Annotated in this window: 54 protein-coding genes and 1 pseudogene (1 of these 55 running past the window's edge); 27 read left to right on the top strand and 28 right to left on the bottom strand. The window is 73.3% G+C overall.

What is annotated here, in order from left to right; genetic code table 11:
* A protein-coding gene (locus tag AB0B72_RS22315; RefSeq protein WP_367740806.1) for a hypothetical protein crosses the window boundary here: on the top strand, positions 1-280 show its end. Its footprint begins 602 nt before the window's first position; the window shows 280 of its 882 coding nt (coding positions 603-882); its start codon lies beyond the left edge, outside the window; the stop codon is at positions 278-280.
* A 44-nt stretch (positions 281-324) separates the two neighbouring features.
* Here AB0B72_RS22315 and AB0B72_RS22310 read toward each other — a convergent pair whose 3' ends face one another.
* Both AB0B72_RS22310 and AB0B72_RS22305 read right to left on the bottom strand, forming a co-directional pair.
* The gene (locus AB0B72_RS22310) at positions 325-876 is read right to left on the bottom strand and encodes an HIT domain-containing protein (RefSeq protein WP_367740805.1); all 552 of its coding nucleotides are present in this window, start codon (positions 874-876) and stop codon (positions 325-327) included.
* Positions 877-1,010: 134 nt separating this feature from the next.
* Positions 1,011-1,730 carry a Type 1 glutamine amidotransferase-like domain-containing protein gene (locus AB0B72_RS22305; protein WP_367740804.1) on the bottom strand — a complete coding sequence of 240 codons (720 nt, stop codon included), beginning with the start codon at positions 1,728-1,730 and terminating at the stop codon, positions 1,011-1,013.
* A gap of 165 nt (positions 1,731-1,895) precedes the next feature.
* Here AB0B72_RS22305 and AB0B72_RS22300 point away from each other — a divergent pair, with 165 nt between their 5' ends.
* Entirely contained in the window at positions 1,896-2,597 is a 702-nt protein-coding gene (locus AB0B72_RS22300) for an Asp23/Gls24 family envelope stress response protein (RefSeq protein WP_367740803.1), read from the top strand.
* A gap of 152 nt (positions 2,598-2,749) precedes the next feature.
* On the opposite strand, the gene AB0B72_RS22295 is transcribed toward AB0B72_RS22300, so the two are convergent.
* A complete protein-coding gene (locus AB0B72_RS22295; RefSeq protein WP_367740802.1) occupies positions 2,750-3,181 on the bottom strand; it encodes a hypothetical protein in 432 nt (143 codons plus the stop codon).
* 240 nt (positions 3,182-3,421) lie between these two features.
* Here AB0B72_RS22295 and AB0B72_RS22290 point away from each other — a divergent pair, with 240 nt between their 5' ends.
* Together AB0B72_RS22290 and AB0B72_RS22285 are read left to right on the top strand one after the other, a co-directional pair.
* Complete coding sequence (locus AB0B72_RS22290) at positions 3,422-4,678, top strand: sensor histidine kinase (RefSeq protein ID WP_367740801.1); 1,257 nt, start codon at positions 3,422-3,424, stop codon at positions 4,676-4,678.
* Complete coding sequence (locus AB0B72_RS22285) at positions 4,663-5,310, top strand: response regulator (RefSeq protein WP_367740800.1); 648 nt, start codon at positions 4,663-4,665, stop codon at positions 5,308-5,310. Before AB0B72_RS22290 ends, AB0B72_RS22285 begins: the two co-directional genes overlap by 16 nt.
* Positions 5,311-5,366: 56 nt before the next feature.
* Here the strand turns inward: AB0B72_RS22285 and thrS are convergent, their stop codons facing one another.
* Complete coding sequence (gene thrS, locus AB0B72_RS22280) at positions 5,367-7,343, bottom strand: threonine--tRNA ligase (protein ID WP_367740799.1); 1,977 nt, start codon at positions 7,341-7,343, stop codon at positions 5,367-5,369.
* Between the two features lie 244 nt (positions 7,344-7,587).
* Between thrS and AB0B72_RS22275 the strand changes: the two genes are divergently transcribed.
* Positions 7,588-8,079 (top strand): MarR family winged helix-turn-helix transcriptional regulator, encoded by a 492-nt coding sequence (locus AB0B72_RS22275; RefSeq protein WP_367740798.1) that lies wholly within the window; start codon positions 7,588-7,590, stop codon positions 8,077-8,079.
* A gap of 1 nt (position 8,080) precedes the next feature.
* On the opposite strand, the gene AB0B72_RS22270 is transcribed toward AB0B72_RS22275, so the two are convergent.
* From AB0B72_RS22270 to AB0B72_RS22255, 4 genes are all read right to left on the bottom strand, one after another.
* Positions 8,081-8,548 (bottom strand): TspO/MBR family protein, encoded by a 468-nt coding sequence (locus AB0B72_RS22270; RefSeq protein ID WP_367740797.1) that lies wholly within the window; start codon positions 8,546-8,548, stop codon positions 8,081-8,083.
* 71 nt (positions 8,549-8,619) lie between these two features.
* Positions 8,620-9,549, bottom strand: a complete 930-nt coding sequence (locus AB0B72_RS22265; protein WP_367740796.1) for a YbgA family protein — start codon at positions 9,547-9,549, stop codon at positions 8,620-8,622.
* 38 nt (positions 9,550-9,587) lie between these two features.
* Positions 9,588-10,112 carry an RNA polymerase sigma factor gene (locus AB0B72_RS22260; protein WP_367740795.1) on the bottom strand — a complete coding sequence of 175 codons (525 nt, stop codon included), beginning with the start codon at positions 10,110-10,112 and terminating at the stop codon, positions 9,588-9,590.
* A gap of 112 nt (positions 10,113-10,224) precedes the next feature.
* Complete coding sequence (locus AB0B72_RS22255) at positions 10,225-11,172, bottom strand: MerR family transcriptional regulator (protein WP_367740794.1); 948 nt, start codon at positions 11,170-11,172, stop codon at positions 10,225-10,227.
* A gap of 206 nt (positions 11,173-11,378) precedes the next feature.
* On the opposite strand from AB0B72_RS22255, the gene AB0B72_RS22250 reads away from it, so the two are divergent.
* The 4 genes from AB0B72_RS22250 (at position 11,379) to plsX (ending at position 15,981) form a co-directional block, all read left to right on the top strand.
* A complete protein-coding gene (locus AB0B72_RS22250; RefSeq protein ID WP_367740793.1) occupies positions 11,379-12,479 on the top strand; it encodes a polyprenyl synthetase family protein in 1,101 nt (366 codons plus the stop codon).
* Positions 12,479-13,948 carry a phytoene desaturase family protein gene (locus tag AB0B72_RS22245; protein ID WP_367740792.1) on the top strand — a complete coding sequence of 490 codons (1,470 nt, stop codon included), beginning with the start codon at positions 12,479-12,481 and terminating at the stop codon, positions 13,946-13,948. The genes AB0B72_RS22250 and AB0B72_RS22245 overlap by 1 nt, the downstream gene beginning before the upstream one ends.
* Complete coding sequence (locus AB0B72_RS22240) at positions 13,945-14,895, top strand: phytoene/squalene synthase family protein (RefSeq protein WP_367740791.1); 951 nt, start codon at positions 13,945-13,947, stop codon at positions 14,893-14,895. The genes AB0B72_RS22245 and AB0B72_RS22240 overlap by 4 nt, the downstream gene beginning before the upstream one ends.
* A 111-nt stretch (positions 14,896-15,006) precedes the next feature.
* Entirely contained in the window at positions 15,007-15,981 is a 975-nt protein-coding gene (gene plsX / locus AB0B72_RS22235; protein WP_367740790.1) for a phosphate acyltransferase PlsX, read from the top strand.
* Between the two features lie 26 nt (positions 15,982-16,007).
* Here plsX and AB0B72_RS22230 read toward each other — a convergent pair whose 3' ends face one another.
* Positions 16,008-16,751: a spheroidene monooxygenase gene (locus tag AB0B72_RS22230; protein ID WP_367740789.1), complete on the bottom strand. Its 744-nt coding sequence runs from the start codon at positions 16,749-16,751 to the stop codon at positions 16,008-16,010.
* Here AB0B72_RS22230 and AB0B72_RS22225 point away from each other — a divergent pair.
* The gene (locus tag AB0B72_RS22225; protein ID WP_367740788.1) at positions 16,702-17,322 is read left to right on the top strand and encodes a glycerol-3-phosphate acyltransferase; all 621 of its coding nucleotides are present in this window, start codon (positions 16,702-16,704) and stop codon (positions 17,320-17,322) included. The two genes, AB0B72_RS22230 and AB0B72_RS22225, sit on opposite strands and share 50 nt — an antisense overlap.
* Here AB0B72_RS22225 and AB0B72_RS22220 read toward each other — a convergent pair.
* The 6 genes from AB0B72_RS22220 to AB0B72_RS22195 all read right to left on the bottom strand — a co-directional run bounded on the left by AB0B72_RS22220 (position 17,273) and on the right by AB0B72_RS22195 (position 24,953).
* Entirely contained in the window at positions 17,273-18,565 is a 1,293-nt protein-coding gene (locus AB0B72_RS22220) for a glycosyltransferase family 2 protein (RefSeq protein ID WP_367740787.1), read from the bottom strand. The genes AB0B72_RS22225 and AB0B72_RS22220 overlap by 50 nt on opposite strands.
* Complete coding sequence (locus AB0B72_RS22215) at positions 18,562-20,001, bottom strand: phytoene desaturase family protein (protein ID WP_367740786.1); 1,440 nt, start codon at positions 19,999-20,001, stop codon at positions 18,562-18,564. The genes AB0B72_RS22220 and AB0B72_RS22215 overlap by 4 nt, the downstream gene beginning before the upstream one ends.
* Entirely contained in the window at positions 19,989-20,843 is an 855-nt protein-coding gene (locus AB0B72_RS22210) for a carotenoid biosynthesis protein (protein WP_367740785.1), read from the bottom strand. Before AB0B72_RS22210 ends, AB0B72_RS22215 begins: the two co-directional genes overlap by 13 nt.
* 60 nt (positions 20,844-20,903) lie before the next feature.
* Positions 20,904-21,881, bottom strand: coding sequence for an aldo/keto reductase (locus tag AB0B72_RS22205; protein WP_367740784.1), 978 nt, complete (start codon positions 21,879-21,881; stop codon positions 20,904-20,906).
* A 25-nt stretch (positions 21,882-21,906) separates the two neighbouring features.
* On the bottom strand, positions 21,907-22,578 hold the full coding sequence (locus AB0B72_RS22200; RefSeq protein ID WP_367740783.1) for a dienelactone hydrolase family protein: 672 nt from the start codon (positions 22,576-22,578) through the stop codon (positions 21,907-21,909).
* A gap of 206 nt (positions 22,579-22,784) precedes the next feature.
* Positions 22,785-24,953, bottom strand: coding sequence for a glycogen debranching N-terminal domain-containing protein (locus AB0B72_RS22195; RefSeq protein WP_367740782.1), 2,169 nt, complete (start codon positions 24,951-24,953; stop codon positions 22,785-22,787).
* 102 nt (positions 24,954-25,055) lie between these two features.
* On the opposite strand from AB0B72_RS22195, the gene AB0B72_RS22190 reads away from it, so the two are divergent.
* Both AB0B72_RS22190 and AB0B72_RS22185 read left to right on the top strand, forming a co-directional pair.
* Positions 25,056-25,745: an alpha/beta fold hydrolase gene (locus tag AB0B72_RS22190; protein ID WP_367740781.1), complete on the top strand. Its 690-nt coding sequence runs from the start codon at positions 25,056-25,058 to the stop codon at positions 25,743-25,745.
* Between the two features lie 76 nt (positions 25,746-25,821).
* Positions 25,822-26,427: a UTRA domain-containing protein gene (locus tag AB0B72_RS22185; RefSeq protein ID WP_367740780.1), complete on the top strand. Its 606-nt coding sequence runs from the start codon at positions 25,822-25,824 to the stop codon at positions 26,425-26,427.
* Between the two features lie 61 nt (positions 26,428-26,488).
* On the opposite strand, the pseudogene AB0B72_RS22180 reads toward AB0B72_RS22185, so the two are convergent.
* Positions 26,489-26,959: pseudogene (locus tag AB0B72_RS22180) on the bottom strand (transposase); the annotation flags it as partial.
* 341 nt (positions 26,960-27,300) lie between these two features.
* Here AB0B72_RS22180 and AB0B72_RS22175 point away from each other — a divergent pair.
* Genes AB0B72_RS22175 through AB0B72_RS22165 form a run of 3 tightly spaced genes read left to right on the top strand, consistent with a single transcriptional unit; the run spans position 27,301 to position 33,364 of the window.
* Positions 27,301-28,086 (top strand): ABC transporter ATP-binding protein, encoded by a 786-nt coding sequence (locus tag AB0B72_RS22175; RefSeq protein ID WP_367740779.1) that lies wholly within the window; start codon positions 27,301-27,303, stop codon positions 28,084-28,086.
* Between the two features lie 14 nt (positions 28,087-28,100).
* Positions 28,101-30,452 (top strand): ABC transporter permease, encoded by a 2,352-nt coding sequence (locus AB0B72_RS22170; RefSeq protein WP_367740778.1) that lies wholly within the window; start codon positions 28,101-28,103, stop codon positions 30,450-30,452.
* Between the two features lie 32 nt (positions 30,453-30,484).
* On the top strand, positions 30,485-33,364 hold the full coding sequence (locus tag AB0B72_RS22165; RefSeq protein WP_367740777.1) for a BTAD domain-containing putative transcriptional regulator: 2,880 nt from the start codon (positions 30,485-30,487) through the stop codon (positions 33,362-33,364).
* A 152-nt stretch (positions 33,365-33,516) separates the two neighbouring features.
* Here AB0B72_RS22165 and AB0B72_RS22160 read toward each other — a convergent pair whose 3' ends face one another.
* Positions 33,517-34,227, bottom strand: a complete 711-nt coding sequence (locus AB0B72_RS22160; protein WP_367740776.1) for a hypothetical protein — start codon at positions 34,225-34,227, stop codon at positions 33,517-33,519.
* A 449-nt stretch (positions 34,228-34,676) separates the two neighbouring features.
* On the opposite strand from AB0B72_RS22160, the gene AB0B72_RS22155 reads away from it, so the two are divergent.
* The 3 genes from AB0B72_RS22155 (at position 34,677) to AB0B72_RS22145 (ending at position 39,900) form a co-directional block, all read left to right on the top strand.
* Positions 34,677-37,184, top strand: a complete 2,508-nt coding sequence (locus tag AB0B72_RS22155) for a glutamate--cysteine ligase (RefSeq protein WP_367740775.1) — start codon at positions 34,677-34,679, stop codon at positions 37,182-37,184.
* Between the two features lie 83 nt (positions 37,185-37,267).
* Complete coding sequence (locus AB0B72_RS22150) at positions 37,268-39,037, top strand: N-acetylglutaminylglutamine amidotransferase (RefSeq protein WP_367740774.1); 1,770 nt, start codon at positions 37,268-37,270, stop codon at positions 39,035-39,037.
* 146 nt (positions 39,038-39,183) lie between these two features.
* On the top strand, positions 39,184-39,900 hold the full coding sequence (locus AB0B72_RS22145; protein ID WP_367740773.1) for a class II glutamine amidotransferase: 717 nt from the start codon (positions 39,184-39,186) through the stop codon (positions 39,898-39,900).
* Between the two features lie 102 nt (positions 39,901-40,002).
* Here AB0B72_RS22145 and AB0B72_RS22140 read toward each other — a convergent pair whose 3' ends face one another.
* From AB0B72_RS22140 to AB0B72_RS22125, 4 genes are all read right to left on the bottom strand, one after another.
* Positions 40,003-40,653, bottom strand: coding sequence for a fasciclin domain-containing protein (locus tag AB0B72_RS22140; protein WP_367740772.1), 651 nt, complete (start codon positions 40,651-40,653; stop codon positions 40,003-40,005).
* A gap of 120 nt (positions 40,654-40,773) precedes the next feature.
* Positions 40,774-41,544 (bottom strand): hypothetical protein, encoded by a 771-nt coding sequence (locus AB0B72_RS22135; RefSeq protein WP_367740771.1) that lies wholly within the window; start codon positions 41,542-41,544, stop codon positions 40,774-40,776.
* Positions 41,545-41,885: 341 nt separating this feature from the next.
* On the bottom strand, positions 41,886-42,224 hold the full coding sequence (locus AB0B72_RS22130; protein ID WP_367740770.1) for a hypothetical protein: 339 nt from the start codon (positions 42,222-42,224) through the stop codon (positions 41,886-41,888).
* Between the two features lie 195 nt (positions 42,225-42,419).
* Positions 42,420-42,644, bottom strand: a complete 225-nt coding sequence (locus tag AB0B72_RS22125; RefSeq protein ID WP_367740769.1) for a type II toxin-antitoxin system HicB family antitoxin — start codon at positions 42,642-42,644, stop codon at positions 42,420-42,422.
* A gap of 147 nt (positions 42,645-42,791) precedes the next feature.
* On the opposite strand from AB0B72_RS22125, the gene AB0B72_RS22120 reads away from it, so the two are divergent.
* The gene (locus AB0B72_RS22120; protein WP_367740768.1) at positions 42,792-43,529 is read left to right on the top strand and encodes a GntR family transcriptional regulator; all 738 of its coding nucleotides are present in this window, start codon (positions 42,792-42,794) and stop codon (positions 43,527-43,529) included.
* Between the two features lie 229 nt (positions 43,530-43,758).
* Here the strand turns inward: AB0B72_RS22120 and AB0B72_RS22115 are convergent, their stop codons facing one another.
* Entirely contained in the window at positions 43,759-44,187 is a 429-nt protein-coding gene (locus AB0B72_RS22115; RefSeq protein ID WP_367740767.1) for a YchJ family protein, read from the bottom strand.
* Positions 44,188-44,311: 124 nt separating this feature from the next.
* On the opposite strand from AB0B72_RS22115, the gene AB0B72_RS22110 reads away from it, so the two are divergent.
* Genes AB0B72_RS22110 through AB0B72_RS22100 form a run of 3 tightly spaced genes read left to right on the top strand, consistent with a single transcriptional unit; the run spans position 44,312 to position 46,103 of the window.
* Positions 44,312-44,479 (top strand): hypothetical protein, encoded by a 168-nt coding sequence (locus AB0B72_RS22110; RefSeq protein WP_367740766.1) that lies wholly within the window; start codon positions 44,312-44,314, stop codon positions 44,477-44,479.
* Complete coding sequence (locus AB0B72_RS22105; RefSeq protein ID WP_367740765.1) at positions 44,476-45,123, top strand: hypothetical protein; 648 nt, start codon at positions 44,476-44,478, stop codon at positions 45,121-45,123. Before AB0B72_RS22110 ends, AB0B72_RS22105 begins: the two co-directional genes overlap by 4 nt.
* Positions 45,120-46,103 carry a nucleotidyl transferase AbiEii/AbiGii toxin family protein gene (locus tag AB0B72_RS22100; protein ID WP_367740764.1) on the top strand — a complete coding sequence of 328 codons (984 nt, stop codon included), beginning with the start codon at positions 45,120-45,122 and terminating at the stop codon, positions 46,101-46,103. Before AB0B72_RS22105 ends, AB0B72_RS22100 begins: the two co-directional genes overlap by 4 nt.
* A gap of 158 nt (positions 46,104-46,261) precedes the next feature.
* Here AB0B72_RS22100 and AB0B72_RS22095 read toward each other — a convergent pair whose 3' ends face one another.
* From AB0B72_RS22095 to AB0B72_RS22085, 3 genes are read right to left on the bottom strand one after another with little or no spacing between them, the layout of a single operon-like run.
* Positions 46,262-46,891, bottom strand: a complete 630-nt coding sequence (locus tag AB0B72_RS22095) for a class I SAM-dependent methyltransferase (RefSeq protein ID WP_367740763.1) — start codon at positions 46,889-46,891, stop codon at positions 46,262-46,264.
* Entirely contained in the window at positions 46,888-47,532 is a 645-nt protein-coding gene (locus AB0B72_RS22090) for a TIGR04282 family arsenosugar biosynthesis glycosyltransferase (RefSeq protein WP_367740761.1), read from the bottom strand. The genes AB0B72_RS22095 and AB0B72_RS22090 overlap by 4 nt, the downstream gene beginning before the upstream one ends.
* Positions 47,529-48,209, bottom strand: a complete 681-nt coding sequence (locus AB0B72_RS22085; protein ID WP_367740760.1) for a glycosyltransferase family 2 protein — start codon at positions 48,207-48,209, stop codon at positions 47,529-47,531. The genes AB0B72_RS22090 and AB0B72_RS22085 overlap by 4 nt, the downstream gene beginning before the upstream one ends.
* A gap of 213 nt (positions 48,210-48,422) precedes the next feature.
* On the opposite strand from AB0B72_RS22085, the gene AB0B72_RS22080 reads away from it, so the two are divergent.
* Positions 48,423-49,691 carry a hypothetical protein gene (locus AB0B72_RS22080; protein ID WP_367740759.1) on the top strand — a complete coding sequence of 423 codons (1,269 nt, stop codon included), beginning with the start codon at positions 48,423-48,425 and terminating at the stop codon, positions 49,689-49,691.
* 13 nt (positions 49,692-49,704) lie between these two features.
* Here AB0B72_RS22080 and AB0B72_RS22075 read toward each other — a convergent pair whose 3' ends face one another.
* Positions 49,705-50,730, bottom strand: coding sequence for an NAD-dependent epimerase/dehydratase family protein (locus AB0B72_RS22075; RefSeq protein WP_367740758.1), 1,026 nt, complete (start codon positions 50,728-50,730; stop codon positions 49,705-49,707).
* 114 nt (positions 50,731-50,844) lie between these two features.
* On the opposite strand from AB0B72_RS22075, the gene AB0B72_RS22070 reads away from it, so the two are divergent.
* Positions 50,845-51,174: a DUF3140 domain-containing protein gene (locus tag AB0B72_RS22070; protein WP_367740757.1), complete on the top strand. Its 330-nt coding sequence runs from the start codon at positions 50,845-50,847 to the stop codon at positions 51,172-51,174.
* Between the two features lie 15 nt (positions 51,175-51,189).
* On the opposite strand, the gene AB0B72_RS22065 is transcribed toward AB0B72_RS22070, so the two are convergent.
* Positions 51,190-52,050: a LysR family transcriptional regulator gene (locus tag AB0B72_RS22065; RefSeq protein WP_367740755.1), complete on the bottom strand. Its 861-nt coding sequence runs from the start codon at positions 52,048-52,050 to the stop codon at positions 51,190-51,192.
* A gap of 158 nt (positions 52,051-52,208) precedes the next feature.
* Between AB0B72_RS22065 and AB0B72_RS22060 the strand changes: the two genes are divergently transcribed.
* On the top strand, positions 52,209-52,928 hold the full coding sequence (locus AB0B72_RS22060) for an SDR family oxidoreductase (protein WP_367740754.1): 720 nt from the start codon (positions 52,209-52,211) through the stop codon (positions 52,926-52,928).
* 115 nt (positions 52,929-53,043) lie between these two features.
* Here the strand turns inward: AB0B72_RS22060 and AB0B72_RS22055 are convergent, their stop codons facing one another.
* Positions 53,044-53,484, bottom strand: coding sequence for a MarR family winged helix-turn-helix transcriptional regulator (locus tag AB0B72_RS22055; RefSeq protein WP_367740753.1), 441 nt, complete (start codon positions 53,482-53,484; stop codon positions 53,044-53,046).
* Between the two features lie 64 nt (positions 53,485-53,548).
* On the opposite strand from AB0B72_RS22055, the gene AB0B72_RS22050 reads away from it, so the two are divergent.
* Positions 53,549-54,187 carry an MBL fold metallo-hydrolase gene (locus AB0B72_RS22050; protein WP_367740752.1) on the top strand — a complete coding sequence of 213 codons (639 nt, stop codon included), beginning with the start codon at positions 53,549-53,551 and terminating at the stop codon, positions 54,185-54,187.
* Between the two features lie 634 nt (positions 54,188-54,821).
* A partial coding sequence (locus tag AB0B72_RS22045; protein ID WP_367740751.1) for a hypothetical protein occupies positions 54,822-55,004 on the top strand: 183 nt, incomplete at its 3' end.

The following is a 55,004-nucleotide window of genomic DNA, read 5'->3' as shown; positions in this document are numbered from 1 at the left end:
GGAGATCGTGACGACGGCGAGCGACCACTACGAGCAGGCTGCCCGGCAGTACCTGTCCCACTGGGTCGAGCAGGGCCGCCAGGAGGGACTCGCTGAGGGCCTCGCTGAGGGACTCTCGAAGGGGGAGGCGGTTTCCCTCCTGACCGTGCTCGAAGCCCGCGGCCTGGAGATCTCCCCCGACACGCGCGACCGGATCACCGGCTGTGCGGACCCGGGGCTGCTGAAGACCTGGCTCCGCCGCGCTGCCGTCGTGGACTCCGCCGACGAGATCTTCACCTGACGTCTCAGGCGACGCGGCAGCACTTCAGGCCATCGCCGAGCTGGTCAGGAGGTCGCGGGCCAGGCGTCGGCGAGCAGCTGACGGGTGTCGCGCAGAAGCTGCGGGAGCACCTTGGTGTGACCGACGACCGGCATGAAGTTGGTGTCGCCGCCCCATCGGGGCACCACGTGCTGGTGCAGGTGGGCGGCGATGCCCGCGCCGGCCACACCGCCGAGGTTCATGCCGACGTTGAATCCCTGCGCGCCGCTGGCCTTGCGCAGCGCCTGGGTGGACCGCTTGGTGAACTCGGCCAGCTCCGCCGTCTCGGCGTCGTCGAGGTCCGCGTAGTCGGACACGTGGCGGTAGGGGCAGACCATCAGGTGGCCCGAGTTGTACGGGTAGAGGTTGAGCACGGCGAAGACCATGGAGCCGCGGGCCACGATGAGGCCGTCCTCGTCGGACAGCTTGGGGATCTCGCAGAAGGGGCAGCCCTCGTCGGCCCCCGTGCCGCTGGGCTTGTTCTCGCCCTTGATGTAGGCCATCCGGTGCGGGGTCCACAGGCGCTGGAAGTTGTCGGGTATCCCGGCGCCGGACTGCTCGATCGGCTCTGAGTCCACGGTCGTGCTCTCCTCCAGTCCGTCGCTGGGCGGATCACCGCTCCTGCCGCCTGTGCAGCAGCATATGTCTCGCGGATCTCCTCGCGTCCGGTGGGCTGGCCTGGAGCGGCATGATCCGCGGGTGTTCCCAGCCGTCAGCTCCGCGCCGAGGCGGGCGGCAGCAGCCGCGCGGGAAGGGGGGTCTCGGCCACGTCACCGGCGGGACCACGAGCGACCCGGTGGACGGTCGCCTCCGGCCGTCTCGTCACGACCTCGGTCACGACCCCGTCAGCGAAGTGCGCCGCGGCGCCGTCGTCGATCGCCCAGCCGGGCGGCAGCGTCCCCTCCCGTATGGCGCTCAGATAGACCGGCCGCCTTTCCGCCTCCCCGTCGTAGTGGGGGCAGAGGCTTCCTTGGAGGAGGCCCACACCGTCGAGGAGCGGGCCGACGGACCCGAAGGAGTCGGTGACGCAGGCGTCGAACCAGCAGGCCGAGCCGGCGCTGATGCCGCACAGCAGCACACCGGCCTCGTACGCCTCACGCAAGATCACGTCGAGGCCGTGCAGCCGCCAGACGGCGAGCAGGTTGGCGGTGTTGCCGCCCCCGACGTACACGACGTCCTGGGACAGCACGAAATCGCGCAGGTCGCGAGGTTCCCGGCGGAACAGCGGGAGGTGGGCCGGTTCGCACTCCCGGGAGGAGAACGCGGCGTAGAAGCGCTCGATGTAGCCGGCCGAGTCGCCGCTCGCCGTGGGCACGAAACAGACCTTCGGCCGCGTCCTGCCCGTGATCGTGAGAGTGAAGTCGTCGAGCAGGGTGTCCGGGTCATCGGAGAATCCGCCACCGAGCAGGACGATCCGTCGCGTCACAGCCACAGTTACTCACTCTCGCCTTTGCCAGGCCGCACCGGCGGACCCGGATCACCTCCGGCCGCGGACGCCTGCACCAACAACGTCAGATAACCGGCAAATCATATGATCATCGGGCAGAATGCACCCGGGCGGGGTCTGCCGGGCCCTCAACTTCCCAGGAGCGTTGATATGAGCGAGGCCGTCGCCGTCGAGGACCAGGTCGAGGAGCGGGTCGGAAACCAGGTCGAGGAGCGGGTGGAGGGCTGGGCCGGGGAAGCGGCAGACGAACCGGCCGGGGCGCCGGCGGCGGAGCCGAGCCCCGCGTCGGAGGAGCCGGCTCAGGGCTCGGCGTTCCCGGAGGAGCGGGGCCCGGCGTCAGGGGAGCCGGCGCAGGGCTCGGCGTTCCCGGAGGAGCGGGGCCCGGCGTCAGGGGAGCCGGCGCAGGGCGGGTTCGCGGCCTCCGCCGGCGCGCCCAAGCCCGGGGCGGTCACCGCCAACGACGTCAAGGGACGGATCAAGGTCGCCGACGAGGTCGTGGAGAAGGTCGCCGCGCTGGCCGCGCTGGAGATCCCCGGCGTCGCCGACCTGGGCGGCGACCTGGAGCGCGCCTTCGAGTCCGTAAGGGACCGCATCGGGCTCGGCGCCAAGCGGGCGACCCAGGGCGTCCAGGCCACGATCCGCGACCATCAGGTCGCGGTCGACGTGACCATCGTGATCGTGTACGGCCACGTGGTCATGGACGTCGCCACCGAGGTCAAGGTCAACGTCGCCAGGTCGGTCAGCCGCATGCTCGGCATGCGCGTCGTGGAGGTCAACGTGACCGTCGACGACGTCCGCCTCCCCGGCGACGACCGCGCCGGCACCGAGGACCCGGACGACCCCGGCGCCTGAGCCCCTCACCAGGCCGTCCGCCGTCCCGGCGAAGCCGCCCCGCGGACCACCGGGTGCCACGGCAAGGCGATCGAGGTGCTCCGCGCCCAGGGCCGTGACGTCCCCGGCGGATCGCCGTCCGAGCACGGGAGCGTGCGGGACGCCGGGCGTGGTCAGCGTGATTCGGGGAAGGCGGCGCGCAGCCGGGATCCGTTGACGACGAACGCGGCCGCGGCGATGACCAGGGCGGCTCCGGCCTGCATAACGACGAACCACACCGGGAGGATGCCGGGGATCATGTCCATGGCGATGAGCGCGACCGGCACGGCGATCGAGATGATCCGCAGGCGGAGATAGGCCCATCGTCTTCCCTTTGAGGCGAGGGCGGTCATCCAGTAGGTCACGGCGGCGCTCGCGAACAGCCCGGCCGCCCGGCTCCACACGAACCCGGTCATCGTGTGCCCGGTGCTCGCGAGGACGACGACCGTGACGAGGACCGCGGCGCCGATCGCGCCGTAGGCCACGGTGAGCGTCCTCACCTTGCCGAAGGCTCGCTGGGTGTCCGGATGGTTGAGGTGGGCGGCCTCGGCCATGGTGTGGCTCATGGTTTCTTGTCTCCTGCGTCTGTTGTGCGTCTGAGTGATGAAAACGCTAGGGAGCGCATGGATCGTGCGGTATGCGGCTGGACCCACGGTTCGGTGGGTCCAGGCCCACTCCGGAGCCCGATCCGGTGACGCCGGGCTCCGCCCGGTGCACAGTGAGACACAGGCCGCACCGGCCAGGTCGGCGCATCGCGGGAGCCGCGGGCGCCACGACCGCCTGTCATGAAGTGAAAAGGAAAGATCATGCGACAGCCGCCGTCGTGGGTGGCGAGTGCCTGCTCGGGGTTCGTACGGGCGTGCGCGGTGGTCGGGGTCAGCATGCTGGGCCCGGGCGTGTGGGCCGCCGCCGTGGCGCTGTGGATCTGGTGGGGCGCGGGCGCGTGGACGTGGATAGCGCCGTTCGTGTGGGCATGCATCGGCACGCTCGCCCTTTCACGCCCGGTAAGCCGGATGTTCCGCTCCCTCGTCGCGAAATGGACGGGCACCGTCATCCCCGGCGGATACCGGCAGGCCAGGCCGGTGACGCGGATGTCCACCGGGTACTGGTGGAACGGCTTCAGCTACGAGCGCACCAGACGCGACGCCATCAGGGATCAGAAGATGCGGGTCCGGTTGACAGATCCCGCCGTCTGGCGTGATCTGCGCTTCATGGGGATCGCACCGATCACCGCGGGCCTGATCGCGGCCGTTCCGCCGGCCGGAATCGCGGCGGCCGTCCTCGGGTTCTCCCAGCCGGAGCTCTCCACGCGCCTCATCGGGGTGGCCGGTCTGGTCGTGGCGATCGCCGGCGCCCCTTACGCCTGGCGGTCCGCAGAGCCGGTGGCCGTCCGCTTCCTGCGCCCCTCGCCCGCGATGGCGCTGGCCGATCGGGTGGACGAGCTGACGGCCCAGCGCGCGGACATCACGGTCGCGCAGGCAGCCGAGATCCGCCGGATCGAGCGGGACCTGCACGACGAAGCACAGGCACGCCTCGTCGCGCTCGGGCTCTCACTGGCGACCGCGGAGAAGCTGATGAAAACCGATCCCGACCAGGCCACGGCGCTGATCCGGGACGCGCGGGCAGGCGCCGCCACGTCGCTGACCGAGCTCCGCGAACTGGTGAAGGGCATCAACCCGCCGGTGCTGACAGAGCGAGGGCTCGTCGACGCCGTGCGCGCTCTGGCCCTGGACAGCCCGCTCGAAGCGGCCGTCAGCGCCCACGTCCGGCTACGCCTGGACCCGCCGATCGAGTCCGCCCTGTACTTCGGGGTCGCCGAACTGCTGACCAACGCGATCAAGCACGCTCATGCGACCCTGGTGCGGATCACCATCACCCGGGACGGCACCGGCGTCGTCGTCGATGTGGAGGACGACGGCCGGGGCGGGGTCGCCGTACGAGCCGGCGGCGGGCTTGCCGGGCTACGCGGCCGCCTCGCCGTCTTCGACGGCACCTTGGAGATCACCAGTCCGGCGGGCGGCCCCACCCGCGCGAGAATGGCGGTGCCATGCGAATCGTCGTAGCCGAAGACCTCTACCTCCTGCGCGACGGGATGATCCGCCTCCTCGAGGCGTACGGGCACCAGGTGGTGGCGACGGCGACCACCGGGCCCGAGACGCTCGACGCGCTGCTGACGTGGCGGCCGGACGTGTCCGTCGTCGACGTCCGCATGCCGCCGACCCAGTCGGACGAGGGCCTGAAGGCGGCTCTGGCCGCCCGTCGCGAGCTGCCCGGGCTACCGGTGCTGATCCTTTCTCAGCACGTCGAGCAGCTGTACGCCCGCGAGCTGCTGGCCGACGGCGCCGGCGGCATCGGGTACTTCCTCAAGGAGAGCGTGTTCGACGCCGATCAGTTCATCGACGCCCTGGAACGCGTCGCCGGGGGCGGGAGCGCCATGGACCCGGCCGTCATCACCAGACTGCTGTCCAGCGGAACCTCCAACCGGCGACTCGCGAAGCTCACCGAACGCGAACACTCCGTGCTCACCCTCATGGCGGAGGGGTTGTCCAACCAGGCCATCGGCCGGCGGCTGTTCCTCAGCGACAGCGCCATCGGCAAGTACACCACTTCCCTGTTCGGCAAGCTCGGCATCACCGATGACGACGACAGCAACCGCCGCGTCCTCGCCGTCCTCGCCTACCTGAACACGCCCTGACGTACTCCTCGGCCTCCCGGATGCGGGCACCCCGTCGGGGGTGCCCGCGAAGGGCGTCAGACCTGGATGCGCCGCTCGACGGCGTCGGCGATCTCGGCGATCGCGTCCTCGATCGGGACGCCGTTCTTCTGCTCGCCGCTGCGGTAGCGGAACGACACCGCGCCCGCCGCCACGTCGTCGTCTCCCGCGAGCAGCATGAACGGCACCTTGGCCCGCTGCGCGTTGCGGATCTTCTTCTGCATCCGGTCGTCGGAGGCGTCCACCTCGACCCGGACCCCCGCGTCACGCAGCCGCTTGGCGACGTCCTGCAGATAGGGGATGTGGGCGTCGGCGATCGGGATGCCGACGGCCTGCACCGGGGCGAGCCACGGAGGGAAGGCGCCGGCGTAGTGCTCGACCAGCACGCCGAAGAACCGCTCGATCGACCCGAACAGCGCCCGGTGGATCATGACGGGCCGCTGCCGGGTGCCGTCGGCCGCCTGATACTCCAGCTCGAAGCGCTCGGGAAGGTTGAAGTCGAGCTGGATGGTCGACATCTGCCAGGACCGGCCGATGGCGTCGCGGGCCTGCACCGAGATCTTGGGGCCGTAGAAGGCGGCGCCGCCCGGGTCGAGCACGAGCTCCAGCCTCTCCGACTCGGCGACCTCGCGGAGGGTCTGGGTGGCCTCCTCCCACGCCTCGTCGGTGCCGACGAACTTGACCGGATCCTTGGTGGACAGCTCCAGGTAGAAGTCCTCAAGGCCGTAGTCGCGCAGCAGGTCGAGGACGAACCGCAGTAGCGAGGTGAGCTCCTCGCGCATCTGCTCGCGGGTGCAGTAGATGTGCGCGTCGTCCTGGGTGAGGCCGCGCACCCGGGTGAGCCCGTGGACGACGCCGGACTTCTCGTACCGGTAGACGGTGCCGAACTCGAACAGCCGCAGCGGCAGCTCACGGTAGGACCGCCCGCGCGCGCGGAAGATCAGGTTGTGCATCGGGCAGTTCATCGGCTTGAGGTAGTAGCGCGCGCCCTCCAGCTCCATGGGCGGGAACATGCCGTCGGCGTACCAGTCCAGGTGCCCGGAGACCTGGTACAGGTGCTCCTTGGTGATGTGCGGGGTGTTCACGAAGGAGTAGCCCGCCTCCTCGTGCCGGCGGCGCGAGTAGTCCTCCATGACCCGGCGGATCACACCGCCCTTGGGGTGGAAGACCGGCAGGCCCGAGCCCAGCTCGTCGGGGAAGGAGAACAGGTCGAGCTCGGCGCCCAGCTTGCGGTGGTCGCGCTTCTCGGCCTCCTCCAGCAGGCGGAGGTACTCGTCCTGCTTGTCCCGCGACTCCCAGGCGGTGCCGTAGATCCGCTGGAGCTGCGGGTTCTTCTCGCTGCCGCGCCAGTAGGCGCCGCCGGTCCGCATGAGCTTGAACGCCGGGATGACCCGGGTGGTCGGCAGGTGCGGGCCGCGGCACAGGTCCTTCCAGCACAGCTCGCCCGACTTGGGGTCGAGGTTGTCGTAGATGGTGAGCTGGCCGCCGCCCACCTCGACGTTCGCACCGTCGCCCGCGTCGGCCGCGCCCCCCTTGAGCCCGATCAGCTCCAGCTTGTACGGCTCGCGCGCCAGCTCCTGGCGGGCATCGTCGTCGCTGACCGCCCGCCGCCGGAAGCTCTGCCCCTGCTTGACGATCTCGCGCATGCGCTTCTCGATGCGCTTGAGGTCGTCGGGGGTGAACGGCTCCCGTACGTCGAAGTCGTAGTAGAACCCGTTCTCCACCGGCGGGCCGATGCCGAGCCGCGCGTCGGGGAAGAGCTCCTGGACGGCCTGGGCCATGACGTGGGCGGTGGAGTGGCGCAGGATGGCGCGGCCTTCGGCGCTGTCGATGGCGACCGGCTCGACGGCGTCGCCGTCGCCGACCTCGCAGGCCAGATCGCGCAGCTCGCCGTTGACGCTGGCGGCGATCACCGACCGGCCGTCGGCGCCGAGCGCCTCCCCGGCCGTCGTGCCCGCCGCCACCACGCGCTCGACTCCGGCGAGGGTGATGCGTATTTCCTGGGCGGCAGACACGGTGGCTCCTTAACGTGAACCGTACGACGGCCCTGCTCGGGCCTTCGGGACATGGATGGCGGAGGCGCCCGTGAGTGACGGGGCTCCAGGATCCGATGCTACCGGTGCACCCGGCCCGAAATCGCGCGGTTAGTCTCCGGCCCGCGTGGCGGGCCCCGGCACGCGCGGCGGTCCGTCCCAACCCGGCCAGAAGCCGCCGAAGTGAAGCATCCGATCAAAAGGCCAACCTCGGTAGTCTTGGACCGTGTCCGAGACCCGATGGCTCGACGACGAGGAGCAGCGCACGTGGCGCACCTACATCGCCACGAGCCATCTCCTGATGGAGGCCCTGGAGCGGCAGCTCCAGCGCGACTCGGGTATGCCGCACGCCTACTACATGATCCTCGTCGTGCTCTCCGAGGCGCCGGAGCGCACGCAGACCATGACGGAGCTGGCCACCTTCCTCCAGTACTCGGCCAGCCGCCTGTCCCACGCCGTGACCCGCCTGGAGGAGAAGGGCTGGGTGCGCCGGGTCAAGCGTCCCGAGGACCGGCGCACGACCGTGGCCACGCTGACCGACAAGGGGTTCGAGGCGATCGTGGAGGCCGCCCCCGGCCACGTGGAGGAGGTGCGGCGCGTGCTGTTCGACCGGCTCACCCGTGAGCAGGCCCGCGAGCTCCGCGAAATCCTGGGAGCGGTCCTGACGGGCCTCGAGGAGCGGCGGGAGACCGAAGGGCCCGTTCCGCCATCCGTCTGAGTCAGGCGCGGGGGTTGCGGCGGGCGATGGACGCGTTCAGGGCGGTGGCGAAGACGGTCCACCCGGCGTACGGCAGGAGCAGCCGCCCGGCGGCGCGGTCGGCGCCGAGGGCCCTGCGGGTGAGCAGGACGTTCGACACGTTCAGCGCGAGGATCTCCGCCAGCGCGAGACGGGGGCTGCGGGCCCGGAAGAACAGGGCCGACCAGGCGGCGTTGAGTGCCAGGTTGGCGCCGAGTGCCCGGGCGAACGCGGCGCGGGAGCTCTCGTCGCCCCGGGACAGCGCGCGGGCGCCCGCGTACGCGATCGTCGCGTAGAGCGGCGTCCACACGAGGCCGAAGGCGGGTGGCGGCGGCTGCCACGACGGCTTGCTGAGCCGCCGGTACCACGCGGAGTCGGCGTCCACGGCGAGCCCGCCGGCCACGGCTGCGGCGGTGACGGCGATCGCGGTCTTGAGCAACGTCTTCCTCACGGGTTCGCGTCCTTTCCGGGAGACGGGGGATCATGCCTGCTCGGGGGATCATGCCTGCTCGCGCGGAACGCTCAGCCGAGCAGGCGCAGCTCGTCCGGGTACGGCGACAGGTAGGTCTGCTCGCCCACGTACGCCATGTCCTCGCCGCGGGCGTGGCGGCGGAGCAGGGCCAGCGGCACGTCCAGGGCGACCCGGCGGGCCCGGTACGACTCGATCGCCGTGAGAAGGCCGTCCCGGCGGGCCGGGGGAAGCGCGTGGCCGATCAAGCCGAGGCAGTGGTGCATGGTGTTGACGTGGCGGCCGACGGTCGGCGTGCCGGCCATGGCGGCGCGGAAGGCGCTGCCGTACTCGTGGGCGAGCGTCTCGCGCGGGGCCGCGCCGGCGCGCGCCACGAGCCGGCCGAGCTCACGGTGGGTCGCCGGCGCGTGGGCGAGGAGCTGCATCTTGTGCCGTGTGTGGAAGGCGACCAGGTCACGGGGGCGCCAGCGCCCCGCGAGGAGGGTCCTCAGCCGGGCGGCCGCGAAGATCCGCTCCATGAACTCCTCGCGCACCCCGGCGTCGCGCAGCCGGCTCTCGTCCTCGACGGCGAGCAGGGGGCGGGCGTCGATCAGCGCGCCGGCGAACAGGCCACGGCTCAACTCGCCGGTCACAGGGGTGCCCGCGAACACCGGGACGCCGTAGGTGCCGCAGCTCGGGCTCCGGGACTTGAACACGTATCCGTCGACGTCCAGCGTGGCCGCGTGCCTCGCCGCGAGCGCCGTCATCGGGTAGGTGAGGTCGGCGTGGCTCCTGCCGGTCATCAGGCGCGGCCCCCGGGGCGAGCGCTCCAGGCGGAGCGTCTCCCTGGGCGAGCCCAGCCCGATCTCCATCTCCGGGCAGATCGGCACCCAGTCGACGTGCGCGGACAGCTCCTCGGACAGGAACCGGTCGCGGCTGTGCCCGCCGTCGGAGCGCACCCGGTTCCCCAGGAGGCAGCTGGAGACGGCGATTCTCGGCCTCACGGGCTCCGTGGCGGCGGGCGGAGGCGCCATGGGCGCGCTCACGCGGCGGCCGGTGGGAGCAGGCGGGACAGGCGGTGCAGGCCGCGTGCCGTACGGGCCTTCACGGTGCCGAGCGGCACCCGCAGCCGGGCGGCGATCTCCCGCTGGGTCAGATCGCCGTAGTACGCCAGCTCGATCGCTTGGCGCTGGACGTCGGGGAGCGCGTCGAGCGCCCTGCGGACCTGGTCGCGGTCGGCGAGCGCGTCGCCGTCCGCCCGGCCGTCACGGCCCGCCGGGTCGGAGACGGCCTCCAGCGGCACCGTCGTCGGGGTGCGCGCCCTCAGGTGGTCGACGGCGCGGTTGTGGGCGATTCCGAACAGCCAGGCGGACAGGCTGCGCGCCGGGTCGAACCGGTGCCGGAAGCGCCACACCTCGGTGAACACCACCTGCAGGACGTCCTCCACGTCCTGCTGTGGCACGAGTCTGCGCAGGTAGGAGCGGACCGCCGGAGCATGCAGCCGGTAGCACTCCCCTATCGCGCCCGCCTCACCGGAGGCGAGACGGTTCTCCAGCGTGTCGTTCATGAGCGTCCTCTGCCCGAGAAACTTATTCAAAACCTATTCATATCCGCCCGCGTCGAAGGAGCGCAACCTCGCCACGGACATGGCGGGTCATTAATCGGTCAAAGGGGGAAAATCACCTCAGAGAGGTCATTACCGTCGCGATGGCCTCGCGAAACGTGGACACACGGGCCGTGCCCGGCGGCAGGCCGTCCCACCAGCCGGGTCCCCCGGCCACCACGCGGCTCGCCGGGCGCAGCCGGGGCAGGCCGGAGAGCGGGGCGGGGTCACCGGTCATCCGCTGCTGCGACCAGACGAAGACCACGGCGGGCCCCAGCCGGCGCATCGCGTCGGCGAGCGCCGAGTACGGCGTACGGGCTCCCAGCACCCGCGTCTCGACGGCCAGTTCGGCCAGGGCCGCGGCCAGCGCGTACGCGGGCAGGCTGTGCTGCTCGTCCTCGGCGCAGGCGAGCAGCACCGGACGCGGATGCGCCGGCGCCCGCCTGGCGACTCCGGAGAGCGCGGCGAGCAGCCGGTCGGAGAACATGTGCTCGATCTCCACCCCGGTGCCGCTCTCCTCCTGCTTACGGGTGATCGTCGCGAACACCGGCAGGACCAGCCGCTCCCAGGTCCAGACGACGCCGTGCGTCCGCAGGGCCGCCTCCAGGCCGCCGCTCACCGTCGGGCTGTCCAGCGAGAGAGCCGAGCGGGCCAGCATGGCCGCGGACAGGATCCCCTGTCCCGGCACCGTGATCGGCTCCCCCTCCGCCGGGACACCCGCGACCGCCGGCTCCGCGCGGCCGGACGGGGACGGCAGCCGCAGCGCCTGCCTGGCCGCGTCCGCCGGGGGCATGCCGGCGTGGATGAGCCGGTTCATCTCCTCCAGGCGGCGCAGGTCGGCGTCGTCGTAGCGCCGGTGCCCTCCCGGGCTGCGCCTGCTCGGCCCGATCCCGTACCGCAGGTTCCAGGTGCGCAGCGTCGGCGGGGGCACGCCGAGCCTGCGCGCGACGGCGCCGATGCCGTAGCCCGCCTCCCCGTCCGGCGACGGCACTCCGCCGCCGTCCGCCGCGCCTTCGTCCGCCACCGGCCGCTCCGTCGTCGTCCGCGCCTGTCCCGCCCCGCCTCACGCTCCCCGCTCGCGCCGGGGCCGTGCTCCCTCCGCGCTCCGTCCGTCCCTCCGCTTGATTCGGGCAACGGGCCCGGCACGGATGCAACCGCCGGACCGGCGAGGCGCGAAAACTCTACTGACGGCGCCCATGATCCCTGAAATGGTCCTAAGGAGCGGTGCGCATGGTGACGTTGGCCCGCGAGACGAGCGGAGTCCGGGAGCTGGTCGACCGCCACCTCGACGATTTCCTCGATCGGGAGATGGAGCGGCTCGACTTCCTCGGCGAGGCCGACCTCGGCGTGCTGCGGCGCTACCTCGTCGACTTCGTCACGGGGAGCGGCAAGCGGCTGCGCCCCTCGTTCGTCTACTGGGGGCACCGCGCCGCGGGCGGCTCGGAGGACGACCTGGACGCGGTGCTGTCCGCGGGGTGCGCGGTCGAGCTGCTCCACGCGTGCGCGCTGATCCTTGACGACGTGATGGACGAGGCCGGCACCCGGCGCGGCCGGATCACCGCGCACGCCGGGCTGGCCGGGCTGCACAGGGAGCTGGGGTGGTCGGGCCCGTCGTGGCGGTTCGGGGAGTCCGCCGCCACGCTGCTGGGGATGATGGCGTTCACCTGGGCCGACGCCGCGCTGCTGCGCTGCCCGCTGAGGCTGGGCGCGGCGCTCGAGGTGCTGACCCAGCTCCGCGTGGAGCTCATCGGCGGCCAGTACCTGGACCTCGTGAGCACGGCGCGCGGCTCGGCGAGCCGTGAGCAGGTCACGCTGATCTCGACGTACAAATCGGGTAAGTACACCGTCGAACGGCCGCTGCACCTGGGCCACGCGATCGCCGGGGGCGACCCCGCCCTGCGCCGGGTCCTCAGCGCGTACGCCCTCCCGCTGGGCGAGGCCTTCCAGCTCCGCGACGACGTGCTCGGCGTCTTCGGCGACCCGGCGGTCACCGGCAAACCGGCGGGCGCCGACCTGCTCCAGGGCAAGCAGACATACCTGACGGCCGTGGCGCGCGAGCGCGCCGGCGCGTACGGCATGGCGCCGCCCGGCTCGGGAACGCTGGACGCGGAGACGCCGGGCGAGGGACCGCTCGGCATGGGAGGCGGCGAGGCGGGCCTGGCGGCGGCCCGTGAGCTGATCGTCTCCACCGGCGCGCTGGACGCCGTGGAACGGCGCATCGCGGACCTGGTGGCCGTCGCGACGGGAGCGCTCGACGGCGCCGGCATCCCCGCGGACGCCGCGGCGGCCCTGGTGGAGCTGGCCGGGCTGGCGACCGGCAGGAGCGCCTGATGGGGGCGTCCGGCCCGGTCGTGGTGATCGGTGCGGGGCTGAGCGGCCTGGCCGCCGCCATGCGGCTGGCCGGGGCGGGCCGGGAGGTGGCCGTCGTGGAGGCCGGTGACGTTCCCGGCGGCTGCTGCGGCACGGCGGCCGTGGGCCCCTACCGGTTCGACACCGGCCCCTCGGTGCTGACCATGCCGGGCGTGCTCGCCGACACGTTCGCCGCCGCCGGGGAGGATCTCGGCAGGTGGCTGCCGCTGCGGCGGCTCGACCCGCACTACCGGCTGACCTACGACGACGGCTCGCGCCTCGACGTGGTCGCCGGGGCGGACGCGATGGCCGAGCAGGTCCGCGCGCTCTGCGGGCCCGCCGAGGCCGGGCGCTACCTGCGTTTCCGGCGGCTTCTGGAGGCGATGTTCCAGGCCGAGTGGGGGGCGTTCATCGACAGGGACATGACGCGGCTGCGCGCGCTCGCCCGGCCGTACGCGCTGGCCCGGCTGGCCGCGCTCGGCGGGTTCCGCACGCTCGACGGGCTGGTCCGGCGGCACCTCACCGACGAACGGCTGATCAGGGCCCACACGTTCCAGTCGCTCTACGTCGGGCTGTCCCCGCGGCGGGCGCTGGGCATCTACGCGGTGATCGCCCACATGGACACGGTCGGCGGGGTCTACTTCCCGCGCGAGGGCGGCATGCACGCCATCCCCCGCGCCATGGCCGCCGCCGCCGAGAAGGCCGGCGCTCTGCTCAGGTACGGCGTGCGCGCCATGAGGGTCGAGACGGGCGGCTCCGGCGTGACGGGGGTGCGGCTCGACACGGGTGAGCTGCTCGCCGCCGGCCAGGTGGTCGTCGCCTGCGACAGGGCCGCGGCCCACCACGGCCTGCTGCCGGCCGAGGCGGGCGACTGGCGGCTGCGGCGGCCCCGGTTCTCCCCCTCCTGCCTGGTCGCGCACTTCGGCCTGGACCGCCGCCTGCCCAGCCAGGCCCACCACACCCTCCACTTCGGCCGGGAGTGGGCGGCCACGTTCGACGCGCTGGAGGCGGGCCGCCCGCAGCCCGACCCGAACCTGCTGGTCACCTACCCCGAGTCGGACACGGAGGCGGCCCCGGCAGGGCACGCCACGCTGAGCGTCCTGGAGCCGACGGCGAACCTGCGGGGCCCGGCCGACTGGGAACGCCTCACTCCCCAGCTGACCGAGCGCCTGCTGGGCCGTCTGTCCGGCCTGGGCTACGGCGACCTGTCCGGCGCGCCGCGGCTCGTCATCGACCCGCCCGCGTGGAGAAGACGCGGGCACTCGGCGGGCACGCCGTTCGCACTCGACCACCGTTTCACCCAGACGGCGTGGTTCCGGCCCTCCGGTGCCGCCCGGCGCGTCCCCGGACTGCATTTCGCGGGGATGTACACGGCCCCGGGAGTCGGGGTCCCGCCCGTGCTGATCTCCGGCCGGCTGGCCGCCGAGCGCATCTTGGAGACATCCCCATGAGATCAGGACCGGCGGCGCCGCCGCCCGTACCGCCTACGCCGACCCCGACCACGCTGACCGCCAGCTACGAACGGTGCAGGCGGCTGCACGCGGCCTACGGGCGCTCGTACTACCTGGCCACCCGGCTGCTGCCCGCCTGGAAGCGGCCGCACGTCCACGCGTTGTACGGCTTCGCCCGCTACGCCGACGAGATCGTCGACTCGTTCGCCATGACGACCGACCGGGCCGTGGCGCTCGACGGGCTCACCGCGCGGCTGGTCGCCGGCGTCGCGGGCGACCCGATCAGCGACCCGGTGCTGCCGGCGTTCACGCACACGCTTCGGGCCTTCGACGTCGACCTGGCCGACGTCGACGCGTTCCTGACGTCCATGCGGGCCGACCTGACGGTGCGCCGCTACGCGACGTACGACGAGCTGCTCGGCTACATGGAGGGCTCGGCGGCGGTAATCGGCACGATGATGCTGCCCATCCTGGAGCCGCTGCCGCACGCGGCGGACCGTGCCCGCGAGCCCGCCCGCCAGCTCGGCCTCGCCTTCCAGCTCACCAACTTCATCCGCGACGTGTCCGAGGACCTGGCCCGGGGCCGGATCTACCTTCCGCTGGCGGACCTGGACAAGTTCGGCGTGGCCGAGGCCGATCTGGCCGCCCGCCGGGCGACGCCGGCGGTGCGGGAGCTGGTGGCGTTCGAGGCCGACCGGGCGCGCGACCACTACCGGCAGGCGCTGGAGGGGATCGACATGCTCGCGCCTTCCTCCCGGCCGTGCGTGCGGGCGGCGTACGAGCTGTACAGCGGCATCCTGCACCAGGTGGAGGCGGCGGGCCACGACGTGCTCGCCGGGCGGGCGCGCGTGCCGCGGCGGCGCAGGCTGGCGATATTCGCCCGGCATCTGGCCGCCGCGTCGGCGGCGGACCGGGCCGAGCGGCGGGTGACCGCGGAGGTGCCCTGACATGGATCCCGAGACCTCTCAGGGGACGCGCGCGGAGGCGGGCCAGGTGCCCGCGCCGGTCCCTTTCCGGGCACCGGCCCTCACGGCGGGCGTCTCACCCGCGAGGAGGGCATGATGCCGGAGCCGGTGGTCCTCGACGCCATGGGCGGCGACCACGGCCCGGCGGAGACCGTGCCGGGCGCCGTCCGGGCGTGGCGTGAGCACGGCGTCCCGGTGATCCTCGTCGGCCAGGCGGGGGTGCTGCGCCGGGAGCTCGCGCGTGCGGGCGCTGCCGGCGAGATCGACGTCGCGCACGCCGCCGACGTGGTCCCCATGGGCGAGCGGGGCGTCGGCGCGCTGTCCAGGACGGGCTCCAGCCTCGCCGTCGGGCTCGACCTGGTCCGGCAGGGCGCCGGCGGGTCGTTCGTGTCGGCGGGCTCGACGGGCGCGGTGGTGGCGGGCGCGGTGGGACGGCTGGGCATGGCGCCGCCGGTGCTGCGGCCGGGGCTGGCCGTGGCGCTGCCGTCGGTGCGTGGCGGGGCCACGGTGCTGATCGACGCGGGCGCCACCGCCGACCCGGCCCCCGAGATGCTCCTGCAGTTCGCGCTGCTGGGCGCGTCGTACGCTCAGCTCGTGCTGGGGGTGGCGGACCCGTCCGTGGGCCTGCTGTCCATCGGCTCCGAGCCGGGCAAAGGGAACCGGCTGACCCGCCGGGCGGAGGAGCTGCTGCGCTGGATGCCGTTCCGCTTCCACGGCAACGTGGAGGGCCACGACGTACTGGCCGGGACCGTCGACGTGATCGTCACCGACGGGTTCACCGGCAACGTGGTGCTGAAGAACGTCGAGGGGTCGGTACGCGCGACCCTCGCCCTCGTGGCGCGATGCGGGATCGCGGCGCCGGAGGACCTGCGGGAGGTGGCCCGCCGCTACGACCCCGAGACGCACGGCGGGGCCGCCCTGCTCGGGCTCGACGGCACGGTGGTCGTGGCCCACGGGTCGTCCGGGGCCGCGACGATCGCCCGCGCGTGCGTGGTGGCCCGCGATCTGGCCGAGGGCGAGGTGGTGGCCCGCGTCCGCGAGCACCTGACCGTCAAGCCGGTCCCGTGATGGGAGGCCTTCCAGGCAGGCGGAGGTCAGAGGGCGAGGCGGGCGAGGGGGTCGGCGCCGTCCCAGGCGCCCTGGCTCGCGTAGGGGGTGAACCGGGCGAACAGCTCCTCCGAGTACCAGTCGTGCGCGCGTACGCGCTCGATCACCCGCCGGTGGGCGGCCGCCGCGTACGCGAAGTCGCGGACGGCGGCGGCGTCCCGCCACAGGGAGAAGGTGGCCTGGCGGGCCAGCGGCCACTCCCCCACCCCCACAGAAGCCAGGCAGCCCTCCTGTTCCTCCAGCAGCCGGTCGACCTCCGGCACCGACCGGTAGAACGCCACCAGCCGGGCGGGGCGGATGGCCGCCCGGGTCAGCACCGCGACCGGTCCCCGGCTTTCCCGCTTCTCCCCGGCCGGCGCGGGGCCGAACGGGTCCACGCCGCCCCACCGGCCGCGCGAGCCGAGCGGCGCCAGCCGGACTTGCCACGACTCGGCGGCCTCGCGGCGCCAGCGGGCGGTGATCGGCGAGCCGTCCAGGAACCGGTCCAGTGCCCCCTCGCCGCGCCACACGGCGAACAGCGCCCATCGGCGGAGATCGGCTCCCAGCGTCATCGACCGCCCCCGCCCGGTGCCGAGCAGCCGCCAGAACACCAGCCCCTCCGTACGGCCGAGCACCGGCCGGTCGAACGCCATGTGCCGCATGGCTCCCACATCCGCATACCTGTTGAGGTGGAACGACGCGATGATCCCTTCACCGGTCCCGCTGCTGGTGTCGTTGCTGGTGTCGGTCATCGGCGGCTACCTTCTCGGCTCGGTCCCGGTGGCGGTGCTGGTCTCCGGGGCCCACGGCTTCGACCCGCGTGAGGTCGGCGACCGCAACCCCGGCTTCTGGAACGTGCGGGAGCGGCTGGGCGCGCGCGGGGCCGCGCCGGTCTTCGCCGGCGACATGCTCAAGGGCGTCCTCGCCGGCCTGCTCGGGCTGGCGGCCGGCGGCGCGCACACGACCGGCCTCTTCGTGGTCGCCGGGCCGAGCGTGGCGTCCACGTACGCGGCGGTGGCCGCCGCGATGATCGGGCACGCCTGGCCGGTGTTCGCCGCGTTCCGCGGCGGGCGCTCGATCCTGACCTTCGCCGGGGGGTTCGCGGTCATCTGCCCGCCCGCGTTCGCGCTTGCCCTGGCCCTGCTGGCGGTGACGGCGGCGTGCACGCGGTCGTTCGCGATCGGCGCCCGGGCGGGGGTTTTCGCCCTGCCGGTGCTGCAACTGCCGTTCGCCCCGCTCGTCCACGTCGCCGCGACCGGCGCGCTGATGTGCCTCATCGGGCTGCGGTTCGGGCAGGCCGCGCTCGCCGGCCGCCGTTCCTGACCGCGGCCGGCGGCGCCGCCGCGCCGGGCGGATAGGTGCGGCTTCGCCAGGTCCGCACCGGCCGCAGCGTCGCGTGCGTCAGCCGCACGGCGGCGGCCGGGTCGAGCAGGACCGACAGCGCGACGCCGGGCCCGGGCCGGGTGTAGCTGCCCCGCAAGGCACCCGCGAGCAGCAGCCGTACGGCCAGCAGCCCGAGGTCGAGCCGGGTCGGCCGGCCGGCGGCGAGCCTGAGCACCGGCAGGGCGGCGGCCAGCCAGACGACCGCCAGGTCGGCGGCCTGCCACGCGGGGCCGGTGACGTCACCGAGCGGCAGCGACCGCCCCCACTCCCGCCACACCTCGGCGGCCGACTCGTGCATGTCGACCTCGATCAGGCCGCCAGCGTCGAGGAAGCCGACCGCCCAGCCCTGGGCGGCCAGCGCGCGGGCCAGCGCGACGTCGTCGGTCATGTGCCCTCGGACCTGGGCGAATCCGCCGGCCCGCAGCATCGCCTCCCGCCGGAAGGCCAGGCACTGGCCGTTGGCGACGACCCGGTGGGGCGGCGGAGGGGACGGCGGGCCGATCGGGCCGAAGCGGTACACGAGCGTGGCGAGGAACGAGGCGTGCAGCGCCTGCTCGGCGATCCCGTCGCAGACGAACCGGGGCCCGGCGCTCACCAGGTCGTGGCCGTCGAGCGCGGTCGCGAGCGCGCCGAACAGGCCGGGGCGTGGCCGGGTGTCCGCGTCCAGCGTGACGACGACCGCGCCCTCCGCCCGTGCGATCCCCTGGTGGAGCGCCCATTGCTTGCCCACCCAGCCCGCGGGCGGCGGCCGCCCGGTGACCACGGCCGCCCCCAGGGAGGCGGCGAGCACGGCGGTGCCGTCGGTGGACTCGTCGTCGACGACGATCACCTCGGTGACGGCGGGGTCGGCGAGCACGGCAGTCAGGCAGGGCCCGATGCGCGCCTCCTCGTTCCTGGCCGGGATCACCACCGAGATCGGTGGCGCGGCGAGGCAGTCCGGCCGGGGAGCGGACAGCGGGGGCAGGCGGCGACGGCCGCGAGCGAGCCGTACGGCGACCGCCGTCGCGGCGAGCGCCTGCGCCGCCGTGAGCGCACGGCCGACGGCATGAGCGGGTCCCCCGGTCCCGAAGAGCGCACGGCCGACGGCGCCGGCGGGCCCCTCGGCTCCGGTGATCGCGCGGCCAAGCGCGGGGAGGAGCGCCTTGCCGCGAGCGGGACTCCGGGGCGCGGCGCGCGGCTTCATCGGGCGGCTCCCCGGAAGTCGTCGTTGACCAGCCGGGCGACGATCCGGCCGCCCATGGCGACCAGTGGCAGGCCGCCGCCGGGGTGGGCGGACCCGCCCACGAGGTAGAGGCCGCGCCGGGGCCCCCGGTTCCCCGGACGGCGGAACGGGGCGAACGGCCCGCCGTACGCGCCGCCGTAGATGGCGCCGCCCCATGCGCCGTAGCGGTCGCGGATGTCGGCGGGGGTGAACACGTCGAGGAACCGCAGCCGCCCGGACAGGTCGTGGCCGCGCGCCGCCAGGCGCTCCAGCACGAGCGTGCCGTACGCCTCGGGCGACATGGGCCAGCGGCCGGGGTCGCCGGAGGGGACGTTGACCAGCATCACCCAGTTCTCCGCGCCCGCCGGGGCCTGGGTGGGGTCGTCCACGGCGGAGCAGCCGATGTAGACGGTGGGGTCCTCCGGGGGACGCCGCCGGTCGAAGATGTCGCCGAACTCCCGGCGGTAGTCGGCGGAGAACACGATCGAGTGGTGCGGCAGCCCCTCGGTCCTGCCCTCCACGGCGGCGAGCAGGAGGAACGCCGACGACGACAGCCCGAGCCTGGCGACGCGGCGAAGGCGGGCCCGGTCGGGCAGCAGCCGCCCGTACAGCGCGGCCGCGTCGGCGTTGACGATCACCGCGTCGGCCGCGACGGTCTCGCCGTCCGCGAGCCGGACGCCGCGGACCCGGGTGGCGTCGGCCAGGATCCCGGCGACCTCGGCGCCCAGATGGACCTCCACGCCCGCCTTGTCGAGGAGCTCCGCCAGGGCGTCGGCGATGCGGGGCAGCCCGCCGGGGACGTACCAGCCGCCCTCGCCGTGCTCGATGGCCGGGATGCAGCCGAGCGCGGCCGGGGCCCGGTAGGGGTTCGAGCCGGCGTAGGTGGCGTACCGGCCGACGTACTGGCGCATCCGCGGGTCCCGGAAGAACCGGCGCGCGAGCGCGTCCAGGGTCCGTCCGGGGGCGACGGCCAGCAGGTCGGACGGCCGGGCGCGTTCCGGCGGGCGGTTCAGCGGCCCGGCGAAGAACGTGCGCCGCGACGCCTCCAGGCAGCCCTCGGCCCAGCGGTGGAAGGCCCGCCAGCGCTCCCCCTCCCCCGGCGCGAGCCGCTCCACGGCCGCGGCCGTGCGCTCCGGGTCCCGGTACGCCGGCAGCACAGAGCCGTCCGCGAACCGGTAGCGGCACAGCTCGCCGAGCTCCACCAGGTCGAGCGAGACGCCGAGATCCCTGAACAGGCCGGGCAGTGTCAGCAGCGACGGGCCGAGGGAGAACGTGAAGCCGTCGCGCCGGTGCTCGGCCAGCTTGCCGCCGAGCCGGGGCAGCCGCTCGTAGAGCCGCACCGCGTGCCCGTCCCGCGCGAGCAGCAGGGCGGAGACCATGCCGCCCACTCCGCCTCCGGCCACGATCACTTCCGCCATCGGCGCCTCCAGGCCAGGAGGGCGAACGCCCCCATCGCGATCCCTCCGGCGGTGGCGACGAGCGGGTCGGGCGGGCGGAACACCGCCGCGAAGCCGACCGTCTCCATCAGCGCCATCACGGTGTAAACGGCGACCAGCCCGGTGCTCCCGGCCTCCGGCCCCCCGGCGATCCGCCCGATCAAGGCCATGACCAGCAAAGACACCAGGAACCAGCCGATGAAGTTGCTGACCGGCACGCCCCGGTACGGCCCCGGCTGGGCCCACTCCCACAGCCCGAGCCGGAGCATCTGGGGGTCGAGGAACAGGTCCCAGGCCGTCAGCGCGAGCGCGCCCGCGGCCAGGCGCGCCGCACGGCCTCCCGGAACGACCCGGCGGGCGACGGCGTGGGCGGCCAGCCCCATCCCGCCCCAGGCCAGGGCCACGATCAGGGGAACGCCGCCCGGGCTCGGCCACAGCACGCCGGTGTAGCGATAACGCCCGAACGGCAGGCCCGTCCTGGTGCCGATCCATTCGGCCGCGTAGCCCGCGGCGACGGCGGCGGCGAACGCGCCGGCGGCCCTGGGCAGGGTGTGCGCGGCCGCCGCGTACGCGAGCGCGGCCGCCGCCAGCAGCACGACGACCAGGGTGGTCAGCCGGAGGTCGCCGGGCCGCAACCCCGACGCGACCTGGGCGGCCACCATGGCGGCGAGCAGACCGGTGCCCGCGGCGGCGAACAGGCGCGGGGCCCGCCGCCCGCCCGCGCCGCCGGACGGCCTCGCGAGCCGCCGCAGCCCGGGTGCCCGCGCGTCTCCCGCCGGCGGGCGGCCCCGCCGCCCGGTCCCAAGGGTCTCCCACGTCTCCACACAGAGTCCTTCGGGCGGATGCTCCGAATCAGATGCACCGTGGAGGGGGGAGATCCGGCATCACCAGCGGTGGTGGACCTGGGGGCGGATCAGCTCGTCGTAGATCTCCTGGACGGCCGCGTGCGCCGAGGCGGACAGCGGCGGGAATTCCGCGGCGGCCGCGTTGGCCCTGGCCTGCTCCGGCCGGCGGGCGCCCGGGATCACCACGCTCACGCTGGGGTGGTCGACGATCCACCGCAGGGCGAACTGCGCCATCGTCATGCCCTGGGGGACCAGCTCGCGGAGCCGGTCGACCGCCTGGAGGCCCACGCCGTACTCGACGCCGGAGAACGTCTCGCCCACGTCGAACGACTCGCCCTGCCGGTTGTAGTTGCGGTGGTCGTCCTCGCCGAACACCGTCTGCGGGCCGTACTTGCCGGACAGCAGGCCGCTGGCCAGGGGAACGCGGGCGATGATCCCGACTCCGGCCTTCTCCGCCGCCGGGAGGACGTCGTCGAGCGGCTTGAGGCGGAAGGCGTTGAAGATGATCTGGACGCTGGCCACGCCGGGCCGGGCGATGGCGCTGAGCGCCTCGCCGACGGTCTCCACGCTGACGCCGTACGCCGCGATGCGGCCCTCCGCCACCAGCGTGTCCAGGCCGTCGAACACCTCGTCCGAGTTGTAGACCGCCGAAGGCGGGCAGTGGAGTTGGACCAGGTCGAGCGTGTCGACGTCCAGGTTGGCCCGGGAGCGGTCGGTCCAGTCGCGGAAGTTGCCGAGCGTGTACACCTCCGGCGTCTGCGGAACCCGGCGGCCCATCTTGGTGGCCACGGTGAGGCCCGGCCGCCTCTTGATCAGCTTCCCGATGATCTGCTCGCTGCGGCCGTCGCCGTACGCGTCCGCCGTGTCGATGAACGTCACCCCGGCGTCGACCGCGGCGTCGAGGGTGGCCAACGCGTCGGCTTCATTCACCTCGCCCCAGTCTGCCCCGATCTGCCAGGCCCCCAGCCCGACGACGCCCACCTGCCTGCCCGTTCTGCCCAACACGCGCTGTTCCATGAGCACCGATCGTAGCCTGAGCAGGTCAATCGGCGTCGGGCGCTCCCGGGAGATGGCCGCGGAACCAGTCGCGGGCGAGGCGGGCCACCGCCTCAAGGGCCCCCCGCTCCTCGAACAGGTGGGTCGCGTCCGGGACGATCTCGAGCCGGGCGGGCGCGGCGAGCGCGTCCAGCGCGTCCTCATTGAGGCCCAGCACGATGTTGTCGCGCTCCCCCACGATGAGCAGCGTCGGCGCGGTGACGCGGCGCAGCGCGTCGCCGGCCAGGTCGGGCCGGCCGCCACGGGAGACGACCGCGCGGACGGCGCCGGGCCTGGCGGCGGCCGCGACAAGAGCGGCGGCCGCGCCGGTGCTGGCGCCGAACAGGCCGACGGCGAGCCCCCGCGTGGGCTCCCACTCCGGCAACCGGTCGGCCAGGGCGCCCACCCGCCCGGACAGCAGGCCGATGTCGAACCGCAGGTGACCGGTGCGGGCGTCGGCCCGTTCCTCGTCCGGCGTGAGCAGGTCGGCCAGGACCGTCGCCAGCCCGGCCCGCCGCAGCTCACCGGCGACGTAGCGGTTGCGGAGGCTGTGGCGGCCGCTGCCGCTGCCGTGCGCGAACAGCACCACCCCGATCGCCTGGGCGGGGATCGCGACGTCGGCGTCGAGCACGACGTCTCCTGCCGGGATCCGGACGCCCGACTCCTGTTCGCCGCCCATCTCGCCCTCCCTCACGCTCGCGGCGGGTCGCGCTGCTCGCCGTCCCGCGGGCTGGAGACGCCGTGCATACCCCCGCGCCGAGCTGGGCAAACGTCAGGAGCGGCTGGAACGCATGGCTTTGCGCACGGTGACGCCTCCGTCGCCGGCGGCCAGGCGGCGGTGTCCACGCCGGCTCGCCTCCACGGGAACCCCCGGAGGCCCCCGGTTCAGGCTTCCAGCGCGGCGGTGGCCGGCGGGCGCGGCTCGCGGATCAGGGTGATCCCGTCGGGCAGCCCGGTGAGCTCGGCGCCGTCGCGGTCGCCGGCGCCGTCCCAGGCGGTCAGGTCGACCCTCGTGCCGGCGATCGGCAGTCCGGAGATGCTCACCTCGCCGAACCCCTCCGGCAGGGCCGGGGAGAGCCACACCTTGCCGCCGGGCACCCAGGGGTCCATCCGCAGCAGGACGCGCAGGAGCTGGATCGGGGTCGCGGCCGCCCACGCCTGCGGGGCGCACGAGGTGGGGTACGGCACGGGCACGGAGAACTCGGCGCGGTCGAACCCGCAGAACAGCTCGGGAAGCCGCCCGCCGAAGGCGTGCGCCGCCTCCAGCAGCCCCGTCGCGATGCGCTGCGCCTCCTCCACGAAGCCGTAACGCATGAGCCCGGCCGCCGCGAGGGCGTTGTCGTGCGGCCACACGGAGCCGTTGTGGTAGCTCATCGGGTTGTACGCGCCCATGTCGGCCGCGAGCGTGCGAACGCCGAACCCGGTGAACATGCGCGGGGACAGCAGATGCCCGGCCACCGCCGCCGCCTTGTCCTCGTCGACGATGCCCGACCACAGGCAGTGGCCCATGTTCGAGGCGAGCGCGTCGATCTGGTGACCGTCCTGGTCGAGGCCCACCGCGAAGTAGCCCCGGTCGGGCAGCCAGAACCGCTCGTTGAAGTCGGCGCGCAGCCGGGCCGCCTTGGCGGCGTAGCGCCGCTCGGTGCGCGTGTCGCCGGCCTCCTTCGCGAAGTGGCGGCGTGCGACGTACGCGGCGTAGACGTAGCCCTGGACCTCGGCGAGCGCCACAGGCGGGCGGGCGAGCATGCCGTCGGCGTAGTTGACGCCGTCGAAGGAGTCCTTCCAGCCCTGGTTGAACAGGCCCTGGTCGGTCTTGCGCCGGTACCAGACGAGGCCGTCCCGCTCGCCGTACCGCTCGATCCACTCCAGGGCCGCGTCGGCGTTGGGCAGCAGGTGGTCGACGGCGCCGGGGTACAGGCCCCAGCGGCGCAGCTCCCCCAGGAGCACGACGAACAGCGGCGTCGCGTCGACCGATCCGTAGTAGGCGTGGCCGCCGCCCCCGAAGCCGTCCTGCCGCGCGCCGTACCGGAGCTCGTGCATGATCTTGCCCGGCTCCTCCTCGCTGAGCGGGTCGGTCTTCTCGCCCTGCAGCTCGGCGAGGCGGCACAGCGTGCCGTACGCGAGGTTGGGGTCCATCAGCAGGGCCAGCCACGAGGTGATCAGCGAGTCGCGGCCGAACAGGGTCATGAACCACGGCGCGCCCGCCGCGATCGTCGGCGGCAGGTCCTGGTGCTCGGGGTCGAACAGCCGCAGCGCGCCGAGATCGTGCCGCGACTGGCGGACGATGCCCGCCAGCGAGGCGTTGGACAGGCGGACCGTCGGCGACTGGCGGTCCCATTCGACCATCCGGCGGGCCGACCAGGCGCTCTCAGGCGGCCCGTGCGCGGAGAACCACGGCTCGCTCTCCACGCCGTCGACGATGGGGTTGGCCTGCAGGCAGGCCCGCCACTCCCCGCGCGGCGGCACCACGACATGGAAGATCAGCATGCGGGGCGAGGTCACGGGCAGCACGCGCGTGCTTCCTGCGCCGCCGACCACGCGGACCCCCCGGTCCTTGGTCGCGGAGAACAGCCGCAGCGACCGGTCGTCGGCCGCGGTCACCACGTCGGCCGCCCAGTGGAGGCGGTGGGTCTTCACCTCGAACAGGTCGCAGACGTCCGAGCCGATGTGCAGGGTGACCACGCAGCCCGCGGGCTCGGCCGACATGTTGCGCAGGGTCACGTCCTCCGACAGGCCGCCGCCGACGTACCGTTCGCGGATCACCAGCAGCGTGCTCTCGGCCTGCCCCGGGCGCGGCGCGGCGCGGCCGATGAACCTCGCGTGGTACGGCTGCGCCGGGAGCACCTGGAGCTCCTCGATCCGCCCGTCGTCGACGCGCAGCTCCCACTGGGACAGCAGCCGGGTGTCGGCGTAGTAGACCCCCTGGGCCGATCCGGGATAGATGTCGCCGTTGCGGGACGAGACGCAGAACGACCCGCCGGACACCAGCGTCACCGCTCCTCCACCGAGCGCGGCGGGCTGCCCTTCGAACGTCCAGCCGTTGCCCATCCCCATCCCCATCCCCCCTGACGTTCATGTGCCCGTCAGATCCGCCATTCAAGCGGTATCACACTGTATGTACGTTTTGGTGAGATTTCCGGACGCTAGTGTCGGGCCATGGATCAGCGCTCGGATGTGGAATTCGCGGAGACCGGCGGCGCCCGGCTGGCGTACCGGGTGTGGGGAGAGCCCGGCGGCCCGCCCCTCGTGCTGCTGCACGCGCTCGGCGAGGCGTCGGCCGACTGGGACGGCGTCGCGCCCGCCCTCGCCGCAGGCCGCCGCGTGTACGCGCCGGACCTGCGCGGCCACGGCCTCAGCGAACGTACGGACGCCTACTCGCTGGAGCTCATGCGCGACGACGTCCTCGGGCTCCTCGACGCGCTGGAGCTCGGCCGGGTGGACCTGATCGGCCACTCCATGGGCGGGGCCGTGGCCTACCTGCTCGCCGCCGCACGGCCGGAACGGGTGCGGCGGCTGGTCCTGGAGGACGTCGGGGCGCCGCTGCCCCGCCCCCGCGTCGTCCCCGCCCGGCCGGAAGGGGCATTGCCGTTCGACTGGGGGATGGTGCTCGCGATCAAGGCGCAGATCGACGAGCCCGACCCCGGGTGGCTGGGCCTGCTGGGCCGGATCACCGCTCCGGCCCTGGTGGTGGCCGGAGGGCCGGCCAGCTCGGTGCCGCAGGAACGGGTGGCGGAGCTGGCCCGGCGCATCCCCGGCGGCCGGATGATCACCATCCCCTCCGGGCACCTGGTCCACGCCGTCCGGCCGGACGACTTCACCCGTGCCGTCCTCGAGTTCCTCGGCTGACCCGGCTCCCGGCCGGGCCGCCCCGTTTTCCCTCCGGCCGTACATGGGCGGGCGATCCGTGGGAATGGCGGGATGCATGGGGAGACGGAGACCGCGGGTCCGGCGTACCGCGGACCGGTACCAGTGGGAGAAGGACCGGGCACTGCTGCCGGAAGGGGAGCGGCGCAGAACCGGCGCCACCGAGCACGACACGGGCCTGGCCAAGGACGACCTCGCGTTCGACATCGACTACGTCACCGAGCGGGCGGGCGCCGAGCTGGCCGGGCGGTTCGGCGTGCCGGAGGGGACGCGGCTGCTGCACAGGCGCTACCGCACGTCGCCGGGCGAGTCGGAGGAGCCGCTGAGCCTGATCGACTCCTGGCTCGTGTACGACCTGGTGGCCTCCAACCCCGACCTGCTGACGCCGGAGAACGAGCCATGGCCCGGCGGCACCCAGCATCAGCTCTCCACGGTCGGCATCGAGGTCGACCGGGTCGTGGACGAGGTGTCCGGGCGGCCGGCCGAGCCCGGGGAGGCGCGGATCCTCGGGCTGAGCCCGGGCCGGCCCGTGCTCGTGCTGCGCAAGACATCGATCGACACGACCGGCCGGGTGGTCGAGGTGGCGGAGGTGACCCTGCCGGGCGACCGCGCCGAGGTGGTCTCCACCACCGAGCTGCGCCGCTGGCCGCACCCTCCCGAGTAATGCGGTCTCCATGAACGTTCGCCGGGTTGGTTGATCAGGCGACTCGGGTGGCGGGTCGTCCTCAGCGGCGTTGTTTCTCGCTGCGGATGCGGGCGCGTTCGCATCGTTGGGCGGCCAGGACGGCGGGGGGTGGGCGTTGGCGTTGCGCCAGCGCGGGTGGGCCCGCAGTTTGCGGGCCAGCACGGTGTGGTTGCGGTGGGTGGAGTCGCCCATCACGAAGCTGCGCAGGGGCCGAACTGGGCCTCGATCGGGTTGGCCCAGGAGGCGTAGGTCGGGGTCAGGCACAACTCGACCTTGTTGGCCTCGGTCCAGACGCGGATCGCCCGTGTGGTGTTGGCCGACAGGTTGTCGCAGATGACGTAGATCGGGGCGCCGTCGGGGCGGACCGCTCGGATCGTCTTGAGGGCGGCAAGGGTGTGGTCGCCGCCCTTGCGGGTGCGGGTGATGCCCCACAACTGATCGTCGCCCAGGCTGTACAGCCGTGGAAGTAGCGGATGCCGTGGGTGCGCCGGTAGGTGGCCGGCAGCCGGTCCGCCTTCCTTGGACCCTCGTGGTCGGTCAATCGCCGTGCTCGCACCGGCTCGGCCATGCGCCCCTTCTGCTGTCGGTACCGATCACTGATACCGACAGCGCAGGCAAACACGATCAAAGGCGCGGAAGGTCGTACGGCGTGCCGCAACTCGGTGAACCTAAATGGACACCGCACTAGCCCACGTGAACAGCCCGCCCGAGTGGCCAGCCAGAGTTGGCCCGCCTGAATCAGCCAGCCCGGGCGCGCTGTCAGCGTTCGGTGCTGAGTTCGTCAGCGCCCTCGCCCAGGCTTCTGGACATGACGATCTCCTCCTTCATCCCGGTCCCGCCCGGGAGCGGCGTGTGAACGCGCCGGAGACCGGCCACGCCGTACGGCTGGACGCGGTCAGCAAGGTTTACGGCACGGGCGGCGGCACCGTGGTGGCCCTCGACGGGGTGACGATAGGCGTGCCGAGAAGCGCTCTCACGGCGGTCATGGGGCCGTCCGGCTCCGGCAAAAGCACGTTCCTGCACTGCGCCGCCGGACTGGACCGGCCGACCACCGGCTCGGTCACGCTGGACGGCCTGGACATCACCGGCCTCGGCGAGGTCGCGCTGACGAGGCTGCGCCGCGACCGGATCGGCTTCGTCTTCCAGTCCTTCAACCTGATGCCGGCCCTGACCGTGCTGCAGAACGTGACGCTGCCCTCCCTCCTGGCCGGCCAGGAGCCGGACCGGGCCCGGGTCGCCGAGGTCATCCGGCGGGTCGGGCTCGCCGAGCGCACCGGTCACCGGCCGGACGAGCTGTCGGGAGGCCAGCAGCAGCGGGTGGCGATCGCCCGGGCGCTGGTCAACCGGCCGGCCGTCATCTTCGCCGACGAGCCGACGGGCGCGCTGGACACCCGGACGGCCCTCGACGTTCTCGGGTTGCTGAGGGAGTCGGTGGTCGAGGGGGGCCAGACGGTGGTCATGGTCACCCACGATCCAGTGGCCGCCTCGTACGCCGACCAGGTGGTGTTCCTCGCGGACGGCCGGTTCGCCGACCGGCTTGACCGGCCGAGCGCCGACCAGGTCGCCGCCCGGATGACGCATCTCGGCGCGTGGGAGGGCCGCCCGGCCGGCGGAGCCAGCAAGGGGGGCGTCCGCTGATGTGGCGCCTGGCCTTGAGCACCTTGCGGCACCGCAAGAGCGCGTTCGCCGCGACCTTCGTCGCCCTTTTCCTCGGCACCTCGATCATCATGGCGTGCGGCGCGCTGATGGAGACGGGTGTCCGGCTGGAGGTGCCGCCGCGGCGGCTGGCCACGGCGGCGGTCGTGGTGACCGGCGATCAGTCCTACGCGCTGCCCCGCATGAACCCGTCGGACGAGGAGGAGGACATCGAGTGGGCGATGCTGCCGGAGCGGGTCCGGGTGGACGCCCGCCTGGTGGAGACGCTCGCCGCGGTGGCCGGGGTGGCCCGCGCGACCGCCGTCGAGCCGTCCCCCGGCGCGGGCGGTGCCGCCCGCCGCAGCACGGTTGACGCCGTCGGCGTCGTGGCCGCCCCCGGCGTCGACCCGGAGGACCTCGCGCGGCGGGTTGAGGCCGCCACCCGAGGTCACGCGGTGAGCGTGCTCACCGGCGACGACCGCGGCCTCGCCGAGTTCCCTGGGGCGCTCGGCGGCCGGGAGGGCCTCATCGTCCTGGCGGCCGTCTTTGGCGGCATGGCGATCATGGTGGTGACGTTCGTCGTGGCGAGCACGCTGGGGCTGTCGGTCCGGCAGCGGCGGCGTGAGATGGCCCTTCTGCGGGCGGTCGGCGCGACGCCCCGGCAGGTCCGCCGGATGGTGCTCGGCGAGGCCTTGGCGCTGGCGTGCGCCGCCGTCGTGCCGGGCAGCCTGCTCGGCCCGGTCCTCGGCCGGTGGCTGTTCGACCGGCTCACCGCCAACGGGGTGGTGCCCGGCGTAATTCGGTACGCCCAGGGATGGGTTCCGGCCGCCGCGGCCGCGGGCGTGGCGATGCTGACGGCTCTGGCGGCCGCTCTCCTGGCGGCCAGGCGGGCGTCCCTGACACGGCCGGCCGAGGCGCTGGCCGAGGCGGGCCTGCTGGGAGCCACCGCCGGGCGGGCGCGCCGGATCCTCGCGGCCGTCTGCTTCGCGGGCGGCGTCGCGCTCGCGCTCGTCACGGTGCTGGTGATGAGCGGCTCGCTCGCCGGGAGCACGGCCGGCCCCGCCGTACTGGTGTGGGCCGTCGGGCTCGCGCTCATCGGTCCCGACGTGGCACGGCTGCTGACGAGGGCGCTCGCCGGGCCGATCCGCGCGGTGTCCGGGCCCGCCGGCCACCTGGCGGTGCTGAACGCGCGGGCCCGCACGGGGCGGGTCGCCGCTGCGGCGGTGCCCGTCATGCTGGCCACCGGCATGGCGACCGCCAACCTGTACATGCAGACGACCGAGGTGGACGCGGCCACCGCCTCCTACGCCGGGAGCCTGCGGGCCGACGCCGTCCTCACCGCCGCGTCCGGCGGTTTCACCCCCGCCGTTCTCGACCGGGTCCGCGCCGTGCCGGGGGTCGGGGGCGCCTCGGAGCTGTCGACGAGCACGGCCTTCATCGAGAGCCCGCACGACAACTGGCAGCGGGAGGACGGCTGGCCCGCGCAGGGGTTCACCGCCGAGGAGGCCGGAAGGGCCGTCGCGCTTCCCGTCACCGCCGGATCCCTCGCCGGCCTCACCGGCGACACCGTCGCGCTGACGGCCGAGCACGCGCGGCACGTCGGGCGCGGCGTCGGCGTGGGCGACCGCGTCACGCTCCGGATGGGAGACGGCGCGCGGGCCGATTTGACGGTCGTCGCCCTGCTGGCGGCGAAGACGGGCACGGAGACGATCCTGCTGCCGGCCCGGCTGCTCGCCGCGCACACCACGGTCGGCCTTCCGGCACGGATCCTGGTGCGCGCCGCGCCCGGCACGGACATCCAGACCCTCTCCGAGAAGCTGTCGGCGGCCCTGCGCGACCCGGCCGGCGCGGGGTCCGGCCCTTCGTCCGGCCCTTCGTCCGGCCCTTCGTCCGGCCCCTCGCCCGGCCCCTCGTACGGCACGGTGACGGCCGGCCGTGACGCCCTGACGTCCGCCTACACCGCCCAGCAGCGGACGCAGGCCTGGGTGAGCTATCTGCTGGTCGGGATGATCCTGCTCTACACCGCGATCTCCGTGGTGAACACCCAGGTCATGACCACGGCGCAGCGGCGCAGGGAGTTCGGGCTGCAGCGGCTCGCCGGGTCTACCAGGGGCCAGGTCATGCGGATGACGGGCCTGGAGGGCGTGCTCGTCGCCGCCGTCGGGATCCTGCTCGGCACCGCCGCGTCGACGATCACACTGGTCCCCTTCGCCGTCGCCGTCGCCGGCACGCCGCTGCCGTCGGGGCCGCCGTGGATCTACGCGGTCATCGTCGCCTCGGCCGTGGCGCTGACCCTGGCCGCGACCTGGCTGCCCACGTGGTCGGCCACCCGGTCCCGCCCCGCGGAGGCCGCCACCGCCCCGGCCTGACAAGATCGCGGCGAGGCGCGATACTCGTCGGCATGCGATTCGGAGTCCTCGGGCCGACGGAGGTGTGGACGTCCGGCGATCGACGGATCGAGGTGGGGGGTCCGCGGGTGCGTGCCCTGCTGGGCCTGCTGCTCCTCGACGCGGGCCGGGTGGTGGCCGTCCCCCGGCTGATCGACGGCCTGTACGGCGAGGAGCCGCCCAAGGGAGCCGCCAACGCCCTGCAGTCCCAGGTGTCGCGCCTTCGGCGGATGCTCGGGGACGAGGGGGCCGTCGAATCCCATCCTCTGGGCTACCGGATCTCCGCCGAGCCCGAAGAGGTGGACGCGCACCGGTTCGAGCGGCTGGCCGTACGGGGGCGTGAGGCGCTCACCCGCGGCGACAGCTCCGGGGCCGCCGCCCTTCTGCGTGAGGCCCTCGATTTGTGGCGCGGCCCCGCCCTCGCCGACATGGGGGGCGCGCCGTACGTCCGGGCGCACGCGGCCAGGCTGGAGGAGCTGCGGATCTCCGCCGCCGAGGACCGGATGGAGGCGGAGCTGGCTCTCGGCCGGCACAGCGCGCTCGTGGCCGAGCTGAGGGGGCTGGTGGCCGCCCATCCGCTCCGCGAGCGCCTGCGAGGGCACCTCATGCGGGCGCTGCACGGTGGCGGACGCCAGGCGGAGGCGCTCACCGCCTTCGAGGAAACCCGGCGTACGCTCACCGACGAGCTGGGAGCCGACCCCTCGGCCGAGCTGGCGGCCCTGCACCTGGCCATCCTCAGGGGTGAGACGTCCGCGCCGCCTCCTGCCGAAGCGCGTCCCGGCGTACGGGGGCGCGGTCTTCCGGCCCAGCTCACCAACCTGGTGGGGCGCGAGGACGACGTGGCGCGGGCCGGCCGGCTTCTCGAGCGGACGCGCCTGGTCACGCTCACCGGCTTCGGCGGGGTGGGCAAGACCCGGCTCGCGCTGGAGGTCGCGGCCCGGCACCGCCGATCAGATGAGGTATGCCTGGTGGAGCTGGCGCCGCTCACGGACGGGGCGGACGTGGCGCCCGCGGTGCTCGGGGCGCTCGGGTTGCGGGAGCCGGTTCTGGGCCCACCCGGCCCAGACACGGCGGCGCCGGACCCCGCCGAGCGGATCGCGAGCGCCGTGCGGGATCGCGCGTTGCTCCTCGTGCTGGACAACTGCGAGCACGTGGTCGAGGACGCCGCCCACCTGGCCCACGCCCTCTTGTCGCGCTGCCCGGCGCTGCGTGTGCTCGCCACGGCGCGGGAGCCGCTCGGCATCACCGGGGAGGCGCTGTATCCCGTGCCCCCGCTCGAGCTCCCACCCCCGGGCGCCGCCACGGAGGACGCACGCGCCTACCCGGCTGTACGGCTGTTCGCCGAGCGGGCCACCGCCGTGCGGCCCGGGTTCGCCATGGACGCCGCGACGACTCCCCACGTCGAGCGGGTCTGCCGGATGCTCGACGGGCTCCCGCTGGCGATGGAGCTGGCGGCGGCGCGGACCCGCTCACTGCCCATCGAGGAGATCGCCGCCCGGCTCGACGACCGCTTCGCGCTGCTGTCGCGTGGCAGCCGAACGGCGCAGCCCCGGCATCGCACGCTGCGCGCGGTGGTGGAGTGGAGCTGGGACCTGCTCGACGGCGACGAGCGGGCGATGGCCCGGCGGCTGTCGGCGTTCGCCGGGGGAATCCCGCTGGAAGCGGCCGGACGCGTCAGCGGGCTGCCCGCCGGTGAGATTCTGAGCTCGCTGGCGGACAGGTCCCTCGTCGTGGTGGGTGACGGGCATTACCACATGCTGGAGACGATCCGCGCGTTCTGCGCGGAACGGCTCGCGGAGTCGGGCGAGGAGGAGCGGGTGCGACGCGCCCACCTCCGCTGCTTCCTCGACCTGGCCGAGGAGGCCGAGCCCCGGCTGCGCCGGGCTGAGCAGCTCCAGTGGCTGCGACGCCTCGACGATGAGCACGGCAACCTTCATGCGGCCATGCGATACGCCGTGGAGGCAGGCGCAGCCGAGGAGGGGATCCGGCTCGTCGCGGCGCTGTCGCCGTACTGGATGCTGCGGGGCAGGCGGAGCGAGGCTGGGCTGCTCGCCGGCGAGCTCCTTGACCGAGCTGTGCCGGCACCGGCCGCGGAGCTGGCCGACGGGCCCGCCGCGGGCTTGGAGGAGGAATACGTGCAGTGCGTGCTCGAAGCCGCCTGGGCGGGATCCGGCTGCCGCAGCCTCCCCGGTCACCTCGGCGCCGCCGAATCGATCATGCGGCGGCGGGGAACGGCGGTGCGCCGGCCGTTCCTGATGCTGATGTGGGGCCGGTACGCCGGGGTGTCGGGAGGCGCCGCCAACCCGTCCCCCCACCTCGACGGGTGGTCCAGAGCGCTCCTCCACCTGGGTCTGGGGTACCGGCACGCGTGGGTGGAGGGGGACGCCGCGGCGGCCGAGCGGGAGCTGTCCCGCGCGCTCGCCGGGTTCGGGGAGCTGGGCGAGCGCTGGGGCATGGCGACCGCGCTCGGGGAGCTCGCCACGATCGCCGGAGCCAGGGGCGACACGGCCGGGTCGGCCGGGCTCACCGAGGAGGCTCTCGGCCTCGCCGGGGAGTTGGGCGCGCACGAGGACATGGCCGACCTGCTCTACCGCCGGGCCGAGGCGAGCGTGGGCAGAGGCGATCTCGACGCGGCCAGGGACGATTTCGAGCGGGGCGCGGACCTCGGCCGCCGGGCGGGAGTGCCTGAGTCGTCGGCCCGCGCGCTCCACGGGCTGGCCGAGATCGCACGGGCGCGAGGCGATCTCGCGGAGGCGCGCCGGCTGTGCTGGGCCGCGCTGGCCGAATGCCCGGAGGGCTGGTTCACGGCGGAGGAGATCCGCCGGCGTGTCCACGTCTCGCTGGACCGGATCGCGGCCGTCGAGGGTGACGCGGTCTCCGCCCCCGATGCCTGACTTTGTGTCCGCTTGACCCGGCTTCTCCTACGCTGCCCTGCATGCGGATGTGGGTGGGCGTGGACGGCTACGAGGTGGACGCCAGCGTCCGGGAAGACGACGAGGGGTGAGCCGTCGCCGGCTCACCCCTCATGTCATGTCACCTGGAGATGTCAGCGCCAGTCGGCCGGCATCCAGTCGTAGTCCTGCGCCATCTCGTCGGCGCCCGCGTCCTTCGCCTTGCCCTTGCCCTTGCTCTTGCTCTTGGCCTTGCTCTTCGCCGGCGCCGCCGCGGCGCTCTGCTTCTTGGCCTTGATCGGCCAGGAGAAGGAGTCGGCGAACTGCTGGCCGCCCACTCCGGGAAGGCTCATCGGCTTGGCCTGCCCCTGCGGCTGGCCCTGGACCTGGCCCTTCGCCCCCTGAGGAGCGTTGCCCCCCGTCAGGAAGACGTCCTGCGGGTTGGAGCCGCCGCTCTCGCCGTCCTCCTTCGAGGGACGCCTCTGGATGACCGGGCCCATCGGGTTGCCGGACATCGAGTCGTCCGACATCGGGTTGTCCGACTGCGGCCCGGACTTCTCCTCCGACTGCGGCTCGGACTTCTCCTCCGACTGCGGCCGGGACTGCTCCTCCGACTGCGGCTCCGACTGCGGCCGGGACTGGGGCTGGGACTGCGAGCTCTGCGACTCAGGGCTGATCTTGGTGCCCTTGCCCTTGAGCAGCTGCAGGGCCTTGTCCGCGATGAGCTCGGGCTCCTCCGGGTGCTTCATCGCCACGTTGGCGATCTGCTTCCCCGGTGCGATGTTGGCGTTGCCGGCCGGAACCGGGTCAGCGGGGGCCGACCCCGAGAGAAGGGCGGCGGCGAGGATGGCAGTGCATATAGGCATGAGATTCCCCCCGTTAGTGGTGGACGAGTACAAGCACGAAGTTATGCGCCGCTTGCCGGGCGATCACGGACCCGACGCTCAGTGTCCGGTCAAATAAGGGGATCAGCCTTTTCACGGACATAGCGCAACCACCGGCGACCCGGAGCGATGCCGAGCACCCGCGGGCGAGCCTTCCCGGCCAAGCCGGCCGCCCCCGCCGGGTCGCCTCCCCGCCCTTCCGACACGTCCGCGCATCGTCCCCGACATATGCGCCCACCCTCCCGACACGCCCGGGCATTCCTCCCGACACGCCTGCGCACCCGCTCGACACGCCCGCGACATGCACCCGACATTCCGGTTACGGCGCACCCGTTGTGGCCTGGCTCATCCCGGTTTTCGGCCGCCGGGAGGTTCGGCGCCACATTTGTGGGGCAATACGCCCGTAACGCCGCCTATGTACGCTCCGAGAGATGCCGGTAAAACCAGAATTCGTCGCCGTAGGGGTTGAAGAGGAGTTCCACACTGTGGACCTCGCTTCCCGGAGACTGATGCCCAGGGCCGACAGCCTGCTGGAGCAGCTGCCCGCCGACCGGTTCGTCAGCGAGCTTCAACGCTCGGTGGTCGAGACCAACAGCAGGCCGTTCGTCCGGCTCATCGACCTGGTCGAGGACCTGGCGGCGCTCCGGCGTGGTGTGGTTTCGGTCGCGGAGCCGCTCGGCCTGGGCATCGTCGCCGCGGGAACCGTCCCGATCGTGGACCTGGAGGCGCTGAAGGTCACCCCCGATCCCCGTTACGAGAACATGCTGGAGGAGTACCAGATCCTCGCGCGGGAGCAGCTCATCTGCGGCGCCCAGGTGCACGTCGACGTGGGAGATCGCGATCTTGCGGTGGCCGTCGCGCACCGGATCTCTCCGTGGCTGCCGGCGTTGCTGGCCCTGTCGGCCAGCTCGCCGTTCTGGCTGGGCATGGACTCCGGCTACGCCAGCTACCGCACGCTGCTGTGGCACCGCTGGCCCACCTCCGGTCCGGCGCCCCGCCTCGGCTCCGCCGCAGAGCACGACGCACTGGTGCGCGACCTCGTGCGCACCGGCGTGATCTCCGATCCAGGGATGATCTACTACGACGTGCGGCCGTCCGCGCACCTGCCCACGGTGGAGCTGCGCCTGTGCGACGCCTGCCCCCGGGTCGAGGACATCACCCTGCTCGCGGGCCTGTTCCGGGCGCTGGTGATCGTCGAGCTGGACGCGATCGAGGCGGGCAGGACGCCGTTGTCGTACCCGGCCGAGGTGATCCGCGCCATGAGCTGGCGGGCCGCGCGCGCAGGTCTCGAAGGAGAGCTCGTCGACCCGGCCGACGGCGCTCCCCGGCCCGCCGCCCAGATCGTGCGGGAGATGGTGAACACGCTGAGGCCCACGCTGGAGACCCTCGGCGACTGGGAGCTGGTGTCGGAGCTGACCGAGGTGTGCCTGACCGGGGGGAGCTCCGCGGCCCGGCAGCGGGAGGCGTTCGCCCGTGGCGGCCTGCCCGAGGTGGTCGACCTGCTCGTGGCGGAGACCCGTGCCAACACCGAGTGGCAGCCGGGCGCCGGCCCTCACAGGACCGAGATCAACGCGATGCTGGCCGGGTACGACACCTCGGCCGACGAGGCCATCGTCTTCGACCACAGCGCGCGCGGGCCGTACGGGATCGTGCTGACCGCGCTCGACCGGATCGGCGCGGCCGGGCTGGCCGACCGCGAACGGCAGCGCGACCAGGTGCAGCGTCAGCTCGGCATGTTCTTCGTCACCGAGGACGAGGAGGACCGCCTCTTCCCGTTCGACCTCATCCCGCGCGTGGTGGCCGACGACGACTGGGCCGCGCTGCAGGCGGGGATGACGCAGCGGGTCCGCGCCCTGGAGGCGTTCCTGCACGACGCCTACGGCGACAGGTCGGTGCTGCGGGACGGCGTGCTGCCGGACTGGGCCGTCACGGGATCGCCGGGTTACCGCGAGACCGGGCTGAGGGTGCCCAAGGGCGTCGTCCGCTGCACGGTCACGGGGATCGACCTGGTCAGGGATGGCGCGGGGCGCTGGTACGTCCTGGAGGACAACCTGCGCGTCCCCTCCGGTATCGGGTACGCCATGGCGAACCGATGGCTGGCGGCCCGGGTCCTGCCCGAGCTGGTCCGCGCCTCGCACACCCCGGCGCCCCGGCGGGCCGTCGCCGTGCTGCGGTCGGCGCTCACGCTCACCTCCCAGTCGGTCGCGCTGGTCACCTCGGGGCCGTCCGACTCCGCCTACTACGAGCACCAGCTGCTCTCGTCCGAGCTGGGCATCCCGTTGGTGTTGCCCTCTGACCTGCGGGTAGACTCCGGCGGCGTCGTCCATGCGGGCGATCGTCCCATCGAGGTCCTCTACCGGAGGATCGACGAGGACGACCTGTGGACGGCGTGCGGGGCGACCACCCCGGCGCTGCTCGACGCGATGGCCTCCGGGTCGCTCGTCCTGGCCAACGCCCCGGGGAACGGGGTGGCCGACGACAAGGCGCTGTACGCGTTCGTGCCGAAGCTGATCTCCTACTACCTGGGGGAGACGCCGCTGCTGGACAACGTGCCGACGTACCTGTGCCGCGAGGCGGATCAGCGGGCCCACGTCCTGGACCGGCTGGACGAGCTCGTGATCAAGCCGGTCGACGGCTACGGCGGGCACCGGGTGGTGATCGGCCCGGACGCGTCGCACCGCGAGCTGGCGCAGGCCCGCCAGGCGATCCTCGCGCAGCCGGAGCGCTGGATCGCCCAGGAGACCGTCGCCCTGTCCACCCATCCCACCCTCGCCGACGGGCGGCTCGAACCACGGGCCGTGGACCTGCGGTCCTTCGTGTGCGTGGGTGCGGAGACCACCGTGGTGCCGCTCGCGCTGAGCCGGGTGGCGCCCGCCGGCAGCCGGATCGTGAACTCCTCGCGGGGAGGTGGCTCGAAGGACACGTGGCTGCCCGCCTGACCGACCGCCACCCGCGTCCTGAGCGTCCATGAGCATCCATGAGTGTCCGGAGAGCTCAGACAGTCCAGAGGAAGGAACCTGTCATGTGCGGCCTTTGCGGCGAAGTCCGGTTCGACGGCTCCCCGGCGGAGGTGGACGCGGTCGCCCGGATGGGCGCGGCGATGGAGACCCGGGGGCCGGACGGCTGCGGCGTCTGGTCCTCGGGTCCGGTGGCGTTCGGCCATCGGCGGCTGCGGATCATCGACCTGTCGGACCGGGCGGCGCAGCCGATGGTGGACAGCGAGCTGGGCCTGACCGGCGTGTTCAACGGCTGCGTCTACAACTACCAGGAGCTGCGCTCGGAGCTGAAGGCCGCGGGCTACCGGTTCTTCTCCAGCTCCGACACCGAGGTGCTGCTCAAGGCCTACCACCACTGGGGGCGCGACTTCGTCGTCCACCTGAAGGGGATGTTCGCCTTCGCGCTCCACGAGCGCGAGTCGGGGACGCTCGTGCTCGGCCGGGACCGGCTGGGCATCAAACCGCTCTACCTGTCGCAGACGCCGGGCAGGCTCCGCTTCGCGTCCACGCTCCCCGCCCTCCTCGCGGGCGGGGAGGTGGACACCTCGCTGGACATGGTGGCGCTGCACCACTACATGACGTTCCACTCGGTGGTCCCGGCGCCCCGGACGATCCTGTCCGGGGTGTCGAAGCTGCCGCCGGCCACCGTGCGGACCGTCCGCCCCGACGGGTCGTTCGACGATCACGTCTACTGGCGGCCGACGTTCACCCGGCACGTGGCGCTCCCCGAGCACGAGTGGCCGGAGGCCGTCCTTGAGTCGCTGCGCGCCGCGGTGGACCGGCGGATGGTCGCCGACGTGCCGGTCGGCGTGCTGCTGTCCGGCGGGCTCGACTCCAGCCTCATCGTCGCGCTGCTGGCCGAGGCGGGCCAGCGCGGGCTGGCGACCTTCAGCATCGGCTTCCACGCGGCCGGCGGCGAGTCCGGCGACGAGTTCTCCTACTCCGACCTGGTGGCGCGGGAGTTCGGCACCGAGCACCACCAGATCAGGATCGACGACGCGCGGCTGCTGCCCGCGCTGGGCGGCGCGATCGGCGCGATGAGCGAGCCGATGGTCAGCCACGACTGCGTGGCCTTCTACCTGCTGTCGCAGGAGGTCTCCCAGCACGTCAAGGTGGTCCAGTCGGGTCAGGGCGCCGACGAGGTGTTCGCCGGGTACGACTGGTACCCGCCCTTGTCACGTACGCCGCGGGACGCGGTGGCCGAGGCGTACGCCGGCGTGTTCTTCGACCGGCCCCACTCCGAGCTGGCCCGCCAGCTCAGCCCCGCCTACTTGTCGGAGGACTTCAGCACGGCCTTCGTCGAGGCGCACCTCGGCGCTCCCGACGCCACCGAGGCGCTGGACGCCGCGCTGCGGCTCGACAGCATGGTGATGCTGGTGGACGACCCGGTGAAGCGGGTCGACAACATGACCATGGCGTGGGGGCTGGAGGCGCGCACACCGTTCCTCGACCACGAGCTGGTGGAGCTGGCCGCCGCCTGCCCGCCCGCGCTGAAGCTCGCCTCAGGCGGGAAGGGCGTGCTGAAGGACGCCGCGCGAGGGCTGGTGCCGGACGCGGTGATCGACAGGACGAAGGGATACTTCCCCGTCCCGGCGATCCGGCACCTGTCGGGGCCGTACCTGGACATGGTGCGGTCGGCGCTGACGGCGCAGGCCGCCAAGGACCGCGGGCTGTTCCGGGCCGAGTACGTGGACCGGCTGCTTGGCGCGCCCAGCGACCACCGGACCACCCTGGGGGCGAGCGCGCTGTGGCAGCTCGCCCTGCTGGAGCTGTGGCTGCAGCACCACAGCCTGTGATCCGCCACGGCATGTGACAGGTGCGTCCCTCATCTGTTACGAGGGCGAAATGAGAGGCGATTACGATGCGCCTTTAACTTCGTCGCCTTTACGCCGTGGGGGGCTGTATGTGCCGTCATTTCGCCTGGTTGGGCCACGTCCGCTCCATGGGCGATCTGATCTTCAAGCCCTCCTACGGACTGCCCCGCCAGGCGGCGCGGCCACGCTGGCAGCAGATCGAGCTCGTCAACCGGGACGGGTTCGGAGTCGGCTGGTTCCCCTCCCCCGGGCGGGCCGCGAGCTACCGGCGTACCGGGCCGATCGAGGCCGACCCCGGCTTCCCCGAGCTGGCCCGGTCGGTCGCCGGCGGCTGCCTGATCGGGGCGGTGCGCGGCGCCAGCCCCGGCATGCCCATCGAGGAGGCCGCGACCGCGCCGTTCACCAACGGCCGGGCGCTGATGTCGCTGAACGGGCACGTCAACGTCGGCCTCACGCTGCCGCTGCTGGAGGCCGGCTACCACCCCGAGTCGACCTGTGACGCCGCGTTCCTCGCCACGCTGCTGTGGCAGCGCCTGGACGACGCGGTGCCGCTGGAGACGGCGGTCGAGGAGCTGCTCGGCGACGTGATCGCGCGCGATCCCCACGCCTGCCTCAACATGCTGGCCACCGACGGGGCCGTCATCGTGGCGACCACCTGGGCGGAGACGCTGTGCTACCGGGCCGGCCCGGAGGGCGTGCTGGTCGCCAGCGAGCCGCATGACGACGAGCCGGGCTGGGTGGAGGTGCCCGACCGGCACATCCTCGTCGCCGACGCCATGGGCGTACGGGTCCGGGCACTGGAGCCCGCCGTCGCCGCCCTGCCGGCCGTGGCCGACGTCGCCTGAGCCGGCACGCGTCTGCCCACAGAGCAGCCGCCCACGTACGCGGAAAGGGGTGAGCCGCTCGCACGGCTCACCCCTTCGCAGGTCTCACGGGGCCGGTGACGGCTACTTCGGCATGAGGACCTTGTCGATGAGGTAGACGGTGGCGTTGCGGGTGGCGACGTTGCCGCAGACCACGTTGGCGTCGTTGACCTTGATGTTGTCGCCCGAGCCGCTGATCTTGAGCGCGCCGCCCTGGAGGGTCGTGACCTTGCCGGCCTGCAGGTCGGCGAGCGTCTTGCGGCCCTTGACCACGTGGTAGCTGAGCAGGGTCGTCAGGGCCTGCCGGTCCGCCAGCACCTGGTCGAGCTTCTTGCGCGGGATCTTGTCGAACGCCTCGTTGGTCGGGGCGAACACCGTGATGTCCTCAGCGGAGTTGAGCGTCTCGACCAGCCCCGCCTTCTTCACCGCCTTGGCGAGGGTCGACAGCGACGGATTGGCGGCCACCGCGGTCGCGACGGGCTGGGTTGCCATCTCGGCGAAGCTGCCCGCGCCGGAGGTCGGCACGGCGGAGCAGCCCGGGCCGAACGGCGAGCCGGAGACGGAGGGCGACGCCGACTCGGTGGCCGGGCTCGTCTCGGCGCCGGCGGTGTCGGTCGCCATGTCGGTGGTCTCGTTGGCGGCCGGGGCCGCGGAGTTGCCGCCCTCGCTGCCGCATGCCGCGGTCAGCGACAGCGCCACGGTCAGGGCGGAAAGGGCGAGAAGACGGGTCTTCATGGTGATGTTCCTTCGTCGTGAGAGGTCATTGCTCGGTGTACGGATTCCGCGCCGCAGGACGGGCGGACCGGCCGGTGACGCCGGCCGCCGCCGGGGAACCGGGTGGTCGACCCGGGACGCTCATCGCCCGCCGCGTGCTCCGCTGTGCTGCCGGGGGCGCGGCGCGGCCTGGTGCGGGCCGTAGCTGTGCGCCGCCTTCGCCACCTGCACACCCTTCAGCGGCGGCAGCGTGAACGGCTTCGGCGGCTGGCCCGGCTTCGTCTCCGCGAACACCGGGCGGATCACCATGTCATGCGTAGTGGGGTCGATCATGGGCACGCCCATGACGTCGGAAGTGTCCTTCTTGGCGGCGGCCTTCTCACCCGGGACGGCCTCCGCGCCACCGGGTGCCTGCCCGGGCGCGAGCGCCTTGCCCGGCGTCATGTCCGGCAGGGACGCCTGCCCGGGCGCCTTGACCGTCCCGGCCGCCTGTCCCGGTGCCTTGACGGGTGCCTGCCCGGGCGCCTTGACGGGTGCCTTCGCGGTCCCGGCCGCCTGCTCCGGTGCCCGCTGCTGAGCGGGCGCCTGCTCGCCGGCCACCGTACCCGCCGCCTTGTCCGCGGGCATGTCCACGGGCCGGACGAACGGCGCCGCGACGGCGCCGTCCGGCACCCCGGCCGTCTGCCTCGTGGAGGGAGGCGCCGGGGAAACCGCCCCCTGCCCAGACGCGGGATTCGTGCCCACCGTCGCCGGCCGGGCGGCGAGATTGGGCCGGGCCACTCCCTCCTGATTCACCGTCGGCTGCTTGTCGACCTTGGGGGCGACGGCCTGGTACGCGGGCGGGGCCGGATCAGGAGGCGCGGCGGGGCCGGTGAGTAGGGCCGCGGCGAACAGGGCGGTGCAGACAGGCATGAGACTCCCCCGAGGTCATGGACGGTACGAGCACGACCGTAGGCGTCGCGCGCCGGGCGATCACGCAACCTACGATCAATGTCCGGTCAAACATGGGGATGAGCCGCTTCACCCGCAAAGCTCCCACCGCACGGCCACACGGCCCGGCGGCGATGGGAAAACAGCTGGTCAGGGGGCCACATGGGCACCTGAGGCCGGCTCACCCCCGCTCGACCGGCTCGTGGCCGTACATTGACGGGCGCGGAGGAGGAACGTGCGACGAAGACCGCGGGTGGTGCGCGGTGGAGGGATGACGTTCACCACGACGGCGGACGTCGCACCCGGCCCGGGTCTACCGCACCTCAGGCGGGGAGACTGCTTCCGGGGAAGCCGCGTACGGGATGGACCTCGTAGGTGAAGATGCCCGCCTTGACGCCGGGGTCGTCATCCATGATCTTGGCGGTCTCCTCCGGGGGCGCGTCGAAGATGCCGACCCCGCTCCAGCCGCTGTCGTCGACCACCGGGCACACGATCGCCAGCACGCCCCGCTCCCGCAGCTCGAAGTTGCGGCGGCCGTGCTCCCAGACGATGGCGTCCGCGCCAGGCTCTCGCCTCTTCGCGGTCGCCTTCAACAGCACCACGGTGTACGACTTCGTCTGCGTGAGCATCGCGCGCATGTGGTCATCGGTGATCTCTGGCATGTCTGGGCCTCTCGGAGGGTCAGCCGGCCGGCGGTGGACGCCGCGAGGTGTCCGCCGAGGAGATGCGGCCGTCGGCCGTATGGGCACGCGGGGCCCATACCGGCCCGCAGCCATCCGGACACGATGATCAGCAGACTTCACGGACCCTTGTGCGCGTCACCGACACCATAGGAGGCCGCACCGACAGAAACCCGGTCAGCGGGGCAGCCGGACCTCGATGGGCACGACGATCGGCGGCTCCGACGGGATGGAGGGAAGCGGCTTGCGCTGGAAATACTCCTCCAAGGCCACGCGGAGCCTGTCGAGGGCGTCGTCGACCGTACGCCCCTCGCCCGCGACCTCCACCTGCACGCACCGAGCGCAGTACAGGCCCCCGTTCTGCGAGGTGACCGTCGCGGTCAGCTTCACGGTCCGGCCCATGCTGGTCAGCCTACGCCGCGCCGGCCGGCGCCACCCCGGCCCGAGGACAACACCGTGGAGATCATCACTTGAGGGCGCCGCTGACGACTCCGGCGGCTGGGACGTATGCTGTAGACAGTCGACGACGGACGGTTTGAGGTCCTGCGAATGCTGCCATCGCGTCACGGCGCGGCGGCCAAGATCCCGCGTCCGGTCCCCCTGAGGGAGAGTGTCTTCGAGGCGCTGCTCGAGCTCATCGTCTCCGGGCAGCTCAGCCCGGGGCAGCACCTGGTCGAAAGCGAGCTCGCGGAGATGCTGGGCGTGTCACGGCAGCCCGTCCGGGAAGCTTTCCAGCTGCTCAGCGGGGAGGGCTGGGTGGATCTCCACCCAGGTCAGGGCGCGTTCGTCCACTCCCCCAGCGTGGAGGAGGCCGCCCAGCTGCTGGCCGTGCGCTCCCTGCTGGAGACCGAGTCCGCCCGTCTCGCGGCCGGCAACGCGGACGACGAGGGAGTGGCCCGGCTCCGCGCGCTCTGCGCCCGCGGCCTGGCCGCCGTCGAGGCCGACGACGTCGACACCGCCGTGGCACTCAACTCGGAGCTGCACGCCGCGGTCATGGAGCTTTCCCGCAACGCCGTGCTGGGCGACCTCGCCGCCCAGGTGTCCCGCAGGGTCCGCTGGTACCACACGCCGGTGGCGCGCCAGCGGGGCCGGGCCTCCTGGGAGGAGCACACGGCGCTGATCGACGCCATCGCCCGGGGCGACACGGAAGGCGCCGCCGAGATCATGAAAAGTCACATCCGGCACACCCGCGACCTGTACCTGAGCCAGCTCGCCGAGCGGCAGCCCGCGGAGCCGCTTCCGGCCCGGCGAAGGCGCCGGCGGCCCTCCGCCGACAACCTGGACTGACCCGCGCGCTCCGGCCAAACGGCCCGCACGCCGCCGGCCCGCACGCCGCCGCCCTGTTCGCGGCGGACCGCGATCCGGCATGTCAGCCCGAGCCGGCCGTTACCACGAGCCGGTCTGTCAGCCCGAGCCGGCCTGTTAACGCGAGCCGGCCTGTTAACGCGAGCCGGCCTTTTCAGGGTGGACCACGAGCCGCCCCGCGTACGCGAGGACGCCGGGCGGCAGCGCTCGGCTACAGCCGCCGGGGCTCGAGCGCACCGACGTACGCCCAGGCTCCCTCGTGCCGGACGAACCGGCTGTGCTCCTCCATCTGCCCCGTCTTCCCGCCCTCCGCGTAGTGCGCGCGGAACCGCACGGTGCCCTCGGCGTGGACGGCACTGCCGCCCGTCGTCTCCAGGACCTCCAGGCGCACCCACCGCAGCGCCCGGTCGAGATCGAGACGTGGCGGCCGCGTCGACGGATGCCAGGTGCGCAACAGGTAGTCGCGGTCCCCGACGCGGAAGGCGCTGAACCGGGACCGCATCAGCAGCTCGGCCGTCAGCGCGGCGGCCTCCCCTCGATGCAGCCGCCCGCAGCAGTCCCGGTACGCCGCGAGGAGTCCGCACGGGCACGGACCAGCGGTGACGGATGGCGTTTGGGATCGGGAGCCGCGTCGAGACACCCTCCTATTGTCCCGCCGCTTGTGCGCAGCTGGGCAACGGCTCCTCCGATCCTCCCGCGTTCGACGCGTTTTGAAAGCCTGGAGACGGAGCCGTGGAGGTCGCCGTGGCCATTAGAGTGATTCTGTGATCACCGCGTCCCTCCGCCGCGCGCTCACCGATCCGGGTGCCTCTCCCCTGCGCCCGCTGCCTCTGCGGGCGGCCCGGCTGCCGGATCCCCTGGAGGCGCCACCACGCCTCGGGGCGCACCGCCGGTTCACGTACCCGGTCACGCCTGGCGAGGCCGCCCGTTGACCGGCCGGGAGTTCGCGGGCCCGTTCGACGTCCATCTGACCGTCGCCGGCGACGACATCGAGCGGCTCGGAGCCTGGGCGCGGTCCAACGGCGTCAAGTTCACGCACATCGTGCTCGATCGGGGCGCCGTACCGTCGCAGCCGATGCTCACGATCCGCGGCCGGGGGACGCTGAGCGAGCGGCGCGCCGCCGCGTCCGCGTGCGCGGCGAGGCTGCGCGACGAGGGGTTCGACGTCGTACGGGTCAAGATCGAGGCGGCCGCGTGGAACGAGGACGTCCCGCAGACGGATGCGACGGCCGCGGCGCTGGCCGGCTGCTACTTCGAGCATCATGTGAAGGTGGTCGTCCAGGGCGGCCTGTCGAGCCCGGCCGAGCCGGCCGACTTGACCGAGTTGGCTGGGCTCGCTGAGGCCCACTCGGCGCACGTGTCGCGCAACGCCCGGCGGCGGCACGAGGACGGCTCCCACGAGCGGTTCGTCACACAGCGCTGCCGCGGCGTCGGGTCGCCCACGGCCGGGCGGCGGCTCGAAGCGCTCCTGAGCGAGCTGGACAAGAGCGGCTTCGCCGTACTGGAAGCGGAGCGGGAGTTCGTCGTGCACGACGACAACCCCCGCGTCGACCACGGCTGGATAGAGGAGCGATGACGTCGTCCTGGGAACACTGCCAAGACGTCCCCCTGCCCGAGGGAACGACCGTCCCGGGCCGGGGAACGCCGCGCTTTCCCGCAACCTACGTCCCTGTCACGCACGGGCAGGGCGCCCGGCAGCCGCCGATCTTCGATCCGGCGCTCAAGCAGTTCGATCGCGCGTTCAGAGCCGGGGAGCCGGCCTTCGACGACGCCGCGACAGGACGCCGGTGGCGGCGGGCACGCCGGTCGGCGATCGACCATCTGGTGCGCGTGGTGGCGGGCTCACCGTGGAGCGAGAACCTCGTTCTAAGGGGCAGCCTGCTGCTGGAGGCGTGGATCGGCGAGCAGGCACGCGATCCGGGAGACCTGGACTGGGTGGTCGTCCCGCACACCGTGGGCCTCGAAAGCCCGCTGACCGTCGCGATGTTCAAGGGTCTCATCGCCGCCGTCGCGGCCACCCCCGCCCCACCGGGCGCGGTGACGGTCGACCCCGGCGACGTGGCGATGGACGACATCTGGACCTACGACCGCGTTCCCGGCAGGCGCCTGGTCTTCACCTGGCACGCCGACGGCCTGCCGCCGGGGACGGTGCAGCTCGACTTCGTCTTCAACGAGCGCCTGCCGGTGCCGCCGCAGACCGCGCTGATCCCCCGCACGGACGGCGCCGAGCCCACTCCCGTCCTGGCGGCCTCCCCCGAGCTGTCCCTGGCCTGGAAGATCCAGTGGCTGGCGTCCGACATCTGGCCGCAGGGCAAGGACCTCTACGACGCCGTTCTGCTGGCCGAACGGGTCACGCTGCCGCGCGACCTGCTCCGCCGTGTGCTGGACGACGCCTTCGGCGAGGGGTCGGCCGAACGGCTCACCACGGAGTACATCCTGTCCCTCGGCGTGGACTGGGAGGAGCTCCAGGCCGAGTATCCGCATATCACCGGCAACGCGGGCGAATGGCAGGAGCGGCTGGCCCGCGCCATCGCCCCGGCGCTGGAGACGCTGTGACCCGGCGCCGACACACCCGGGCCGGCACTGGAGACATCCCGACCCGACGCTGAGACGCCCTGATGCAGCGCTATGACGCTGCGATGCGGCCGCTGGGGAGGCTCGATCCGACCCGCTGGGGACGGCTCTCATGCGGCCGCTGGGAACGCTCCGCGCTGTCAGCGCAGGGCGGCGAACCAGCGGCCCGCCTCCTGCCAGCGGTCGGTCACCGGGAAGCCGCAGCCGCGCGCCACCCGCGTGATGTCCGCCGCCGACACCCTCGCCCAGCCGAACCACTCCCCCGCTTCCCCGGCTCTCCCGGCGCCACGCAGCCCGCGCAGCCGTACCCGGTCCACCCGGCTCGGCGTGCCCGGCGGCTCCACCTCGACGACGGCCTCGCCGCCCGGCCGCACCAGCTCGCGCACCCGTCGCAGCAACGCCGCCGGGTCGCCGCCGATGCCGATGTTCCCGTCGGCCAGCAGCGCGGTCGCCCACCGGCCCCGGCCCGGAACCCGGCCGAAGACGTCACGGCAGAGGGCGGGCCCGCCGGAGCGACGGGTCAGGCGGACGGCACGCGGGGTGACGTCGATTCCGAGCACGGGCACGCCCCTGCGGGCGAGCGCCACGGTGAGCCGTCCCGGCCCCGAGCCGATGTCCAGGGTCGGCCCCGTGCACCGGGCCAGCATGGTCTCGTCGCCGTCGATCGGGCGGCGCCAGCGGTCCGGCTCCAGCGGGCGTACGGAGCCGTCGACGTGCTCCAGCTCGACGAGCGCGCCCGCGAGGGAGGCGGCGTAGAGGTCGCCGATCACAGCGGGACCTCCGCCCGCGTCGAGGCGAGCGCCCTGGCGAAGCGGGATCCCGGGGCCTGGCCGGCCACACGGAAGGCGTCCGGCGGGGTGTCGACGTCGTCCAGCTCCGGCAGGAACCGCACGCTCAGCCCCGCCTCGCGCAGCCGCCGGAGCTGGGCCTCCCCCGTTGTGGGCAGCGACATCGGCACGCCGAGCAGCAGAGCCGGGTCGGGGCGGCGCAGTCCGAGCAGCCAGAACCCCCCGTCGGCCGCCGGGCCGTACACCGCGTCGCCGGAGGCCAGCTCGGCGACCGCCGTCCGGAGCAGCCGCGGCGTGACCTGAGGGGTGTCCATGCCGATGAGGACGACGGGCAGCGGGTGCAGCCGGTGGGAGTCGTGGAAGGCCGCGGCGAGCCGCTGGTCGAGGGTGGCGCCGCGCTGCGGGATCACGGTGAACCCACCAGGCAGCCAGCTGCCGGGCAGGCCCTCCAGTGCCAGCACCCGGTGGCGCACAGAGGTCGCCGCCACGGCGCGCAGGGTGTCCTCGAGGGCCGCCGCGGCGAGCTCCGCGGCCTGCTCCGGAGTCCACCACGGGGTGAGCCTGGTCTTGACCCGGCCCGCCACCGGCTCCTTGGCGATGACGACGATCTGCGCCCCGCTCATCCGGTCTCCTCGCGTGACAGGGCGGCCGTCCGCCTCTCCTCGGCCATGACGCGGCGCATGTCCGAGATCGCGCGGGCCGTGCCGCGCACCGTGCCGGTCACCTTGGAGCGCCCGGCCCTGGGCAGGTAGTCGACCGTCGTCTCGGTGACGCGCCAGCCGGCGGCGGCCGCGCGCAGCACCATCTCCAGCGGGTAGCCGAACCGGCGGTCCGCGAGCTCCAGCGCGACCAGGGCGGCGCGCGGGCAGGCCCGCATCGGTCCGAGGTCGCGCACCGGCACCCCGGCCCGCCGCCGGAGATGACGGGCAAGTACGGCGTTGCCGACCCGGGCGTGGACCGGCCCTGCGTGCGGCATCCGGCGGCCGAGCACCAGGTCGCTACCGCCCTCCAGCACCGGATCCGCCACGCGCGGAAGCTGGCGGGGGTCGAGCGAGGCGTCGGCGTCCATGAAGCACACGACCTCAGCTGTCGCGGCGAGCAGCCCGGCGTGGCAGGCGGCGCCGAAGCCCCGCCGCGGCTCGCGGACCACCAGCGCGCCGTGCGCCGCAGCGATCTCCGCCGAGCGGTCGGTCGAGCCGTTGTCGACCACGATCGGGCGATAGCCGTACGGCATGCGCGCCAGCACCCAGGGCAGGGCGGCCTCCTCGTTCAGGCACGGCAAGACCACGTCGATCTTCATGGCTCGAAGGTAGACCGGGAGGCCGCGCGCAACCCTTACGAAGTCATGACGGGAGATCTCGAACCGCCAGCTCAGCCCTACGGTGAGGACGTGACAGAAGGCCTGGGGCACCGGCCTCCTCCGGTGGACTCCCGAACACCCGCCCCCCGAGGACCCGCGGCGAGCGACCAGGGAGCCGGCGGCGTGCAAAGCTGCGGAGTGAAAGCCGGCGGCGTGGAAGCCTCCGGAGTGGGCCGGCGGGCGCTGTGGGCATGGGCCTCGCTGGTCGCGCTGTCGTTCGCCGCCGGGGCGGTCCTGCACGGGCTCGGCATGCTCACCATCGACCACCTGCCGCCACTGCACGGGCACTTCCGCGTGCCGGGCCCCGGTCTGCTGCCGGCCGCCGCCTTCGGGGCCGCCGCCGCGCTCACCCTGCCCCGCCTCGCGGCCCGTCTCCGATTCGGCCCGGCCATGCTCGCCGCGTACGGCACGGCAGTGGCCTGGACGGTGCTGCTGGCGGTCTCCGGCGACGGGCTGGCCGCGCCGTTCACCCATCCGCAGGAGTACCTGGCCGTACTGCCCCAGGTAGGCCACGATCCGCTCGGCTGGCTGGCCTCGTTCAGCGAGCGGCTGCCCGCCTACCCCACCCACGTGCGGGGGCACCCGCCGCTGCCCGTGCTGGTGGTGTGGGCTCTGGCGGCGATCGGACTGCCGGGACCGCTGTGGGCGGCCTGGCTGGTCGTGCTCGCCGGCTGCTCGGCCACCGTGGCGATCGCGCTGACGTTGCGGGAGCTCTCCGGGGAGGGCACGGCACGCCGCGCCCTGCCGTACCTCGCGCTGATCCCGGCCTCGGTCTGGATCGCCACCAGCATGGACGCCCTTTTCGCCGGGGTGGGCGCCTGGGGTGTGGCGTTACTGATGCTCGGCGGGAGCGGGCGCGGGAGCAGGACGCGGGGCCTCGCCTTCGGCGTGGGTGCGGGGCTGCTGCTCGGCGCCCTGCCGTACCTGAGCTACGGGATGGCCCCCTTCCTGCTGATCCCGGTCGCCCTCGCGGCCGCCGTACGGCTCAGGCGCTCGACGGCGGCCGCCGCGCTGGCCGGGGCGGCGGCGGTGACGATCGCGTTCGCGGCGGCGGGCTTCCTCTGGCCGGCCGGGGTGCTGGCCACCCACGCGGAGTGGGCTGCCGACCCCGGAGCCGCCCGGCCGTACCTCTACTTCCTGGTCGGCGGCCTCGGGGTGCTGGCGCTGCTCACCGGGCCCGCCGCCGCACGGGGGCTGGCGGAGCCGATGCCCCGCGGCATGCGCCTGGCGGCCGGGGCCGCTCTGGTCGCCGTGCTCACGCTGGACCTGACCGGTGTGACCAGAGGTGAGGTCGAGCGGATCTGGATGCCCTACGCCCTGTGGATCGGCCTGCCCGCGAGCCTTCCGCCGGGCCGTCGCTGGCTCGTCGCCCAGGTCGTGACCGGCCTGGCACTGCAGGGCCTGGTCATCTCGCCCTGGTGACTCAGGGGCTCGTTCAGGCGAGCGGAGCGCCTGCGAACTCCTTCATCCCCTCGGAGAAGCCGATCTCCGCGGTGAAGCCGAGATCCTCGCGGGCCCGTGCCGGCGACGCCACGACGTGCCGGACGTCGCCCAGCCGGTACTCGCCCGTGACCACCGGCTCCGGGCCGCCGTACGCGGCGGCGAGCGCTCCGGCCATCTCCCCCACGGTGTGCGGCTCGCCGCTGGCGACGTTGTACGGCACGCACGCGCCCGGCGTGCCTGATCGCAGCGCGAGGAGGTTCGCCCGCGCCACGTCACGGACATGCACGAAGTCGCGCCGCTGCGCGCCGTCCTCGAACACCCGGGGAGCCCTGCCCGCCTCCAGCGCGGACCTGAAGATCGCCGCGATGCCGGAGTAGGGCGTGTCCCTCGGCATCCGTGGGCCGTACACGTTGTGGTACCGCAGGGCGACGGCCGTCGCGCCGGTCTCACGGGCCCAGTTCGCCGCGAGGTGCTCCTGGGCGAGCTTGGAGGTGGCATAGGCGTTGCGCGGGTCGAGCGGCGCGTCCTCGGAGACCGCGGCGGGGGCGAGCGCGGCCCCGCACCGGGGGCAGCGTGGCTCGAAGGCGCCGCCCTCGTCGAGGGTGGCCCCTGCCGGCAGTTCGGCCGCCCGCGCCAGATCGGCGGCGGAGCGCGGCCCCGGCCGCACCCTCCCGTGCTCCGCGCAGTCGTAGGCGCCCTCGCCGTACACCACCATCGAGGACGCGAGCACGAGCCGGCCGACCCCGTTCCTGGCCATCGCGGCCAGCAGCACGGCGGTGCCGTACATGTTGACGGACGCGTATTCGGGGAGGTCGGCCACGTCCACGCCGAGCCCGACCTTGGCGGCCTGGTGGACGACGGCGTCCACCTCGCGCAGCGGCCCGTCCAGGGCCGTGCCGTCACGTACGTCGGCGCCGGTGCGCAGGTCGAAGCCGATCACCTCGTGGCCGGACGCCCGCAGGGCCTCGGCCACGTGGCTCCCGATGAATCCGGCGGCGCCGGTCAGCAGCACTCTCACGGGCCGAGAGTAGGCCGCCGATCCTGGGCCGTCCCAGACCTTCCCGGCGGCCGTTCGAACACCGTAAGGACTCCTGCTGGGTATGCCGGGGAATGTCCGAAGGGGGAGAACGACATGAGCGACGACAGGAGACAGATCGCCGCCGATTTCGGCGAGGCGGTCAACATGACGGCGGCCGAGCTGGAGCGATGGCTCGGCGGCGAGGAGTCCGAAGCCGTCGGCGACAAGTCCGGCGGCGGCGAGTCGACCGGCCACGAGTCCGGCCGGCGCATCGTGACCATCCTCAGGAAGAAGGCGGGCGAGCTGGATGACGACGACTACGCCCACATGCGCACGGTGGTCGGCTATGTGCACCGGCATCTGGCGCAGCGCCCGTCCGGCGACGTCACCGGCACCCGCTGGCGCCACTCCCTGATGAACTGGGGGCACGACCCCCTCAAGTGAGTCCGCCGGACCCGCTCATGCGTACGCCGCCACGGCCAGGTCGGCGAACTCGTGGATCAGCGGGGAGCGGCGGCCGGCGCTCCAGGCCAGGCAGACATGGCTGGGCTCGAGGTCGTCCACGGCGACGTGGGTGACGTCGGGCCGCGTGTAGTAGGTGGCGGTCGACAAGGGGAGGATGACGACCCCCTCCGCCGCCGCGACGTGCTCCAGTTTCTCCTCGACCGTACGGACGGCCGGCCACGCCCGCCGCTCCTCCGGAGGGCTGAGAGGCAGTCGACGCCATTCGGGCACGGCGTCCGGGTTCTGCAGGAGCCGCTCTCTCGCCAGGTCCGCGATGTCGACCGACGGCTTGCCGGCCAGCCGGTGGCCGGAGGGGAGGACGGCCACGCGAGGCTCGCTGAACAGCGGTCGCAGCCGCAGGCCGCGCTGCTCCACGGGCAGGCGGACGATGCTGACGTCCGCCCGCCCGTCGAGCACCACCTGGGTCTGGTCGTCCCAGGACGTACGGACGACGTCGACGGTGAGGGCCGGATGCCGGGCGCACAGCGCCCGGACGGCGGCGGTCACCGTGATCCCCGGCATGAAGCCGACGGTGAACCGGGGCGCCCCGGTCATCGAGCGCTGGGCGCGGCGGCGCACCGCCTCGGCGGCGGCCAGCAGCGCAGGCGCGTCCTCGAACAGCTGACGCCCGGCCGCGGTCAGCTCGGTGGAGCGCCGGTCCCGCCGGAACAGCTGCAGGCGCAACTCGCCTTCGAGTGCGCGGATCTGCCGGGACAGCACGGGCTGGGCGATGTGCAGCCGCTCGGCGGCGCGGCCGAAGTGAAGCTCCTCGGCCACGGCCACGAAGTAGCGCAACTTTCTCAGGTCGACATCCATCTCGCCCTCGTTCGACCAGGTCTGATGCCCTCAGGGTATGACAGGGCTGGGAACAGGTCTTGGACGTCCACCAGGCCGGTGACGCATCGTGAGAGCACCCGGTGAGAACGCCCGGGAGTCCGCTGTCACACCTTCCCGTTCCCGACAAGGGGTCTGCCATGTCTCTCGCGAACCAGCGCGTCGTCGTCCTCGGAGGCACCTCCGGCATCGGCCTGGCCACGGCGGATCTCGCCGCACGGCAGGGCGCGGAGGTGGTGGTCGCCTCCAGTAATCCGCGCAGCGTGGAGCGCGCCCTGAGCGCCCTGCCCGGAGGGGTCAAGGGCGATGTCGCCGATCTCACCGACCCGGCACAGGTCTCGGCCCTGTTCGGCCGGATCGGGCCGTTCGACCACCTGGTGTTCACGGCGGGTGAGCCGCTGGTCCTGATGCCGCTGGACGCCTTGGACCTGGGGGCGGCCATGGACTTCTTCACGCTGCGGTACTTCGGGGCCCTGTCGGCGGTGACCGCCGCCCTCCGTCACCTGCGTGAGGGCGGTTCGGTGGTGCTGACGACCGGGATCGCCGGGGACCGGCCCTCTCCGGGCTGGGTCGTCGCGGCGAGCATCCTGGGCGCGGTCGAGTCGATGGTCCGCGGAATGGCCGTCGAGCTGGCGCCGCTGCGGGTCAACGCCGTCTCCCCTGGCGTGGTCCGCTCCCCGCTGTGGGCCGCGCTGGACGACGACGCCCGCGAGGAGATGTACGCCGGCACCGGCGCCTCGCTTCTGCTGGGCAGGGTCGGCGAGGTGGAGGACATCGCCGAGGCCTACGTCTTCCTCATGCGGGAGCGCTGGGCGACGGGCACGATCGTGACCGTGGACGGCGGCGCCCTGCTCGTCTGACGTGGGCGTTTCCGGTGTTCCCGCAGCGGGCCTGGGATGCCTGCTCGGTGGATTCGCGGATCAGCTGGATCCGTCGGATGCCCTGGATCAGCGGGATGTGGCAGGTCCTCAGGAATCAGTGAGATGCGCTTGATTCGCGGACGCGCGCGGCCAGCCGGGCGAGCAGATCAATGCAACGATCCAGCTCGGCACGCTCGGCGTCGGTGAGCGCCTCGTCGATGGCCGCGCCGAGCACGTCTGCCCGCCGGTGACGTTCCTCGTTCACCAGTGAGCTCCCGGCGTCGGTGAGCCGGAGCAGGCGCTTGCGCCGGTCTCCGGCGTACGGCTCGGCGCGGACCAGCCCCCGTTCCACCAGGTCGCTGACCGACTTCGCGGCGGACTGATGGCTGACGCGGCGCCGCCGTGCAAGGTCGGCGATCACCTGGGGGCCGTCGCGATCCAAATAGCCGAGGATGGCGATCTCTCCAGGGGGAAGGATGTCCCCGGTGCGCACGATGCGTAACAGCCCGCCGATCGCGGCGCGGAGATCCTCGGCGAGCGCGACGGTGTCTCTCACGGAATCATCCTATGGGTTATTATCCAACTCAATTGTACAATTTGATTGTATAAAGAGGAGCGCCATGGAGCTCACGAAGTTCGGCCACGCCTGCGTCCGGCTCGACGACGGCGACCGCCGTCTCGTCATCGATCCGGGCGGCCTGACCGACCCGGCGGCCGTGGAGGGCGCCTCGGCGATCCTGGTGACCCATGAGCACTTCGACCACTTCTCGGAGAGCACGCTGCGAGCGGCCGCCGAGGCCGATCCGGAGCTGGAGATCTGGACGAACGGCTCGGTCGCCCGGCAGCTCGACGGCCTGCGCGTTCATACGGTCGGCGAGGGCGCCGCGTTCACGGCCGCCGGGTTCAACGTGAAGGTGTACGGCACCTGGCACGCGGTGATTCACCGCGACATCCCGCGGATCGGCAACATCGGCTTCCTCGTCGACGACCGGCTCTTCCATCCGGGCGACGCCCTTACCGTGCCCGAGGACGCGACGGTCGACACCCTGCTCCTGCCCGTCCACGCGCCATGGTCGGCGACCCGAGAGCTCATCGACTATGTGCGTGAGGTCGCCCCTCAGCGCGCGGTCGCCGTCCATGACGGTGCGCTCAACGAGGTGGGCCTGACCCTGGTCGGCGGACTGCTCGGCGAGAAAGGCCCCGGCATCGGCGCCCCGTACGCGCGGCTGACCCCGGGTGAGTCGCTCACCGTGAGCTGACCCCGGGACGCCTTTCTGGCCGCGGGCTGAACCGCGGGCGCGTCACAACGCCGGCGAGGCCGGTCAGGCAAATCTTGTGGGAGACAGCTGCGACCGCACTTGCCGGTGCACGGGCTCGGTCCGACGCCTGACGATTTACAGAGTTGCGTCGATCGTGTGTTCGATATAGTGTTGGGGTAGCCGTTACAGGTGAGCTTAGTTGGCGGGCCGTTGTGGCCATGCGCCGTGTGATGAGTAGCTGAGTCTGCGTGAGAGGGTCCCGGTCCGGGCGATCGGGAGGCAGTCTGTCGCTTTCGTTGCCGGTCAGGGGGTGCCCGCCGTGTCAGCTCCGTCTTTGCCGCCATCAGCGGTGCAGCCGCCGGTGTCGCCGTCTGTTCAGTCGCCTGGCTGGGCACCTGGTGGCCGTCCCGCCGTGGCGCGTCCTTTCACCCTTGTTGGTTCGGCGGTGGCCGCCGATCGGTGCTCCGGTTCCTCTGCTGGCACAGCCGAGGCTGAGCCGGTGCCCCTGCCCGGCCTCGATGCTTATAGCGGCACCGCCGTGGCCGGCTCCCCGGTCGACCGGGTGACCCCGCCTGTGGCAGGACCTGCACCCGAACCGATAGCGGCCTCCGTGACCGAGCCAGAAGCTGGACTGGTGGCCGATTCCGAGGCCGGGCCGGTGGCCGATTCCGAGGCCGGGTCGGTGGCCGACTGTGGGGCTGAGCGGGTGGCCGAGCCGGTGACCTCGGTGGCTTGTCGTGGTGGGGGTGGGTGGTTGGGGGGTTGGGGGGAGGATCGGCCGGGGGTGCCGATTCCTGAGGGGCTGGCCGCGTTGCCG

It is taken from the genome of Microbispora sp. NPDC049125 (assembly GCF_040802045.1).
In the GTDB taxonomy this organism is placed as follows: Bacteria; Actinomycetota; Actinomycetes; order Streptosporangiales; family Streptosporangiaceae; genus Microbispora.
Note: the sequence above shows the minus strand (reverse complement) of the source record. Positions and strands in the feature narration are given on the sequence as shown.

Excerpts from the sequence above, each read along its gene's own strand:
- AB0B72_RS22070 (WP_367740757.1), top strand. The coding sequence starts at position 50,845 with ATGAGCGACGACAGGAGACAGATCGCCGCCGATTTCGGCGAGGCGGTC.
- AB0B72_RS22300 (WP_367740803.1), top strand. The coding sequence starts at position 1,896 with ATGAGCGAGGCCGTCGCCGTCGAGGACCAGGTCGAGGAGCGGGTCGGA.
- AB0B72_RS22190 (WP_367740781.1), top strand. The coding sequence starts at position 25,056 with ATGGATCAGCGCTCGGATGTGGAATTCGCGGAGACCGGCGGCGCCCGG.
- AB0B72_RS22125 (WP_367740769.1), bottom strand. The coding sequence starts at position 42,644 with ATGGGCCGGACCGTGAAGCTGACCGCGACGGTCACCTCGCAGAACGGG.
- AB0B72_RS22205 (WP_367740784.1), bottom strand. The coding sequence starts at position 21,881 with ATGGAACAGCGCGTGTTGGGCAGAACGGGCAGGCAGGTGGGCGTCGTC.
- AB0B72_RS22215 (WP_367740786.1), bottom strand. The coding sequence starts at position 20,001 with ATGGCGGAAGTGATCGTGGCCGGAGGCGGAGTGGGCGGCATGGTCTCC.
- AB0B72_RS22065 (WP_367740755.1), bottom strand. The coding sequence starts at position 52,050 with ATGGATGTCGACCTGAGAAAGTTGCGCTACTTCGTGGCCGTGGCCGAG.
- AB0B72_RS22145 (WP_367740773.1), top strand. The coding sequence starts at position 39,184 with ATGGGCGATCTGATCTTCAAGCCCTCCTACGGACTGCCCCGCCAGGCG.
- AB0B72_RS22120 (WP_367740768.1), top strand. The coding sequence starts at position 42,792 with ATGCTGCCATCGCGTCACGGCGCGGCGGCCAAGATCCCGCGTCCGGTC.
- AB0B72_RS22225 (WP_367740788.1), top strand. The coding sequence starts at position 16,702 with ATGATCCCTTCACCGGTCCCGCTGCTGGTGTCGTTGCTGGTGTCGGTC.
- AB0B72_RS22140 (WP_367740772.1), bottom strand. The coding sequence starts at position 40,653 with ATGAAGACCCGTCTTCTCGCCCTTTCCGCCCTGACCGTGGCGCTGTCG.
- AB0B72_RS22230 (WP_367740789.1), bottom strand. The coding sequence starts at position 16,751 with ATGACCGACACCAGCAACGACACCAGCAGCGGGACCGGTGAAGGGATC.
- AB0B72_RS22285 (WP_367740800.1), top strand. The coding sequence starts at position 4,663 with ATGCGAATCGTCGTAGCCGAAGACCTCTACCTCCTGCGCGACGGGATG.
- AB0B72_RS22135 (WP_367740771.1), bottom strand. The coding sequence starts at position 41,544 with ATGCCTGTCTGCACCGCCCTGTTCGCCGCGGCCCTACTCACCGGCCCC.
- AB0B72_RS22085 (WP_367740760.1), bottom strand. The coding sequence starts at position 48,209 with ATGAAGATCGACGTGGTCTTGCCGTGCCTGAACGAGGAGGCCGCCCTG.
- AB0B72_RS22295 (WP_367740802.1), bottom strand. The coding sequence starts at position 3,181 with ATGAGCCACACCATGGCCGAGGCCGCCCACCTCAACCATCCGGACACC.
- AB0B72_RS22050 (WP_367740752.1), top strand. The coding sequence starts at position 53,549 with ATGGAGCTCACGAAGTTCGGCCACGCCTGCGTCCGGCTCGACGACGGC.
- AB0B72_RS22250 (WP_367740793.1), top strand. The coding sequence starts at position 11,379 with ATGGTGACGTTGGCCCGCGAGACGAGCGGAGTCCGGGAGCTGGTCGAC.
- AB0B72_RS22290 (WP_367740801.1), top strand. The coding sequence starts at position 3,422 with ATGCGACAGCCGCCGTCGTGGGTGGCGAGTGCCTGCTCGGGGTTCGTA.
- AB0B72_RS22130 (WP_367740770.1), bottom strand. The coding sequence starts at position 42,224 with ATGCCAGAGATCACCGATGACCACATGCGCGCGATGCTCACGCAGACG.
- AB0B72_RS22245 (WP_367740792.1), top strand. The coding sequence starts at position 12,479 with ATGGGGGCGTCCGGCCCGGTCGTGGTGATCGGTGCGGGGCTGAGCGGC.
- AB0B72_RS22240 (WP_367740791.1), top strand. The coding sequence starts at position 13,945 with ATGAGATCAGGACCGGCGGCGCCGCCGCCCGTACCGCCTACGCCGACC.
- plsX (WP_367740790.1), top strand. The coding sequence starts at position 15,007 with ATGATGCCGGAGCCGGTGGTCCTCGACGCCATGGGCGGCGACCACGGC.
- AB0B72_RS22220 (WP_367740787.1), bottom strand. The coding sequence starts at position 18,565 with ATGAAGCCGCGCGCCGCGCCCCGGAGTCCCGCTCGCGGCAAGGCGCTC.
- AB0B72_RS22060 (WP_367740754.1), top strand. The coding sequence starts at position 52,209 with ATGTCTCTCGCGAACCAGCGCGTCGTCGTCCTCGGAGGCACCTCCGGC.
- AB0B72_RS22160 (WP_367740776.1), bottom strand. The coding sequence starts at position 34,227 with ATGCCTATATGCACTGCCATCCTCGCCGCCGCCCTTCTCTCGGGGTCG.
- AB0B72_RS22200 (WP_367740783.1), bottom strand. The coding sequence starts at position 22,578 with ATGGGCGGCGAACAGGAGTCGGGCGTCCGGATCCCGGCAGGAGACGTC.
- AB0B72_RS22100 (WP_367740764.1), top strand. The coding sequence starts at position 45,120 with ATGACGTCGTCCTGGGAACACTGCCAAGACGTCCCCCTGCCCGAGGGA.
- AB0B72_RS22195 (WP_367740782.1), bottom strand. The coding sequence starts at position 24,953 with ATGGGGATGGGCAACGGCTGGACGTTCGAAGGGCAGCCCGCCGCGCTC.
- AB0B72_RS22185 (WP_367740780.1), top strand. The coding sequence starts at position 25,822 with ATGGGGAGACGGAGACCGCGGGTCCGGCGTACCGCGGACCGGTACCAG.
- AB0B72_RS22150 (WP_367740774.1), top strand. The coding sequence starts at position 37,268 with ATGTGCGGCCTTTGCGGCGAAGTCCGGTTCGACGGCTCCCCGGCGGAG.
- AB0B72_RS22260 (WP_367740795.1), bottom strand. The coding sequence starts at position 10,112 with ATGAACGACACGCTGGAGAACCGTCTCGCCTCCGGTGAGGCGGGCGCG.
- AB0B72_RS22155 (WP_367740775.1), top strand. The coding sequence starts at position 34,677 with ATGCCGGTAAAACCAGAATTCGTCGCCGTAGGGGTTGAAGAGGAGTTC.
- AB0B72_RS22090 (WP_367740761.1), bottom strand. The coding sequence starts at position 47,532 with ATGAGCGGGGCGCAGATCGTCGTCATCGCCAAGGAGCCGGTGGCGGGC.
- AB0B72_RS22165 (WP_367740777.1), top strand. The coding sequence starts at position 30,485 with ATGCGATTCGGAGTCCTCGGGCCGACGGAGGTGTGGACGTCCGGCGAT.